The organism is Microbulbifer variabilis (assembly GCF_052467165.1).
The window spans coordinates 1,167,501-1,225,171 of the sequence record NZ_CP174301.1 but is presented as its reverse complement, the minus strand read 5'-3'; the positions used below and the strand labels follow the sequence as shown (position 1 = coordinate 1,225,171).

The 57,671-nt window shown below is 50.0% G+C and carries 45 protein-coding genes, 1 tRNA gene, 2 rRNA genes, 2 pseudogenes and 1 riboswitch (2 of these 51 cut by a window edge); of the genes and pseudogenes, 23 read left to right on the top strand and 27 right to left on the bottom strand.

Going from position 1 to position 57,671, the window contains the following annotated elements; all coding sequences use genetic code 11:
- Positions 1-223, top strand: the final stretch of a protein-coding gene (locus tag ACJJIP_RS05355; protein ID WP_444946366.1) for an ATP-binding protein. The gene continues 1,154 nt to the left of window position 1, outside the view; the window shows 223 of its 1,377 coding nt (coding positions 1,155-1,377); the start codon falls outside the window, past its left edge; the stop codon is at positions 221-223.
- Between the two features lie 87 nt (positions 224-310).
- Positions 311-1,024: an SRPBCC family protein gene (locus ACJJIP_RS05350; RefSeq protein ID WP_020413544.1), complete on the top strand. Its 714-nt coding sequence runs from the start codon at positions 311-313 to the stop codon at positions 1,022-1,024.
- A gap of 69 nt (positions 1,025-1,093) precedes the next feature.
- Here the strand turns inward: ACJJIP_RS05350 and rluB are convergent, their stop codons facing one another.
- From rluB to ACJJIP_RS05325, 5 genes and pseudogenes are all read right to left on the bottom strand, one after another.
- The gene (gene rluB, locus ACJJIP_RS05345; RefSeq protein ID WP_444946365.1) at positions 1,094-1,954 is read right to left on the bottom strand and encodes a 23S rRNA pseudouridine(2605) synthase RluB; all 861 of its coding nucleotides are present in this window, start codon (positions 1,952-1,954) and stop codon (positions 1,094-1,096) included.
- Positions 1,951-3,147 carry an SMC-Scp complex subunit ScpB gene (gene scpB, locus ACJJIP_RS05340; RefSeq protein ID WP_020413546.1) on the bottom strand — a complete coding sequence of 399 codons (1,197 nt, stop codon included), beginning with the start codon at positions 3,145-3,147 and terminating at the stop codon, positions 1,951-1,953. Before scpB ends, rluB begins: the two co-directional genes overlap by 4 nt.
- A 271-nt stretch (positions 3,148-3,418) precedes the next feature.
- A pseudogene (locus tag ACJJIP_RS05335) lies at positions 3,419-4,183 on the bottom strand (segregation and condensation protein A); the annotation flags it as partial.
- A 183-nt stretch (positions 4,184-4,366) separates the two neighbouring features.
- On the bottom strand, positions 4,367-4,990 hold the full coding sequence (locus tag ACJJIP_RS05330) for an L-threonylcarbamoyladenylate synthase (protein ID WP_020413548.1): 624 nt from the start codon (positions 4,988-4,990) through the stop codon (positions 4,367-4,369).
- Positions 4,991-5,101: 111 nt separating this feature from the next.
- Entirely contained in the window at positions 5,102-6,097 is a 996-nt protein-coding gene (locus tag ACJJIP_RS05325; RefSeq protein WP_353376518.1) for a PHP domain-containing protein, read from the bottom strand.
- 171 nt (positions 6,098-6,268) lie between these two features.
- On the opposite strand from ACJJIP_RS05325, the gene ACJJIP_RS05320 reads away from it, so the two are divergent.
- The 7 genes from ACJJIP_RS05320 (at position 6,269) to ACJJIP_RS05290 (ending at position 11,174) form a co-directional block, all read left to right on the top strand.
- Complete coding sequence (locus ACJJIP_RS05320) at positions 6,269-6,988, top strand: VC0807 family protein (RefSeq protein ID WP_020413550.1); 720 nt, start codon at positions 6,269-6,271, stop codon at positions 6,986-6,988.
- Positions 6,989-7,021: 33 nt separating this feature from the next.
- A complete protein-coding gene (locus ACJJIP_RS05315; protein ID WP_020413551.1) occupies positions 7,022-7,321 on the top strand; it encodes a YciI family protein in 300 nt (99 codons plus the stop codon).
- 24 nt (positions 7,322-7,345) lie between these two features.
- Positions 7,346-8,032, top strand: a complete 687-nt coding sequence (locus tag ACJJIP_RS05310; RefSeq protein ID WP_444946364.1) for a TIGR04211 family SH3 domain-containing protein — start codon at positions 7,346-7,348, stop codon at positions 8,030-8,032.
- 141 nt (positions 8,033-8,173) lie between these two features.
- The gene (locus ACJJIP_RS05305) at positions 8,174-8,764 is read left to right on the top strand and encodes a peptidylprolyl isomerase (RefSeq protein ID WP_157533499.1); all 591 of its coding nucleotides are present in this window, start codon (positions 8,174-8,176) and stop codon (positions 8,762-8,764) included.
- Positions 8,765-8,767: 3 nt separating this feature from the next.
- On the top strand, positions 8,768-9,526 hold the full coding sequence (locus ACJJIP_RS05300; protein ID WP_353376515.1) for a pyridoxine 5'-phosphate synthase: 759 nt from the start codon (positions 8,768-8,770) through the stop codon (positions 9,524-9,526).
- On the top strand, positions 9,526-10,395 hold the full coding sequence (locus ACJJIP_RS05295; protein WP_444946363.1) for a Rossmann-like and DUF2520 domain-containing protein: 870 nt from the start codon (positions 9,526-9,528) through the stop codon (positions 10,393-10,395). Before ACJJIP_RS05300 ends, ACJJIP_RS05295 begins: the two co-directional genes overlap by 1 nt.
- Positions 10,392-11,174, top strand: coding sequence for a TrmH family RNA methyltransferase (locus ACJJIP_RS05290; protein ID WP_444946362.1), 783 nt, complete (start codon positions 10,392-10,394; stop codon positions 11,172-11,174). The genes ACJJIP_RS05295 and ACJJIP_RS05290 overlap by 4 nt, the downstream gene beginning before the upstream one ends.
- Positions 11,175-11,570: 396 nt before the next feature.
- On the opposite strand, the gene guaA is transcribed toward ACJJIP_RS05290, so the two are convergent.
- Both guaA and guaB read right to left on the bottom strand, forming a co-directional pair.
- Positions 11,571-13,148, bottom strand: a complete 1,578-nt coding sequence (gene guaA, locus ACJJIP_RS05285; RefSeq protein WP_020413557.1) for a glutamine-hydrolyzing GMP synthase — start codon at positions 13,146-13,148, stop codon at positions 11,571-11,573.
- 87 nt (positions 13,149-13,235) lie between these two features.
- Entirely contained in the window at positions 13,236-14,723 is a 1,488-nt protein-coding gene (gene guaB / locus ACJJIP_RS05280) for an IMP dehydrogenase (protein ID WP_020413558.1), read from the bottom strand.
- A gap of 172 nt (positions 14,724-14,895) precedes the next feature.
- On the opposite strand from guaB, the gene xseA reads away from it, so the two are divergent.
- Both xseA and ACJJIP_RS05270 read left to right on the top strand, forming a co-directional pair.
- Entirely contained in the window at positions 14,896-16,242 is a 1,347-nt protein-coding gene (gene xseA, locus ACJJIP_RS05275; RefSeq protein ID WP_444946361.1) for an exodeoxyribonuclease VII large subunit, read from the top strand.
- 69 nt (positions 16,243-16,311) lie between these two features.
- The gene (locus ACJJIP_RS05270) at positions 16,312-18,603 is read left to right on the top strand and encodes a transporter substrate-binding domain-containing protein (protein WP_444946360.1); all 2,292 of its coding nucleotides are present in this window, start codon (positions 16,312-16,314) and stop codon (positions 18,601-18,603) included.
- Between the two features lie 28 nt (positions 18,604-18,631).
- On the opposite strand, the gene ACJJIP_RS05265 is transcribed toward ACJJIP_RS05270, so the two are convergent.
- The 3 genes from ACJJIP_RS05265 to ftsH all read right to left on the bottom strand — a co-directional run bounded on the left by ACJJIP_RS05265 (position 18,632) and on the right by ftsH (position 24,811).
- Complete coding sequence (locus ACJJIP_RS05265; RefSeq protein ID WP_444946359.1) at positions 18,632-19,609, bottom strand: NAD(P)H-quinone oxidoreductase; 978 nt, start codon at positions 19,607-19,609, stop codon at positions 18,632-18,634.
- Between the two features lie 275 nt (positions 19,610-19,884).
- Complete coding sequence (locus ACJJIP_RS05260) at positions 19,885-22,173, bottom strand: TonB-dependent receptor (protein ID WP_444901177.1); 2,289 nt, start codon at positions 22,171-22,173, stop codon at positions 19,885-19,887.
- Positions 22,174-22,849: 676 nt separating this feature from the next.
- Positions 22,850-24,811 carry an ATP-dependent zinc metalloprotease FtsH gene (gene ftsH / locus ACJJIP_RS05255; RefSeq protein WP_444946358.1) on the bottom strand — a complete coding sequence of 654 codons (1,962 nt, stop codon included), beginning with the start codon at positions 24,809-24,811 and terminating at the stop codon, positions 22,850-22,852.
- A gap of 329 nt (positions 24,812-25,140) precedes the next feature.
- On the opposite strand from ftsH, the gene ACJJIP_RS05250 reads away from it, so the two are divergent.
- The 3 genes from ACJJIP_RS05250 to ACJJIP_RS05240 all read left to right on the top strand — a co-directional run bounded on the left by ACJJIP_RS05250 (position 25,141) and on the right by ACJJIP_RS05240 (position 26,849).
- A tRNA-Arg gene (locus ACJJIP_RS05250) sits at positions 25,141-25,217 on the top strand.
- Between the two features lie 205 nt (positions 25,218-25,422).
- A complete protein-coding gene (locus ACJJIP_RS05245) occupies positions 25,423-26,325 on the top strand; it encodes a LysR family transcriptional regulator (RefSeq protein ID WP_444946357.1) in 903 nt (300 codons plus the stop codon).
- 155 nt (positions 26,326-26,480) lie between these two features.
- A complete protein-coding gene (locus ACJJIP_RS05240) occupies positions 26,481-26,849 on the top strand; it encodes a DUF427 domain-containing protein (protein ID WP_020413565.1) in 369 nt (122 codons plus the stop codon).
- Between the two features lie 147 nt (positions 26,850-26,996).
- Here the strand turns inward: ACJJIP_RS05240 and ACJJIP_RS05235 are convergent, their stop codons facing one another.
- On the bottom strand, positions 26,997-27,761 hold the full coding sequence (locus tag ACJJIP_RS05235) for a substrate-binding periplasmic protein (RefSeq protein WP_282952818.1): 765 nt from the start codon (positions 27,759-27,761) through the stop codon (positions 26,997-26,999).
- 311 nt (positions 27,762-28,072) lie between these two features.
- On the opposite strand from ACJJIP_RS05235, the gene ACJJIP_RS05230 reads away from it, so the two are divergent.
- The 3 genes and pseudogenes from ACJJIP_RS05230 (at position 28,073) to ACJJIP_RS05220 (ending at position 30,049) form a co-directional block, all read left to right on the top strand.
- On the top strand, positions 28,073-28,492 hold the full coding sequence (locus tag ACJJIP_RS05230) for a nuclear transport factor 2 family protein (protein ID WP_020413567.1): 420 nt from the start codon (positions 28,073-28,075) through the stop codon (positions 28,490-28,492).
- Positions 28,489-29,346: a M90 family metallopeptidase gene (locus tag ACJJIP_RS05225; protein WP_444946356.1), complete on the top strand. Its 858-nt coding sequence runs from the start codon at positions 28,489-28,491 to the stop codon at positions 29,344-29,346. The genes ACJJIP_RS05230 and ACJJIP_RS05225 overlap by 4 nt, the downstream gene beginning before the upstream one ends.
- A 211-nt stretch (positions 29,347-29,557) precedes the next feature.
- Positions 29,558-30,049 (top strand): annotated as a pseudogene (locus tag ACJJIP_RS05220) (DUF6892 domain-containing protein).
- A 108-nt stretch (positions 30,050-30,157) separates the two neighbouring features.
- On the opposite strand, the gene ACJJIP_RS05215 reads toward ACJJIP_RS05220, so the two are convergent.
- Positions 30,158-31,093 (bottom strand): SPFH domain-containing protein, encoded by a 936-nt coding sequence (locus ACJJIP_RS05215; protein ID WP_020413570.1) that lies wholly within the window; start codon positions 31,091-31,093, stop codon positions 30,158-30,160.
- Positions 31,094-31,481: 388 nt separating this feature from the next.
- On the opposite strand from ACJJIP_RS05215, the gene ACJJIP_RS05210 reads away from it, so the two are divergent.
- The 4 genes from ACJJIP_RS05210 (at position 31,482) to ACJJIP_RS05195 (ending at position 33,767) form a co-directional block, all read left to right on the top strand.
- Positions 31,482-31,910 (top strand): hypothetical protein, encoded by a 429-nt coding sequence (locus tag ACJJIP_RS05210; protein ID WP_444946946.1) that lies wholly within the window; start codon positions 31,482-31,484, stop codon positions 31,908-31,910.
- Positions 31,819-32,211, top strand: coding sequence for a GFA family protein (locus ACJJIP_RS05205; RefSeq protein WP_083922733.1), 393 nt, complete (start codon positions 31,819-31,821; stop codon positions 32,209-32,211). The genes ACJJIP_RS05210 and ACJJIP_RS05205 overlap by 92 nt, the downstream gene beginning before the upstream one ends.
- A gap of 89 nt (positions 32,212-32,300) precedes the next feature.
- On the top strand, positions 32,301-32,537 hold the full coding sequence (locus ACJJIP_RS05200) for a DUF7661 family protein (RefSeq protein WP_020413571.1): 237 nt from the start codon (positions 32,301-32,303) through the stop codon (positions 32,535-32,537).
- 102 nt (positions 32,538-32,639) lie between these two features.
- Positions 32,640-33,767: an acetyltransferase domain-containing protein gene (locus ACJJIP_RS05195; RefSeq protein ID WP_157533500.1), complete on the top strand. Its 1,128-nt coding sequence runs from the start codon at positions 32,640-32,642 to the stop codon at positions 33,765-33,767.
- Between the two features lie 115 nt (positions 33,768-33,882).
- On the opposite strand, the gene ACJJIP_RS05190 is transcribed toward ACJJIP_RS05195, so the two are convergent.
- The 4 genes from ACJJIP_RS05190 to ACJJIP_RS05175 form a co-directional block, all read right to left on the bottom strand.
- Positions 33,883-37,899 carry a translocation/assembly module TamB domain-containing protein gene (locus ACJJIP_RS05190; RefSeq protein ID WP_444946355.1) on the bottom strand — a complete coding sequence of 1,339 codons (4,017 nt, stop codon included), beginning with the start codon at positions 37,897-37,899 and terminating at the stop codon, positions 33,883-33,885.
- Entirely contained in the window at positions 37,899-39,698 is a 1,800-nt protein-coding gene (locus ACJJIP_RS05185) for an autotransporter assembly complex protein TamA (protein ID WP_020413574.1), read from the bottom strand. Before ACJJIP_RS05185 ends, ACJJIP_RS05190 begins: the two co-directional genes overlap by 1 nt.
- A 172-nt stretch (positions 39,699-39,870) precedes the next feature.
- Positions 39,871-40,245, bottom strand: a complete 375-nt coding sequence (locus ACJJIP_RS05180; protein ID WP_020413575.1) for a hypothetical protein — start codon at positions 40,243-40,245, stop codon at positions 39,871-39,873.
- Between the two features lie 112 nt (positions 40,246-40,357).
- Positions 40,358-42,337 carry an acetoacetate--CoA ligase gene (locus ACJJIP_RS05175; protein WP_444946354.1) on the bottom strand — a complete coding sequence of 660 codons (1,980 nt, stop codon included), beginning with the start codon at positions 42,335-42,337 and terminating at the stop codon, positions 40,358-40,360.
- A 157-nt stretch (positions 42,338-42,494) separates the two neighbouring features.
- Here ACJJIP_RS05175 and ACJJIP_RS05170 point away from each other — a divergent pair, with 157 nt between their 5' ends.
- Entirely contained in the window at positions 42,495-43,376 is an 882-nt protein-coding gene (locus tag ACJJIP_RS05170; RefSeq protein WP_444946353.1) for a LysR family transcriptional regulator, read from the top strand.
- A 38-nt stretch (positions 43,377-43,414) separates the two neighbouring features.
- On the opposite strand, the gene ACJJIP_RS05165 is transcribed toward ACJJIP_RS05170, so the two are convergent.
- From ACJJIP_RS05165 to thiC, 7 genes are all read right to left on the bottom strand, one after another.
- Positions 43,415-43,888, bottom strand: a complete 474-nt coding sequence (locus ACJJIP_RS05165; protein WP_020413578.1) for a Dps family protein — start codon at positions 43,886-43,888, stop codon at positions 43,415-43,417.
- A 342-nt stretch (positions 43,889-44,230) separates the two neighbouring features.
- On the bottom strand, positions 44,231-44,980 hold the full coding sequence (locus tag ACJJIP_RS05160) for a HesA/MoeB/ThiF family protein (protein WP_444946352.1): 750 nt from the start codon (positions 44,978-44,980) through the stop codon (positions 44,231-44,233).
- The gene (gene thiE, locus ACJJIP_RS05155; RefSeq protein WP_444946351.1) at positions 44,974-46,527 is read right to left on the bottom strand and encodes a thiamine phosphate synthase; all 1,554 of its coding nucleotides are present in this window, start codon (positions 46,525-46,527) and stop codon (positions 44,974-44,976) included. The genes ACJJIP_RS05160 and thiE overlap by 7 nt, the downstream gene beginning before the upstream one ends.
- 7 nt (positions 46,528-46,534) lie before the next feature.
- Positions 46,535-47,341, bottom strand: a complete 807-nt coding sequence (locus tag ACJJIP_RS05150) for a thiazole synthase (RefSeq protein WP_108734076.1) — start codon at positions 47,339-47,341, stop codon at positions 46,535-46,537.
- A gap of 2 nt (positions 47,342-47,343) precedes the next feature.
- Positions 47,344-47,544, bottom strand: coding sequence for a sulfur carrier protein ThiS (gene thiS, locus ACJJIP_RS05145; protein WP_108734077.1), 201 nt, complete (start codon positions 47,542-47,544; stop codon positions 47,344-47,346).
- Positions 47,544-48,620: a glycine oxidase ThiO gene (thiO, locus tag ACJJIP_RS05140; RefSeq protein ID WP_444946350.1), complete on the bottom strand. Its 1,077-nt coding sequence runs from the start codon at positions 48,618-48,620 to the stop codon at positions 47,544-47,546. Before thiO ends, thiS begins: the two co-directional genes overlap by 1 nt.
- A gap of 111 nt (positions 48,621-48,731) precedes the next feature.
- Positions 48,732-50,642, bottom strand: coding sequence for a phosphomethylpyrimidine synthase ThiC (gene thiC, locus ACJJIP_RS05135; RefSeq protein ID WP_444946349.1), 1,911 nt, complete (start codon positions 50,640-50,642; stop codon positions 48,732-48,734).
- Positions 50,643-50,727: 85 nt separating this feature from the next.
- Positions 50,728-50,826, bottom strand: a riboswitch (TPP riboswitch).
- 269 nt (positions 50,827-51,095) lie between these two features.
- Here thiC and ACJJIP_RS05130 point away from each other — a divergent pair.
- Positions 51,096-52,022, top strand: a complete 927-nt coding sequence (locus tag ACJJIP_RS05130; protein WP_020413586.1) for an SGNH/GDSL hydrolase family protein — start codon at positions 51,096-51,098, stop codon at positions 52,020-52,022.
- A gap of 85 nt (positions 52,023-52,107) precedes the next feature.
- On the opposite strand, the gene ACJJIP_RS05125 is transcribed toward ACJJIP_RS05130, so the two are convergent.
- The 4 genes from ACJJIP_RS05125 to ACJJIP_RS05110 all read right to left on the bottom strand — a co-directional run.
- On the bottom strand, positions 52,108-53,664 hold the full coding sequence (locus tag ACJJIP_RS05125; RefSeq protein ID WP_020413587.1) for a thioredoxin domain-containing protein: 1,557 nt from the start codon (positions 53,662-53,664) through the stop codon (positions 52,108-52,110).
- Positions 53,665-54,081: 417 nt separating this feature from the next.
- Positions 54,082-54,471: a hypothetical protein gene (locus ACJJIP_RS05120; RefSeq protein WP_020413588.1), complete on the bottom strand. Its 390-nt coding sequence runs from the start codon at positions 54,469-54,471 to the stop codon at positions 54,082-54,084.
- A 278-nt stretch (positions 54,472-54,749) separates the two neighbouring features.
- A 5S ribosomal RNA gene (rrf, locus tag ACJJIP_RS05115) occupies positions 54,750-54,865 on the bottom strand.
- A 203-nt stretch (positions 54,866-55,068) separates the two neighbouring features.
- Positions 55,069-57,671 (bottom strand): 23S ribosomal RNA (locus tag ACJJIP_RS05110) (it continues 275 nt past the right edge of the window).

Genomic DNA, 57,671 nt, shown 5'->3' with positions numbered 1-57,671 from the left:
CTCTGGCTCAGGGGTCGAGGAGGAGGAACTGGAGGCTATTTTCCGCCCCTTCTATCGAACGGACAGCGCACGCACCCGGGAGAGTGGTGGCTTTGGCCTGGGTCTGGCTATTGCCCAACGCACTCTGCTGCACCATGGAGGCAGTATCACTGCGCGCAATAGCATTGGTGCCGGCCTGTGTGTCGAGATTCAGCTGCCACTTCTGCATATCACCGACGATTGAACGGCGCAAAAACTGCTATAAACAATCTATCGCCAGCACGGGCTGGCGATCATGACTATTTGACCGCCAATAGCAAAGGACCCTGCTATGCGCTGGATCATCTATATCCTCATATTCCTGGTATTGTTACTGCTCGCCGGATATCTGTTCCCTCGAGAGGTAAGCCTTGAGCGGAGCGTCTATATCGATAAGCCTCCCCAGGCCGTCTTTCCCTACGTCAATAATTTTCGCAAATTCAATAGCTGGTCCCCTTGGCGCAATATAGACCCATCTATGCAATACGATTACAGCGGACCTGAAGAGGGCGTGGGCGCGGAAATGAGTTGGCGTGGCGAGAACTCGAAGGCAGGCAGCGGCAGCCAGACTATCACCGCCAGCACGCCAAATTCTATGGTCCGCACCAAACTGGCTTTCGGTGATGGTAGCACTGCGGAGGCGGAGTTTAAGCTGCAACCCGAGGGTGAAGGCACCAAGATAACCTGGGCCTTTATGAGCGATACAGGAGGCGGCCCCAGGGAACGCTGGATGGGCCTGGCTGTGAAAAAAATGGTGGGCGAGTCCTACGAACACGGACTGTCAAAACTTAAGAATTTATTGGAATCCAGTACTGACGCAATTGAGGGTCCGACGCCCGGCGGAGCAGACCAGGGGAGCAGTAATACTACAGACTCCGTCTCAGATATTCCCTCGGATGTTGATGATGCTATGGGGGGAGGCCCGCAGGGTGTTCAATCGGAAATGCAAAACCAACAGCAGGAGGAAGCTGGGGAAACACCGGAGAATGAACCCCAATCACCATAGACCGCGCTACCAGCCTCATTACTATTTTCAATAAAAAAGCCCGCTAATGGCGGGCTTTTTTATTGGGGCTTACCTGGACTTGTTGCGGCGCTGCGCCGGCACCGGCGACTTGCGTAGCTTTCGGCGCTGGCGCTCAAGAGTCTGTTTTTCTCCCTGTGTGAGCGGTCTCTGACCAAGTTTTGGCAGACCCGCAGTAACACACAGATCATCAATTTCGCGGGGCTCCATCTCAATCCACTGGCCCACACGCACATGGGAGGGGATAAATACACTACCGTAGCGAACTCTCTTGAGGCGGCTCACTCGCACACCCTGAGATTCCCACAAACGCCGCACTTCACGGTTGCGCCCCTCCATTACCACGCAATAGAACCAGCGGTTCCTACCCTCACCGCCGCTCTCGACGATATCAGTAAAGCGCGCAGAGCCATCATCCAGCAATACCCCTTTGACCAAGCGCCTTTTCATCTCATCGTCCACTTCGCCCTGGATTCGTACCAGGTATTCGCGATCGATCACCGAGGAGGGATGCATCAATTTGTTGGCCAGCTCACCACTGTTGGTAAACAATAGGAGTCCACTGGTATTAAAATCCAGGCGCCCCACAGAAATCCAACGCCCCGTCTTCAACCTTGGTAATCGATCGTAAACTGTCGGGCGCCCTTCGGGATCGTGGCGTGAGCAAATCTCACCGACCGGCTTGTTGTACAGAATGACGCGGCAGCGATTCTCCTCGGTCGATGGCAGTCGCTGACCATCAAATTCAATGCGGTCCTGGCCGGTAACCCGCTCACCTAGCTCCGCCACTTTTCCATTGATTGTCACGCGGCCAGCATCGATCGCGCGCTCCATCTCTCGCCGTGAACCAAGGCCACTGCGTGCCAATACTTTCTGCAATTTTTCGCCTGCTGGCGAGGTGCCATCACTCATGGGGTGGTGTTTTCCACTTGCACTACATCCTGGGAATCATCATCGACATCAGCATTCCCTTCGGCCCTATCTTCCAGTCCGACTTCGCTCGCTGTGTCGTTATCACCAAACAGGCTACTAGGCGGCAGGGTCGCCGCTATCGGGGCTGTGCTATGCGCCTCCGCTACCAGTTCAGTCTCTCTATTATCGTCTTGGGGGGCGGCTTCAGTATCACCTGTGTCAACGGCACCCAAATTCTCTAATACCGTTTCTTCCTGCTCCCGCTCAATCTCCATCGCAACCAGCGATGCCGCAGCCTCAACCGCATCATCCCGATCGCCCTCATCTAATTTCTCATCAATTTTCTCTCGCTCCACTGGCGACACAGGCTCAACTTCTTCAGCAGGCTGGTCTTCTGACTGCGCTACAATTTCCTCTACCAGCACTTCAACCCGCACATCTCCATCAATATCATCAGGCTCTTTATCAATATCGCCCACTGACTCTTCAGCCGCAATATCAACAACTTCTTCTTCAGAACCCTCCTGGACCTCCGACTCTCCACTTTCTGCAGAAACCTCACCGCTGATTTGCGACACCTCAATATCTGCACTATCAGTCTCTGCCGCAGTAATCTCCTCTGGGGACAACCCCTCTGCTTCAAGGATCTTGTTGAGACTCTCTATATCGCGAATCTCAGCCAGGGTTGGCAAATTATCTAGGGAGCTTAGATTAAAGTAATCCAGAAATTCCCGCGTGGTCGCATACAGCGATGGTTTGCCAGGCACATCACGATGGCCAACTACTTTGACCCAACCGCGCTCAAGCAGGGTTTTAACAATCTGCGAACTCACCGCTACACCGCGAATCTCCTCGATATCTCCGCGGGTTACCGGCTGGCGATAGGCGATGATTGCCAGGGTTTCCAAAGTTGCGCGGGAATACCTCTGCGCTTTTTCCTCCCAAAGGCGGTTTACCCAGGGCGCCAAATCTTCAGGCACCTGGAAACGCCAGCCCGTGGCCACCTTCCTGAGTTCAAAGCCGCGCCCAATACAATCCTGCGCTATCTCCTCAAGGATATCTCTCAAGGTTGTATTGGAGGGCTGCTCCTCTTCTTCAAGCAGCGACAATAACTTTTCTTCACTCAGAGGCTGCCCTGCCGCAAGCAGGGCGCCCTCTACAATTCTGCGCAGTAATTCCGGAGCAATTGTCATCTTCTATTTTCTAACTCTGATGCTTTCTCGGCAATTCATCCGGCACGTCCCACTTTTACGCACCAGCTAACTCTTCGCTTGGCTGCCCATTCTGCTCTACTACCGACTGCTCATCCTCAGCAACCAGTGTGTCATTACCCTCCAGCTCACTCTCAATTGGCAGTAATTCACCACTTGGTGCTTCAGCTGGCTGAGCATCGTCGTCTCCTTCCAAGCTACTTTCAGGACCCGAGAGGTACTCGTCATGACTATCAACACTTCCGGAGCCACTCTGCCCGGCTGCCCGTACATGGATCGGGCCGAAGGCCTCGTTTTGTACCAGTTCCGCCAGGGACTCTTTCACCAACTCCATCACTGCAAGGAAAGTAACCACCACACCAAGGCGCCCCTCCTTCACGGTAAACAGGCTCACAAAAGGCACAAATTGGCCGTGGCGAATCTGATCCAGTACCTGGGTCATACGTTCACGGGTAGAGAGCTTCTCCCGTTCGACCTGGTGGCTCTCAAACATATCCGCACGACGCAATACATCTGCCAGAGCAACCAATACCTCTTTGAGATCCACATCCGGGTCGGGTCGGGTGATACTGCGATCGGGGCCTTCAGCGCTGGCTTGGTGAATATCTCGCCCCATACGTGGAATCTCGTCGAGATCCTCCGCCGCAGTCTTAAAACGCTCATATTCCTGCAAGCGGCGGATCAATGCGGCCCGAGGGTCTTCACCCTCCTCTTCCTCAGCTTCCGGCGGGCGCGGCAGTAACATTCTCGACTTGATCTCTGCGAGCATGGCTGCCATCACCAGGTACTCGGCTGCAAGCTCAAAACGTATCGACGTCATCATTTCCACGTAGGCCATATACTGGCGGGTGATGTCTGATACATTAATTTCAAGAATATCCAGGTTCTGGCGACGAATCAGGTATAGAAGCAGATCCAGGGGCCCCTCAAAGGCCTCCAAAATCACTTCCAAAGCATCTGGCGGAATAAACAGGTCTGGTGGCAGGTCAGTAAAAGCCTCGCCTAATACCAGTGCCACAGGCGCATCTTCCGAATGACCTGGCGTATCTACACTCTCAGGGGGAGCTTCGGTAGAGTCGCCTTCACTCGCCGCGACCTCGGCAAGCACCTGCTCCTCCACCTCGGCTAGTAATTCTTCACTGGACACCCTGCCCCACCCTCGAAAGCGCAAACGCGCGATTATACACTAGCGTGACACTATTCAGCCCAGAATTTCATCAGCCGTTCCGCAACCCTGGCGAATCAGCTCCGGCTCTTCGCCGGTAAGGTCTACAACAGTGGTTGGCTCCATACCACAGAACCCCCCATCAATCACCAGCTCGACCTGATGCTCAAGGGTATCGCGAATATCGTAGGGGTCGGTCAGGGGCTGCTCATCACCTGGCATGATCAGGCTGCAACTCATCAGGGGCTCACCCACTGTTTCAATCAGGGCGAGAGTTATTGCATTGTCGGGTACACGGATACCAATAGTCTTACGCTTCGGGTGAATAAGACGACGTGGCACTTCTGCGGTAGCCGGCATAATAAATGTATAGGGGCCAGGTGTATGATTCTTGAGTAGGCGGAACATCTGATTATCTACCTTGGCATAGGTAGCCAGCTCCGATAGATCCCGACACATTAGAGTGAAATTATGCTGTTTATCCAGCTGTCTCAATGCGCGAATGCGCTCAACGGCCAACTTTTCTCCAAGGCGGCAGCCAATGGCATAGGCAGAATCTGTGGGGTAGACGATAACCCCTCCTGCATTCACGATATCAGCAGCCTGAGAAATCAGGCGCCCTTGAGGATTATCCGGATGAATCTGAAAAAACTGCGCCACAAAAGCCCCCCAAGCCTTTAATGAATTGAAACCTCTTTGCAGACCTTGACTGACCCGCAAGGGATCTCGGTTCGACAGCATCTACAAAACATACGTAAAAAGTACGCTTGGCTAGGCTGTCATGGCATGACCGGGTCGATCCCGGTGCAGAGTGTGCCACAGATTCCATACCGGCTCGACGTCTTCTGGTAGACGCACGCAACCCAATTCCCGCCAGGGCTGGTCTGGCTGGTGAAAATCACTTCCCAGGGAACAGCGCAATTGCGGACCGTTAAGTTCAGTTGTGACCGAAGACATAAGACTCCGCAATTCCTTAGTCTGGGTAGGATTTTGGCGGCCGCACAGCAACTCTATCGCATCGCCCCCGCAGCGCGAAAACTCGCCAAGTAACCGGACCAACTGGGTGCGGGTAAACCCATACTTAAGTGGGTGTGCCAATACAGCACTGCCACCAGCCGCATGAATTGTCTCTATGGTCTCCACCATTTGGGGCCACTCGACCTTCACATCACCTACCTTACCTGCGCCTAAATAACGCTTAAAAGCCCGCGCTGTATCCTCTACATGACCCGCTTCTACTAACCATCGGGCAAAATGCGGCCTGCCCAATACAGATTCCCCAGCAACAGCACGCCCACCCTCTAGAGCACCGATGAAGCCGCGCTTGTGCAGTCGCTCAGCAATACGCTCGGCACGCTCCAGGCGAAGCCCTTCGCGCAAGCTTATGGCATTACGCAGCTCCTGCGACGTCAGATCAACATTGAGACCAACAATGTGAATCGAGCGACGCCCCCAAAGGCTGGAGAATTCAATCCCTGCCAGCACAGTGATGCCCAATTGGTCACCAGCTTCCTGTGCCTGTGCTACTCCATCCACCGTATCGTGGTCCGTGAGTGCCATCAGTGTCACACCTTGGCATTTCGCCCTCGACACCAGCTGTGCAGGACTTAAAATACCGTCAGAAGCGGTACTGTGACAGTGCAGATCGACAAGATCGGTATTCAGATCAGCAGACAGGGCTCTCAATAGTGGGCTCTCACTCAGTTTGGCGACAGTGATCGTCGCAGTATCCATTATTTTGGAACAATTACCCGGCAATGCTGTCACAGCGGCACCCGGCGTTTTCAGGGATAAGGCCCGGACCAATGGTCAGCCTATGTGACCTCGGGGCCGGAGTCTGACAGCAGTATTGTCAGTGGGGAAGAAATTGTTTTGGAGGGACTATAGAGATATCGCCTCCAGACTGATTTCCTGCGGGCATTATCACCGGAATAGAGTATGACCGAAACGAATTCGACCACAACATCTCCCGAGAAACCTAAAAAGGAAGGGTTTCTCAGCAATATCACCTTCAATGTCATCATTCCGACATTGATACTGACCAAACTTTCCGGGGATGACTGGTTGGGCCCAACTTGGGCGTTAATCGTGGCCCTGGCCTTCCCGCTGGGATACGGTCTTCGCGACCTGCTGCGCCTGGGCAAGGTCAACTTCTTCTCGGCCCTCGGGTTTATAGGCATCCTTCTCACCGGCGGTATCAGCTTGCTAAAGCTGGACCCGCAATACATCGCGATCAAGGAAGCCGCGATCCCCGGCCTGCTGGGTGTTGCAACGGCTCTATCCGTTTATACCCGCTGGCCCCTGGTCAAAACCCTCCTCTACAACGATCAAATTCTGAATACGGCAAAAATTGCCCAGTCATTACAGGCAAATGGCAACCAGCCGGCCTTTGAGCGCACTTTGCGCCAGACCTCATGGATTGTTGCCGGGTCATTCTTTTTCTCCTCGGCGCTGAACTACATTCTCGCCAAAATGATCGTCACCAGCCCACCCGGCACCGAAGCCTACAACACCGAGCTGGGTGAAATGACGGCATATGGATATCTGGTTATTGCAATCCCATCAACCCTGATCTTAATGGGTGCCCTCTTTTTCCTTTTCTCCCGCATCGGCAAGCTGACCGGGTTGAAACTGGAAGAAGTGATGGTCGCGCAATAGCACTTTAAAGAACTAACAAGAGCATTAAATACAATGTGGTACGCAATCATCAGTGAAGATGTTAGCGATAGTCTCCCTTTGCGCAAAAAAGCGCGCGCTGATCACCTGGCTAGACTCGGCCGCCTGAAAGATGAAGGCCGCCTGCTCGCCGCCGGCCCCCATCCATCCATAGACAGTGAAGAGCCAGGTGAATCAGGCTTCAGTGGCAGCCTCGTTATTGCAGAGTTTCCCTCGCTGGAGGATGCAAAAGCCTGGGCTGACAGAGACCCCTATATCGAAGCAGGGGTCTACGCATCAATAACCGTCAAACCCTTCAAGTTAGTGCTGCCCTGATAACAACATAAAAATAGAAGCTGTATGACCATGAAAAAACTAATGTCGGGCCTGCTTGCTGCGGCACTATTAAATGTGGTTCCAGCCTTAGTAAGCGCTGAAACCCGCTATATCACCGACCAACTTCACGTACCCATGCGTTCCGGCAAGGGTAACGGGTTTCGCATTCTCCACCGGGGGCTGCCAAGTGGCACCGAGCTTACGGTCCTGGAGGACGCTGCATCTGAAGGCTGGACACGAGTGCGGACACCGGGCGGCACTGAAGGCTGGGTCAGGCGCCAATACCTGGTATCCGAACCGGTAGCAAAGCTCAAACTGGCCAGTGCCGAAGCCAACCTGGCCCGCTTTGAAAAGATGGAGGGAAATCTCGGTGGCGAGGTCCGCCGCCTGGAAGAGGAGAACAGCCAGTTGAATAGTTCCCTGAGCGCGGCCCAGCAACAGACACAAGACCTTACTACTGAACTCAAAGCACTCAAGACCCTGTCCTCGGACGCTATATCCCTCAATGAGCGTCACCAGAAACTTCTGCACCAGCACGAGCTACTCAAGCAGGAAAAAATTATGGCAGAGGCCGAGATCCAACGTCTTTCCGGCAGTGAATCCCAGAGATGGTATTTGTTTGGTGCCTTATCTGTGGCAGTCGGTGCCATACTCGCAATGATTGCCCCCCGCGTTCGCCCCCGCAAACGCCACTCCGAGTGGGCCAACTGATCTCACTTCCGGGCAAAGAAATCGCATACTATTAAGAGCTGGGGTTGCGGCATTTGCCGCCCCCCGCAGCCCTTCATCCAGCATTGGACCGGGCGCGCTGTTAAATCAGATCCCTAAAACAACCCCAAAAGGACAAGGATGATGCGTAAACTTTTTGTGTGTTTTCTCTGTGCTCTCTTTGCGCTTCCCGCACTGGCCAAAAATCCCCAGGTTGAACTGAAAACTGACCTGGGCGTAATCCGGGTTGAGCTGTTCGCTAAAGAGGCTCCGGCCACAGTGGAGAATTTTCTCGCCTATACCGATAGCGGGTTTTATAACGGGATTATCTTTCACCGGGTCGTGCCCGGTTTTGTAGTACAGGCTGGCGGCTTCACTTTTGATTTCCAAAGGAAAGAAACCCGCGACGCAATTGTCAACGAATCCACCAATGGCTTACAGAATCTGCGTGGCACCCTGTCGATGGCGAGGACTAACGATCCAGATAGTGCAACCTCACAATTTTTTATCAACCTAGTGGACAACACCAGGCTCGATGCAAAAGAAGACCAGGCGGGCTATGCCGTATTTGGCAAGGTGATCGAAGGCATGGATGTAGTAGAAAAAATTGTGCGGGAGCCTCGTGGCCTATATCGAAAGCACCCGAGTGCACCCAACGTGCCTATCCGTATCCTCGACGCAAAAAGAATCGATGTCGGCGATAAAACTATCGCCAACAACACTAAGGGAGAATAAGCAGTGATAGCTCTCAGCGTAAATCTCAACAAAATTGCCCTCATTCGCAATTCCCGCGAGGGCAACTTTCCCGACGTTGTCGCCCACGGCAGGATCTGCCTAGATGCTGGCGCACAGGGAATTACTGTGCATCCGCGTCCGGATCAGCGCCATATCCGCCCTGGCGATGTACGCGAACTTGCAACTCTGTGCAGGGAACGACAGGGCATAGAGTTCAATGTTGAGGGCAACCCCTTCGCTACACATTTAGCGGACTATCCAGGCCTGGTGGAATTGGCACTGGAAACCAAGCCCGATCAGTGCACCCTGGTACCAGACAGCAATGACCAACTGACTTCAGACCACGGTTTCAATCTCAAGCTCGACGGCCCGCGCCTAGTGCCACAGATTGCGAAATTGAAGGGGGCAGGAATCCGCGTCAGTTTGTTTATGGACCCTGACCTGGAACAGATCAGCCTGGCCAGAGATATTGGCGCTGATCGTATTGAGCTTTATACCGGTCCTTACGCGGAAGCTGTTGCCAAACAGAGCCCGGATTTGGATAGCATTTTTGCCACCCACTGCGCCGCTGCCGAACACGCACGTCAGCTGGGCCTCGGTATTAATGCAGGCCACGACCTCAATCTCGTTAACTTGCATCGCTATCGTACCCTGCCGGGGCTACAGGAAGTCTCCATCGGCCACGCTCTCACGGTGGATGCCATAAGTATGGGGCTTGAGAATGCCGTAAAAGCCTACCTCGATTGCCTCGCCGGAAACTGATGCAGACACTTAACATTATTGGTGCTGGCCGCCTGGGGAAAACCCTCGGGCGCCTGTGGCAGCAAAAAGGACTGTTCCAACTTAAGTCCATCTTCAATCGCAGCTACGACAGTGCACTGGCAGCGGTTGAATTTATCGGTGCAGGCCAGGCTGCCGAGTCTATAGAATCCATGGCCGAAGCCGACTGCTGGCTGATTTCCTGCTCTGACGGTGAGATTGCTGTGTTTGCCCAGCGCCTCTCCGATAGACTTGCAGAGCGCAACGACATTATCGCATTTCATTGCAGCGGAGCTCTCAGCTCGCAGGTTCTCGAAGTTCTGCGCCCCGCCTCTATCGCCAGTGCCCATCCGGTTCACAGTTTTGCCGAGCCCCTGCATTCCCTGGATACCCTCCCCGGCAGCAGTGTCGCACTGGAGGGAGACAGTCTTGCTGTCAGTGCTCTGGAAAATGCTTTCACCGCCCTCGGTTGCGAAATCCTTACCATTGAGGCTCAACACAAGTCCCTGTATCACGCTGGTTCAGTAATTGCCTGCAACTATCTCACCGCTCTGATTGACCTGAGTCTACGCAGCTTTGCCGCGGCGGGTATCGAGCGCAACAGCGCCCTCAAACTGCTTGAACCTATTGTCCTGCAGACCGCACAGAACAATATGTCCCTAGGCCCCGAAAAGTCCCTCACAGGTCCTATTGCCCGAGGTGACCTGGAGACAGTTGCCACTCAAGTGGAGAATCTTGCCTCTGTGGACCCACAATTGGCACTTCACTATCGCCAACTGGGACTCGCCTGTGTAGAGTTGGCGCGGCGCGGCCAGCTATCGGATGAGAGCGCGGCCAGTTTGATCGAATTATTGAGTGAGCCAATGCGGTGAAAGACTCCTCTGAGTACCTGAAAAAAAGAGCCTTCTACGACAGTCTTCTAACCATTTATGGGCGCAAGCCGGTTCTCGAAGCCCTGGAAGATCCCAGCCTACCGGTGCATAAACTACACCTGGCAAGCAGCAACCGGCGCGATCAACTAATCAGTCGTATGGAGGCGCTGGCCGAGGAGCGCCAGGTGGAAATTGTCCATTGGGACCGCAAGGGACTCTCACGAATCTCGAAGAATTCCCGCCAGGACCAGGGAGTGGCACTTGACCTGGCCCTCCCCCACTACAGCACCTGCGAAGGATTTCTTCAGCAGCGTCAAGGCGACAACAATAAAAAGCCCTACGAGCTGTTGGCACTCGATGGTATTACCAATCCACAGAACCTGGGCATGATTATTCGTTCCGCCTGTGCAGGCGGCATAGATGGCATAATCCTACCGCGCAAAGGCTGCGCACAGATTGACCCACTGGTGATCAAGGCCAGTACTGGCACCCTGTTTAAAACTCGCATTTTGCGCTGTGAAACACTGGCGAACACACTGGGAGAATTCCGCAAGGCGGGAGCCCGTGTCTGCGGCCTCTCCTCTCACGCGCAATTGACCCTGGCAGAGGTTACAGGTGAAGTCCCCACCATTTTTGTTCTCGGCAATGAAACACGCGGTGTCAGCGAGGCCGTATCGAATCAGTGTAATGAATTACTCCGCATCCCCATGCACAATGATGTCGAAAGCCTGAATGTAGCGGTTACCGCCGCCCTAATTAGCTTCCGCCACCAACTCTGAAGCTTCCCCGGGGGTTAAACAACTCCCGCTAAACTCTTTAACCCCCAATAAGCTCCCGCATTTGGGCACCTCTCCACGACAGCAGCTGCACTTTATCCACTAGCTACCTCTACTCACAGATTCTGTGGATATCTCTGTGATTAACTCTCAAGCGATCGGCGCAAAGGCCCATGGTTACGTCATTGTGACAATCTGAAGAAAAAATAACCAAAGCTGGAAATGTTCAAAAAATCAACGAGTTACGAATGAAAGTAAATCCTGCTTAAAAGATCCCCTAAGTAAATGACCGAAATAACAGGAAGAGACACGGCTGTGGAAAGTGGCACGCTTGGCGGGAAAAAAGTGGTGCAGGGGTGCCAAACACCCCTACAAGCGGCGGGGAAGTAATTACTTATTTTATTCCCATTCAATAGTCGCTGGCGGCTTACTGGACACGTCGTAGGCTACGCGCGAGATATGCTCTATCTCATTGATAATGCGATTGGAAACCTTCTCAATCAGTTCGTAGGGCAAATGCGCCCAGCGCGCGGTCATAAAGTCCACGGTTTCCACTGCGCGAAGTGCCACCACATATTCGTAGCGACGACCATCCCCCACGACACCGACAGACTTCACCGGCAGGAATACTACAAACGCCTGGCTGGTTTTATGGTACCAATCGGCCTTGTGTAGCTCCTCGATAAAGATCGCATCTGCTTCGCGCAGGATATCAGCGTACTCCCTTTTTACTTCGCCAAGAATACGTACTCCCAAACCCGGTCCCGGGAAGGGATGGCGGTAGACCATATCGTAGGGCAGACCCAGCTCCAGGCCGATTTTGCGCACCTCATCCTTAAACAATTCGCGCAGAGGTTCTACCAGATCAAACTGCATATCTTCCGGCAGGCCACCCACATTGTGATGAGACTTAATCACATGGGCTTTGCCCGTTTTGGCCGCGGCGGATTCAATCACATCCGGATAAATAGTACCCTGCGCCAGGAACTTCACATCCTGCAATTTGGAAGCTTCTCGATCGAAAATCTCGATAAAGGTATTACCGATAATTTTGCGCTTGGCTTCAGGCTCATCCACACCTGCCAGACGTGAGAGGAAATCCTCTTCCGCATCGGCGCGAACAACCCGTACGCCCATATTGTCGGCGAACATTTGCATCACCTGATCGCCCTCATTTTTGCGCAACAGGCCGTTGTCCACAAAAACACAGGTCAGCTGATCACCAATCGCCTTGTGCAGCAGTGCCGCCACAACAGAACTGTCGACACCCCCTGAAAGACCCAGCAATACCTTGCCATCGCCCACTTGTTCTCGCACTTTGGCGATGGAGTCCTCGATAATATTGGCCGGGGTCCAGAGCTTTTCACAACCGCAGATGTCGATAACAAAGTGTTCATAGATACGCATTCCCTGAAGGGTATGGGTCACTTCCGGGTGGAACTGCACACCAAAGAAGTTCTTTTCGGCGGAGTACATGCCGGCGATGGGGCAGGAATCGGTGGAAGCCAGAAGTTCAAAGCCTTCTGGCATCTGCACAACTTTATCGCCGTGGCTCATCCATACATCCAGCAGTGCCTCACCTTCATCGTTGAGATGATCTCTGATATCGCGCAGCAGATTCGAAGTGCCCTCTACTTTTACCTGGGCATAGCCAAACTCACGGACATCACTGCCCTGCACTGCGCCGCCCAGCTGGTGTGCCATGGTCTGCATGCCATAGCAAATCCCCAGTACCGGCACTCCCAAGCTGTAAACCACTTCTGGCGCGCGGGGAGAGCCCTCTTCCGGTACAGACTCGGGCCCACCGGCCAGGATAATACCTTTCGGGTTATATTCGCGGATCTCTTCTTCGCTCATGTCGAAGGCGCGAATTTCGGAAAAAACACCCAGCTCGCGCACACGGCGGGCGATCAACTGGGTGTACTGGGACCCAAAGTCGAGGATCAGAATTCGGCTGGAGTGGATATCTTGGCTCATGATTGACTCATTAACAGAATAAATAACGGCAAACGGACCTGAAAGGTCCGTTTGCGGCTTGGTACTGAAACTTGTTCACCGGGAGGCTTAGCGTCCACCCACCGGGTAGTTGGGCGCTTCTTTGGTAATCTGTACATCATGCACATGGGACTCACCCATGCCGGCGGCAGTTACTCGCACAAACTCCGGACGGGTGCGCATGGTTTCAATATCCACACTACCGGTATAACCCATAGCTGAGCGCAGGCCGCCCAGCATCTGGTGCACTATGGCAGACAGAGGACCTTTGTAGGGGACGCGCCCTTCGATACCTTCCGGAACCAGTTTCTCTGCGCCCTTGCTGGCATCTTGGAAATAGCGATCAGAAGATCCCTGGGTGCGCGCCATAGCGCCGAGAGAGCCCATGCCCCGATAGGATTTATAAGTACGTCCTTGATACAGCTCCACTTCACCCGGCGCCTCTTCGGTACCGGCAAACATGGAGCCCATCATTACAGAGGAAGCACCAGCGACAATCGCTTTGGAAATATCACCGGAGTAGCGGATACCGCCATCGGCAATCATAGGCACGCCTGTCCCTTTAAGTGCAGTGGAAACCTCGGCAATTGCCGTTACCTGGGGCACACCGATACCAGTCACGATTCGAGTGGTGCAAATAGAACCGGGCCCAATACCTACCTTCACTGCGTCCGCACCAGCTTCAACCAATGCACGAGCGGCTTCCCCTGTCGCAATATTGCCGCCAATGACATCCACTTGGGGGTGCATTTCTTTGATACGGCGTACACGATCAATCACGTTGAGGGAGTGGCCGTGGGCAGTATCGACTACCAACACATCCACACCAGCCTCTACAAGAGCTGCCACACGGTCATCAGTATCAGGGCTTGTACCGACAGATGCGCCGACACGTAGGCGACCATCGGAGTCCTTGCAGGAATTCGGATACTGCTCGGCCTTATTAAAGTCTTTAACGGTAATCAGACCACGCAACTCAAAGTCATCGTTCACAACGAGTACTTTCTCGATGCGGTGCTTGTGCAGCAATTCGCGCACATGATCTGAAGAGGCATCTTCGTGAGCAGTTACCAGACGCTCTTTCGGAGTCATCACACTGGCGACGCTAACATCCAGATCGGTAAGAAAGCGTACATCGCGGCTGGTTACGATACCAACCAGATTGCCTTTATCCATTACCGGAACACCGGAAATATTATGGTGGCTTGTCAGTGCGATCAGCTCGCGTACAGTGGCATCAGACTCAATAGTAATAGGATCTTTTACCACACCAGCTTCGAATTTTTTTACGGCTCGAACCGCAAGAGCCTGCTCTTCAATAGACATGCTCTTGTGGATAATACCAATACCACCTTCCTGAGCCAGGGCAATAGCCAGGCGTGCTTCCGTCACCGTATCCATAGCGGCGGATACAATGGGAATATTCAGGGTGATATTGCGGGAAAGCTGGGTTTTCAGGCTGACATCCTTGGCGGTAACCTCGGAAAAACCGGGCACAAGTAGGACGTCGTCAAAAGTGAGGGCTTCGCGCGCGATGCGCAGATTGGATTCAGACATTGTTGACACTCAAACCTCGAATAGGCGGGATTGGGTATCGGCGCGATTATACCTCTCAGCGCCCAAAGCGCAAATGTCAATTTGCAGAAAAGTGGTTTTCTCGAGTAAAGCCCTTTACCTGTAGGGGGGATACTGCAATATTGCTCCGCCAGTTATTCCCAGTGAGACCCAGATGCAATCCAGCTCCCCCAACCAAAAGCGCAGCGTCCTGTCTGTAAGCGAACTAAATCGCGAGGTGAAACACCTGCTGGAGAGCAACGTACCCCTATTATGGATCAGCGGGGAGATATCCAATTTTACTGTGCCCAGCTCAGGCCATTGGTATTTCAGCCTTAAAGATGCACACGCACAGGTGCGTTGTGCCATGTTCCGCGGACGTAACCGCAATGTGGCCTTTCGCCCACAGAATGGTCGCGAAGTACTGATCCGCGCACGGGTAAGCCTCTATGAAGGACGCGGGGAATTCCAGCTCATTATCGAGCATATGGAAGAGGCCGGCTTCGGTGCACTGATGCGCCAGTTGGAGCAACTCAAAGCAAAGTTGCAGGCCGAGGGATTATTCGATCCATCACGTAAGCGCAACCTGCCCTACTTGCCCACCAATATTGGCATTATTACCTCACCAACCGGTGCCGCCGTTCGCGATATGATCCATGTATTAGGTCGCCGTTACCCAGCCGCGGAAATCGAGCTATGGCCGGTAGCTGTTCAGGGACAGGGGGCGGCACAACAAATTGCCGCGGCAATTGAAAAAGCCGGTAGCAGCGGCCGCCATGAGCTGCTGATTGTGGGACGTGGAGGCGGCTCACTGGAGGACCTGTGGCCTTTTAACGAAGAAGTCGTAGCCAGGGCACTGGCTGCCTGCCCCATCCCCACAATTTCCGCAGTAGGCCACGAAACCGATACCACAATTTCAGACTTGGCCGCCGACTTGCGCGCTCCCACCCCTTCAGCCGCAGCGGAGATCGCCAGCGCAAATGCAGCGGAGTTATTTCAACGGCTCGAAAATAGCAGAGTTCGGTTATATCGAGCAATACAACACCAGATGCGCCACTTACAGCAACTGGTCATGTTGAAGCGCAACCGCCTGCGCCACCCTCGCGAGCAGTTACAGAATCGTGCCCAGCACCTGGACCACATTGAAATGCGCCTGTTTGCCGCCGGACAGCTGCAAACCCAGCAGCGTCGAGCCCAACTGGCCTCGGCCCAACGGTCATTTGTCCATTACCAACCAAAGCGTCATATTCAGGAGAAACGTGAAAAGCTGCAACAAGCAGAATCGAACCTGCAACGCGTTACTGAATTTCGTTTGAAGCACAATAACGACAAACTCAACCTCCTGGCACAGTTACTTCACAATGTGAGTCCACTGGCGGTTCTACAACGGGGTTATGCTATCGCTATGGACACCAACGGCAGAGCCATTAAAGACGGCCGTACTCTGGAAGCAGACCAGGAGGTCAATATTAAACTGGCCCGCGGGAACTTTTCTGCAAGGGTGGAAAGTATTGGAGACTAAAGTCCAGAATAGAAAAGCGCCCTAGGCACGACACTATAATCGTCCTGTAGAGAGCTTATGGAGCGATCTATGGGATCTGCTAACAGTGCAGTCAGACCCACCTGTTGGGCTGTGATTTTCCTCTCAATACTTGTATTGGCCATTGCCGCATGTAGTAAAGAGGGAAAAGAAAGCGACCTTGCCAGCCCGGCAGGGGTTGCTACGAGCCAAGAAAACATACAGCCTGAAAACGTCACTCCCCCTGTTATCCCCGCCAAAGAGCAGCAGGTCAATTACATTGAAACCGGTGATCTGCGTGAAATAAAAAAACACGGCACTATCCGCTTTGTAAACCTGACCGGTGCATCTGAAAATATGCTGCCCCGGGATAGCGTGGTCAGCCTTCGCCACTTTGAATTGGCAAATAAACTGGCCGACAAGCTAAAACTGGAAGCCAAATGGATCAAGGCAGAAACCCCTGACGATGCCATTAAAATGCTCCTCGCCGGAGAGGCAGATATCATCGCCTATGATCTGACAGTCACCGATTCCCGTGAAGAGCAAATTGACTTTAGCGTACCTATTCGCCAGGCCCGGCGGCAACTGGTAACCGGCGCCTCAGGACCAGATATCACCGAACCGAGCAAATTAAATAATGTCGAGCTTATTGTCCCTAAAGGTTCCGCCAATGTAGAGACTGCTCAGCAGCTAATCGCGGAATTTCCGGATGCCAACCTGAGCATGCGGGAATATAAAATCCACGGTAACCGCGATGGTCTTGTAGATAAGATGAACGAGGAAAATAACTGGGTGGCAGTTCTCGAGGATTATTCAGCACAAGACCTGCGTAATTACCGCGACGACTTACGCCTTGGTGCTTATGTAAGCGAACCCCAGAACATTGCCTGGGGAATGCGTAAAACCTCCAAGCGCCTGCAGTCCACTGTAGATAATTTTCTCACCCGTAATTTGGTGAAAGCGCAAGAAGAGCGAATCACTGACTGGAAAGGTATTAAAAAATCAGGAGTAATCCGCCTGCTCACCTACAATGGCCCCACCACCTATTTCCTGTGGAAGGGGTTGTTGATGGGCTTTGACTACGATCTAGCTAAGGCTTTTGCAGACAAACACAAACTCCAATTGCAAGTTATCGTGGTGCCCTATGAGGAAAACCTGGCAGATTGGCTCAGAGCAGGTCGCGGTGATTTTGCCGGAGCGGAAATGAATATTACATCAGCGGTAGAAAAACAGGGAATGGTATTTACCAAACCTGTCGTTGAATCTACTGAGCAAGTAGTGAGTGGTAGGGGAACTCCGCCCATCAAACAAATTCAGGATTTAAACGGGCGCAAACTCACCTTACGTGCTTATTCTTCATTTATTGAAACAGCAAAAACACTACAAAATGCGGGCATCGACGTGGATATACGGGTGGCACCACCAGATATTTCCCAGTCTCAGATATTTTCGATGATTGCGGAGGGCTTGGTGGATGCCACTATCGCCCACTCCGGTCGCGCAAAAATTGAAGCATCAGTTCAACCGAACTTAGTGCTAGGCACAGTACTAGGCGATCCAACACCAGAGGGCTGGCTGGTTCTGCGTCAAAACTGGCACTTGCTGCAAAATCTTAATAAGTTCCTGACAAGTTACCGAAAAACCGATAAATACAAAAAGCAATACGCAGCATATTTCGAGCCAAATAAACGTTTTATGCAAAGAGTAAGCACCCGGGTTATCCCGGGGGAAAACTTATCTCCCTACGATGACTTGGTTAAAGAATCCGCCTTTAAATACGATTTTGACTGGCGCATGATCGTCGCCCAAATGTGGCAAGAAAGTAACTTTAATCCCAAAGCGGTATCCCCAGTTGGCGCACAGGGCCTGATGCAGGTGATGCCAGCAACCGCAGAAGAAATGGGATTCCCCCCACCACTGTTTGAGCCAGAGCGTGGTATCAAAGCGGGCGTAAAATATATGGACTGGGTAAGAGACAGATTTAATCCCGCCCTGCCCACGGTGAACAAACTGTGGTTCACCCTCGCTTCCTACAACGCAGGTTACGGGCATCTACTCGATGCGCAACGGCTTGCCGAACAGCTGGGGCTGGACCCAAATGTCTGGTTCGACAACGTCGAGGTGGCCATGCTGAAACTGGCCCAACCCCAGTACTTTAAACGGGCGCGTTACGGTTATGTGCGAGGCTCCGAACCGGTACAGTATGTGCGCAATATCAGCAACCTCTACAAGGCTTATGTAGAGATGATGAGTGATGATGTATCCATGCGGCCATCAACACAGCAAACACCCGACAGGTTTTGCTCTCCAAGCAACACACCCGAAGGGATGATTGTTCAGGTCTCCCCTCCCCCATCACAATGAGTAAAAGGAAACCGTATAAAAAAGCGCGTTAAAGCGTTAATACAATTTTTCCAATAACTTTACCGGACTCCAATAAACGATGCGCTTCAGCTACCTGCTCGAGAGGGAATTGAGCTGCAATTTGCGGGCGAATTTTTTCTGCCTCAATTAACGGCCAAACTTTGGTTTCGAGCGAATAGGCAATATCCGCTTTCACCTCAGCGGTGCGGGCTCTCAGTGTAGAACCTGTCAGTGTGAGGCGCTTAAGCATCACCGGCAGCATATTGACCTCAACTTTAGAACCTTTGAGGAAGGCAATATTTACAATCCGGCCGTCATAGGCTGCCATACGAATATTACGCTCTATATATTCCCCTCCGACCATATCCAGGATGACATCGGCACCATGGCCTGCCGTAGCTTCGCGCACTACCGCCACGAAGTCTTCTTCGTGATAATTAATTGCCCTCTCGGCACCGAGCCTCTCACAAGCCTCACATTTTTCGGAAGAGCCGGCAGTAGCAAAAACCCTGGAACCCAAGTGATGTGCCAGCTGAATAGCGGTGGTACCAATCCCCGAAGAGCCGCCATGCACCAACAAAATTTCACCGCTCTGTAACTTTGCCCTGTCGAATACATTGCTCCATACAGTAAAGAAAGTCTCAGGCAGGGCCGCCGCTTCAACCTCGGTCAAACCGACAGGAATGGATAAACATTGCCCCTCCGGAACTGCTACGAACTCCGCATAACCACCGCCATTAGTCAGAGCACAAACTTTATCGCCCAATTTCCAGCGCTTGACTTCATCCCCCACGGCAACCACTTCTCCAGCCACTTCCAGGCCAAGGATTGAAGAAGCTCCCGGTGGAGCCGGGTAAAGACCATTGCGCTGAACAATATCAGGCCGGTTCACCCCCGCGGCAGAAATCTTCACCAACACTTCATCTGCGGCCGGAATTGGCGTAGGCAGGTCTGCGACCTGCATTTTCTCTGGGCCACCATACTCCGGCAGATCAATTGCGCGCATGTTCACTCCTTCAACAGGGGTTATTCTTAAAATTGCCCTAGGGCTGTCTCAACTTTTTTAAAATGGGGCAGTATGAGAATCTATCAAGGCACCAGCCCAAAAGTCCTGCTTCTTTAATCAGGGAGTAAAACAGTCTATAAGCTGCAAACCAGAAGCGGCCAGGAAATCTCCCAAGAAGTTTCTAGAACTCCCCAAAAGACTGCCTGGCCGCTATTCACCATTTCGGCGAAAACGATTTACCTAACTGAGAGTAAGGGTCAATAAACTATGGCAACTTAGAACTCGTAGAGAAGCTCCAGCCCCATAACACGCCCTTTATTGAGCGGAGTAAAGCTCGCACCAACCCCTCCCATAATAGGCGGCAGCTGAGTATTGTTACCCTCTGTCACTTCATCCAGCATATTCTTACCAAACATGGAGACAGTGAAACTGCCACTATCCGGTGTATAGCCAATACTGAAGTCCAGCATATCGACTTCGGACAACATTCCGCGATTATCATCGGTATAAGGCGCCGCATCCCGATGATTAAAATTAATGCGGGAGGTCAAACTACCATAGGCGCCTAACTGCAGATCATGGACAAATCCGACACCATATGTCCATGGAGCTAGGCGAGGAATCTCAAGACCAAGGTCAGTGCCATCTACAACACCATCCCCATTGAGATCTCCCAGTACTTTGTCGTAGTCACCATCCACGTAGCCGACATTAAAAGTAAACAGCAGGTTCTCAGTTAGAACCGCCATGGCCTCCAACTCAGCTCCCCGAATAGTGGCATCGGCGGTGTTACGGATTATCTGTGCAACACCAGTGAATGGATCAGGCAGGTTTTCCTCCCTCTGCATATCATCAATGGTGTTATGGAAAACCGCCATATTGGTCCGCAAACGTCCATCCAGCCAATCTACCTTGGCACCAATCTCAAAGCTACTTTGCTCTTCCTGATCAGTTACCTGAGGGGTATAGGGCCTGCCGGTACTCGGATTAATACCTGCGTTGCGGAAGTTGTAACCACCACTGCGGAAGCCCTTGGTCCAGAACGTATACAGCTGGGTATCTTCAGATACAGTCCACTGCAGTCCAACCTTTGGCGTAAAGGCATTCCAGCTCTGGCTGTCCTCAAAGTCATAGGCCGCACAACCATCCAGAGTGCAGAAATTCAATGGAATTGAGGCAATTTTTGCATCTTTTTCTTCGCTCGAATAGCGTCCGCCCAAGGTCAGTACCCAGGCTTCATTCAGATCAATATCTGCCTGTGCAAAGATGCCATAGGTACTGTGATCCTGCTCTCCTCCCCCCGTTATACTAGTTTGCCCAAACTCTAACAGTCTGTTTTCAAGATAAGTTATATCCTGACTGAACCAGTACACTCCGGTGGTCAGGGCCGTGCGACCAAAACGCCCAGCATAGCGAAGCTCATTACTAAGCTGGCTCTGGTCCACACTGGAATCTGCATGGAAAAGAGTAACCGGTAGTGAATCAATATCGCCAATACCACGGGCCTCGTACTCACGCCAGGCGAGTATATTGGTGATGGTGCCATCGCCAAAGGCCACATCTTTATTGAACTCGGTAATTATCTGGCTCCACTCATCTTTCTGGTAGCCCTCTTCATCCTGAGCCACTTCAAATGAATCTTTGCCGTTATCCCAATCATCCACGCCAAATGCTGCAGCAAATATGGGCGCACTTGGTGCGAACTGCAGCCCCTCTAAAGTCTGAACCATGGTCGATTCGTAGCCGCGGTTTTGCGCCACCACGCCATCAGAATCCATGCGGCCGTGCTCCATGCGCACCAGTAACTCCGCGGTCTCGTCCAACTGGATACTAAAGCTTGGACGAATAAACCAACTGTCGGAGGCTCCGGCATTATCATTGCCTGTTGCCACATTCTCGAACCAGCCCCGGTCATCATTGTAATAAACAGTCAGGCGACCATTGACCGAATCCGCGATAGCTCCATTGATGGAACCTGCAGTTACTGTATCCAGGTTATCTGTAACCGAGACCTTGACTCGGGAAGAAAATTCTTCTGTTGGGCGTGCGGTCTTTATTACCACAGCACCACCGGTGACATTACGACCAAATAACAACCCCTGCGGGCCTCGTAAAACCTCAATACCTTCCAGGTCAAACAGGTCAGTAACAACACCCGCATTAACCCCCAGGTACATTCCATCAACAAAAACCCCAACAGTGGGGTCAATAGATGGAATGGAGCTGTTAATTCCAAGCCCACGCACAGTAAAGTTCGCGGTATTTTTGACGGTGCCCACATCCTCCAGTTGAACATTGGGCATTTTGAATGAAAGGCTTTGCAGATCTTTAGTATGCAAGGCCTCCAGCTGATCGCCGGAGTAGGCAGTTGCCGCTACCGGAACCTCCTGCAATATCTCCGCATCGGCGCGTTTACGTGCGGTGACTTGCACCTCTTCCATAAGAGTACTAACCGAACCCTCAGCGGCAAAACTAGGGATTGCACCACTGGCTAACCAAAGAGTTGCTACTGAACAGGCGGAAAGCAGAGCAGTATGCTGCTTGAGTCTTGACGGACTTCCCATGTTTTCTCTCCATTGTTTTATTTTTTTTATCTACAACAACGGACTTATCGCAATCGGTACTACCTGGCCCCGCCGCTCTACTCTCTTATGAGATTCCGACTTTAACGGAGCTCCGATCTAAGACCGTGCTGATAAAGAGACACAGAATTTGCATGATTTCTGTGACGCAGACAGGTTACAGGCTCATACCCCTGGGTGGAAGTCTATTTATCGTGGATAACGATAAAAATAACTCAATAAGTCTGGAAAGTTCGCTTTCAACAGAAAAATAAAAAAGTAACGGATATAAAAATTGCAAAACGCACTGTTTGAGTGCAAAAAATTCTGTCTTGGGCTGCTAGCAGTCTTTTATAAATCGCACCCTCGATCGACCCTCTATTAATAAAAATAGTAATAATCTGACATCCATTGAAAATGCCAAAATAAAACAGCTCGCAATATGCACAGAAAACAATATCCATTGCCGCAGCGGATTAAAACCAATTGGACAGACTAATTAGTCATATATTTAATTTACTTACCCTAAATAGAGAAAAGTTAAAAACTGGTACTTGTAGATATTTAACTAATACCCAAAATTCATCGAGACTTATCTTGATTTGCCAAAGAATGTTAAAGTACTGACCACTAAGTCCGGTTGTACTTTTGTAAATTTTATAAAGATTTTTTTGGATAATTAGTGTGTTGATGAATCTGCATCGTCCACTTGCGCAATGATCTTGTGCATTTCGTTCCCATCCAGAGTTTCATTTTCCAATAGAGCCTCCGCAAGTGCGTCCAATTGCCTGCGATGTTTCCTCAAAAGTTGCTCGACCTCTCGTTCTATGCCACTCACTAGAGCAATAATTTCATCATCGATAATTTCTGAAGTATGCTCACTAAAATCCTTTTGCTGGGCCATCTCCTTGCCCAGGAATATATGTTCTTCTCCACGGCGAAAGGCCACCGGCCCCAATTTGTCACTCATTCCCCAGTGAGTAACCATATGGCGGGCCAGGCGCGTAGCCTGCTTCAAGTCCGATTCTGCTCCAGTGCTGACCTCACCAAAAACCACACGCTCAGCCAGCCTCCCCCCCAGCATTACGCCGATGCGATCCTTCAGGTAACTGGTTCGCATATTGTGGTGTTCCTCAGCAGGAATTTGTTCCGTTGCCCCAAGACTATGCCCGCGGGGGATGATGGTGGCCTTTTCCAGGGGATCAGCATTGGGTAGCAGGCTAGCTACCAGTGCATGACCGGCTTCATGGTAGGCAACTGTTCTCTTATCATTTTCTCCCATCACCATTTCCCGCTCGCCACCGAGCACTACTTTATCCCTGGCACGTAACAGACAATCCATGTCCACCGTTGACTTATTTTCCCTGCCAGCCAATAGGGCGGCCTCATTGATTAGGTTTTCCAGGTCTGCTCCGGCAAAGCCCGCAGTCAGTGCAGCCAGGCGCTCCAAATCAACATCTTTATCAAGGGGAACTTCCCGCGAGTGAATTTGCAGTATCTCCTCCCGAGCCACTTTATCCGGCAAGTCCAGGGTAATCTTGCGGTCGAATCGCCCTGGGCGCAGGAGCGCGGCATCCAACACGTCTGGCCGGTTGGTGGCTGCGACCACAACTACCGCTTCCTGGGGATCGAAGCCATCCATTTCTCCCAGTATCTGATTAAGGGTTTGTTCGCGCTCATCGTGCCCACCGCCAAGACCGGTCCCCCGTGCGCGCCCGACAGAGTCAATCTCATCAATAAAGATAATCGCGGGTGCCTCCTTCTTTGCATCGGCAAACATATCCCTCACCCGCGATGCGCCGACACCAACAAACATCTCGATAAATTCTGAACCGCTGATACTGAAAAACGGAGCCTCACTTTCCCCCGCCAAGGCTTTGGCCATTAATGTCTTACCTGTGCCTGGAGGACCCATCAGGAGTATGCCTTTGGGAATCTTCGCCCCAAGCTTGCGATAATGCTCCGGGTCTTTGAGGTAACCGGCTATTTCCTGTAGATCTTTCTTGGCATTACTTAGACCCGCCACATCGTCAAAGGTCACTTGGGACTCACTGCGTTCATAGCGTTTAGCCGGAGAGCGTGCAAAGCCGAAAGGACTTCCAGGTGCAGCGCCACTCATACGCTCCTGCATACGACGCCCTAACCAGATAAGTAGGCCAATTATTAAGATCCAGGGAAGAAGAAGAATAAGCAAGCGTTGTAAAATACCTCCCTGGGACGACTCCGCCTGGATTTCAACTTTCTGCTTTTCCAATAACGGAAGTAATTCAGGGTCCTGTACCGAGGGTATGGTAGTAATAAAACGCTGGGGCTCGCGAGGCTCCCCCTTCCTGCCTTGTTCAAGCTTTGCCTTGTTAGTGGGTTCTTTGAAAGTTCCAATAATTCGTTCGCCCTCAAAAACCACAGTCGCAACCTTGCCCTCACTGACTGACTTCTTAAATTCACTGTAAGCAAGGGGCTCCTTAGGACTACCGAAGCGACCATTGGAGCAATATTGAAAGGTCATAATGACCAGAAAGATCAGGACCAAGTACTGCAACCAACTTAGAGGACTCTGTTGGAGGGGTTTACTTGAGAGAGGGGATTGCGGGTCCTCTGGCGGCAGCTTTTGCCCTTTATCCTGGTCGTCTGCCATTGCCATAGGATCTCACTAAATCTGGGACGGACAACTTCCTAAACTGAAGCAACCACCATAGTCTGGAGCACTAAGTATAGTTCCCCGCCAGCAAAGGCGGATGTAAGTACCCTCCCCCGCAAGTCCAAAGATTGTTACTTACAGGCGTCGGAGCAACTATTTTTAAAATAGGGCTTGCAAACTCCCTAACCACGCGGCAGAATGCGCGCCCTATCGATCTTCGAAGTCACTTCCTAGAGAGCGAAGAAGTTCGGTAAGCTGCGGATTTTTAAAGAGTTTTCCTTAAAAATTAGTTGACTTAACAGGATCAACTGACTATAGTTCGCAACCACAACGCGCTCGTAGCTCAGCTGGATAGAGTACCTGGCTACGAACCAGGCGGTCGGAGGTTCGAATCCTCCCGAGCGCGCCATACAAGAGGGCTTATATCGCAAGATATAAGCCCTTTTTCTTTTCTCTGATGCTGCATCCAAGCCCAAGTAAGCGCTCGCCTCCCCAACCTTTCCTATTGAGTTCAGTGCCTAGCACTAAAAACCCAGCACGAAGCTATCGTATAAAGTCACAGAATTTATAATGAGACCACCCATTAACGTAGAGACCTGTAGCTGCAAATAGCAATGGCAAATATCAGAAACATCGACCTAAACCTACTCAGGGCCTTTGATACTCTGATGGACGAACGCAATGTATCCCGCGCGGCTGAGCGGTTATCCGTTACCCAGCCAGCCGTTAGCGGCATGCTCACCAGATTGCGCAACAGCCTCAATGACCCTCTCTTTACTCGTTCGCAACATGGCATCAACCCCACCCTTCGGGCACTGGAACTGGCAGATCCGGTTAAGAAAATTCTAAGTGAAATAGAGAGCATCCTGGCGCCTACAACTTTTGACCCAAAAGGGAGCACCATGGCGTTTTCCATTGCGGCCACCGACTACGCACTAAAGGCAGTCGTCACACCACTAATCTACGCCCTACAGGAAGAAGCTCCAGATATTCAAATCTCAATCCAGCCAATAAATGATGTGCAACTGTTTGCCCTAATGGAGCGGGGTCAGCTGGACTTGGCAATCACTACGCCCGATGCCGCGCATAAGGAGCTACGGGCAAAAACACTATTCGAGGAAAGCTATATCTGCATTATGGCAGACGGTCACCCAATGGCCGGCAAAAAACTGACTGTAGGTAATTTCTGTAGCATGAAACATGGAATAGTTTCCTTTTCCGGCAACGCTTTCCACGGAGTTACAGACACTGTTCTGGATTCCCTGGGCAGACACCGACACGTTTCGATCTCTGTCCCCAATTTTTTATCTTTGATAGAAGTCCTGAAAAACTGTGAACTATGTGCAGTAGTTCCAAGGAAACTCATAATCGGCATTGATGGTCTTGCAACAGCTGAACTGCCATTTGATATTCCAGGATTCAGCAAAATAATGGCCTGGCATGAACGTACCCACTATAGCCCTGCACATATTTGGATCAGGGAAAAAGTTTATCAATTATGTAGTGAGGAGTCTTAGTTAACAATAATGTTCAGGGTAAGAGTTCGGGTTGACCACAATCTCGCTACTTGTCTGCTTTGACCCGTACTGACAATCCACTCGCCCATAAAAAGTGCGCTATAAAAGAGTCAATTTAAAGATTGATGTCAGGGTTAATAGGAGAGCTACAGAAAATGACCAATCCCGCACCAGGATTTAAAGAGAACCCCTACCACAAAGTAGAGATTTCACCACTAAATAGAAAGGTGCAAATACACTCTCAGGGGGTAACAATAGCATCGACAGATAAAGCACTCTCTGTAAAAGAATCCGGCCTACCTGAAGTCTTTTATATTCCATTTGACGACGTAAAACAGAAAATGCTAATAGAAAGCAAAACTACCAGCTACTGCCCATTTAAAGGCCAAGCCAGCTACTGGTCAATTCAGGTTGATAGTAACAACATTAGCGATGCTGCTTGGCAATATAAAGATCCGTATGATGAATGCCGTTTCCTTAAAGGGCATATCGCTTTTTATTCCAGCAAAGTAGACATAATTTAAAACTAACAGCCACAAACGGATAAACAAATGAGAAAATTTGAAACTATTTTCATAACAAGATAAAAAGTAGTATTAACCTAAAAAAGACCGGGATGATCCCGGCCCTTCATGTATATATTACCAGTAAAAAGTAATTTGGCCTGTCAATTACTTACAGATATCCTGCTTCTGCACCACATCGTACTTTTTCAATAACTCCTTGTAGCGGCTAGTACGACACAACTCTGCTAATCCACGATTAAAATCATCTCGTACCTTTTGATCTCGGAACCCCACACGGAAATCTGTCATTAGGGGAAAAATCTGGAAAAGGTTGACCTGATCCATTTTGTGCCCCATTTTATTACTGAAAAACTTGAACAGCTCCATATCCACAACCGCCACCACATCTTTCATTTTCCAAAACTGTGCAACCAGGTCGGGGGCAGTTGGCGCCTGAATAATATTCTGACGTTGCGTTCCGTTCGGACCATACATATTTTTAAACTCAGGCCCCAAATCCATTGGAGCACCTTGCCAGGTAATTACCTTCTTACCAGCAAGGTCCGCAATGCTGTCAATCTTCATTTTATCGCTGGCTTTGGTAATGGCGTAATTGGCAAAGCTGATCATATTGTTGGAATAAAAAAGATCATCGTCTTTTTTCATCACATTGACCGCCGCCTGTACTTTGCCCTGCTCCAGAGCCGGAGCGGTTTCCGCAAACCCCATCTGGACAAATTCCAAGGAGTATCCCGGAAGTGCCTCCCGCACAATATCTATTTCCAGGCCACTGGTAGCATTATTGATCACATAAGGCGGAGCATCGCCGGCAATCGCCACTTTCAGAGGCGTACCGCCCGACTGGGCTACCGCTTGGAGCAGGACACCGAATATCAATATGGGAGCAGCAATTAGGGAACGCATACGCATAAATATCTCCACAGTGATAGAAAAATCACCCTGACGTCATAAGTGTTGGCACCTTAAGGCCATTTTTCAAGTCGCTGCAATCAACTAAATGGTAAAACTTTAATAACCAAGAGGCTTGAAAGAAGCGCCTAACTCCCCAATTCTGAAATTATTGAAACAGAAACCGAAAAACAGATAGAAATCACCTGAATCTTAACCAAAGGTCTATTTCTCAGGCAGACTGTAAGGTCAAACTTGCAAAGTGTATGAGTTGGGATACCCAATAATTGCAAGAAAATCCACGAGGTTAAATCCAGAAAGGGAACTGCGGAATGATGTCCGATATAGAGCTGTTGATTGAGTACGAAACCGCCTTACACTGTGCAGGAATCCGTAGAAATCGGACAATAGTGGAGAAGCTATTAAACCCAGCTTTTTATGAGGTAGGGAAGTCTGGGCGCAGTTTTGACCTCAACTCGATAATTACACTGATGCAATCCAAAGAAAGTAGCGAGGGGGAAATCCACAGCCAGGATTACCACTGTACAGCACTCTCTGAATCTGTACGACTGCTACTTTATCGCAGCGCTCACCGCCATCAACAGGGTAACTATTCAGACTTCTGCAAGCGTTCCTCTATTTGGGTACTCAATAATGATCAATGGCAAATGATTTACCATCAAGGCACTCGTTGTGAAGCTTTTGAAATTGGCGAGAATATCTCCACCAAACGGTCAGCAATAAATCTATGAGCGCTTTTATCATTGTTATCCTGCTCGCCCTAGCAGTTTGGTTTGTGCCCCACTTCTATCGCCGCTGGCGTATCAGACACCGTCGCTCACAAGCACTCACTCCGGAACAATTGCAGCTGGTTCGTGAGATGCTCCCCCTATATCGCTACCTAAATGCCGACCAGCAACAAGAACTGCGTGGTAATATTGCACTCTTTCTACACGATAAGGAATTTGTCGGTTGTGATGGCCTGCAGGTTACCGAGCAAATGAGAGTTGCAATCGCCGCTCATGCCTGCCTGCTGCTGCTAGGACGTAAGAATGAATGCTACCCTAACTTGTACAGTTTACTGCTTTACCCGGATACCTATGTCGCTCACGAGACCCGCAGGGAAGGCTTTATAGAAACAGCCAAGCGCAGTGCTCGGGAAGGCGAGGCCCACTACCGAGGACCAGTTGTACTTTCCTGGGGAGACCTGGAAGAAGACTTGCAATTTCCTCAACGAGGACACAATGTTGCTCTGCATGAATTCGCCCACAAGGTAGATGAGGAAGATGGTTTCTTTGATGGTCGCCCTCTATTTGAAAAGGTAGACGAAGGGGCCAACTGGGCCGAGGTAATGAGCAGGGAGTTTCATCGCCTCCGGCAAAGAGCCGAGTATGGCCAAATCCCGGGAGATACCCCCTCTGCGCTGGATTTATACGGCGCTCAATCTCCAGCCGAATTTTTTGCGGTAGCAACTGAAAGCTTCTACACGGTTCCCATCGCCATGAGGGCGTTACACCCTGAACTTTACGCAGAACTAAGCCGGTTCTACCGGCTGGATCCCGCCTTTCTTCTTAGTGGAAAAAGTGCAGTGACTCCAGGCTTATAAACCCCTAGAAAGCCACCTAGAAGCACAATAGAAACTGAACATGTAAATATTTAGAGTATTTACTTACTTATAGTCAAAACTTCCGCAACGACTACTTATACACACTTTTTCCTGTTAATGTGAAGCTAATTTCTTCCAGTATTAAAAAAGAGAGAAGAGATTATTTACGACTAACAAGGATGGAAAATCTACTACCCAGTGCTCCAGCCCAGTGCTTCAGAAAGTACCGAGAATAGATCCATATCTGTATTACTTACAGGGAAAAATCATAGTGAGTGAATACGCAGAATTTACTGACGAGAACTTTAGGCTTCTAGTTTTGGAAAAACTGATGTATTTCCATAAAGTCATCCAACCGGAATTTAATGTTTTCGAGTTTGCTGCCAATCATCTAGGGAGAACAATAGATATAGAAGAAGAAGGTTATGACCCGATCCATGAAGTGCAAGATTATTTTCGAAGAATAGAAGTAAAGAAAGAGTGGCTCACAGATATCACAGAACTTCGTCAGGAAGGCGGTTACCCTATCTGAACTCAAATCATTCCATTTTGGTGCGGAACAACAGACGATTTTGACATACGCTCAACTGCAGATACGAATCTCCTACCTAACCTGAAAAAGCTTATCCCTTTTTACAATGAAGAAAATCCAAAAATTCTGGAGGAATTCAAAGCCAAAGAAATTGATGCAAAGTGGGTCTAAACAGAAACTAAGACAAATTACATAATAATTAGCGATGCATCACTGACCAAGGGAGCTGCAAGACAGGCCGAAAGCCCCAGCCTGTCCCACACTGTAAAAGTACTATTTTTAGACGGGTTGCACTTCTTCTAGAGTTCGAAACTTAGCTTTGGCAGCAGGTTTCTCCGGCATCGGCAGAGCAACAGGCACCTGTTGCGACTGGCCAGTGGCCATAACCACAGTACTGCCGTGGCGAGCGGCGCTCACCAGTGCATCATTGTCGGCGATAGCAGTCATAAATCGTAAAGCCTCATCGGCACTGGTGCCGGCATTAGTTAACACTTTGACTGCTTCAGCGGCACTCTCGGCATAAACTCGACGCGCTTCACCCATTTTCTCCATACGAATCTTAACCGATTCACCGTCGGCTTTGGCCTTGCCCACTTCCCGCTCACGGATTGCTTCGGCTTCATAGGTAGCCGCCTGCTTCTCCCGCTGCATTTCCATTACCTTGTTAGCCTGGACTTCGACAGACTTGGGCAGACGCGGCTCATCCGAAAGCACATCGACTATCTCAACGCCAAAGTCGTGAAAAAAATCACGTAAGCGCTCTTTGGCTTTATCAGCTATCTGTTCTTTTTTGTTGTACACATCTTCAAGTTCAATGCCATTCGCTACCGGAATTGCAGCATCAGTGGCAAAAGACTTCAGCTGAGATTGGTAATTCTCCAGATCATACAACGCTTTATATGCAAGCTTCACATCGGACGATACCTGGTGCTGTACTTTAAGTACTAAACCGAAGGTAACATGATTGCTGGTCTTCAGGTTAAGATCCACCGGCGTCTCGTGCAGAGCTGTGGATGCCTTTTTATCAACCCATGAGAGGTAGGGAATAATCAAGTTGAATCCAGGAGTAGCGGTCTTCCAGTATTTGCCAAGAAATAGCACAAAGTGGTACTGCTTTGGCTTAACGATAACAATGGCTTTTGGCAGCAGGAAAACTATAGCCAGAATGAGCACAATAGCCCAAGAGGAAATATTTATAGAGAACTGTTCGAGCATATCTTCTTTTAATCCTGAGCAAGGAATCTAACAGAATGACAATCAGGGTAATATCCTCCCAGATTTATCATCACTGATCTTATTAGGGTTATGGAACTACGAATCTTTTGGATATTATTGAGAGTATAGTTTTTGTCATCAGCAATCAATCTATGACCGAGAGATTCAAAAATACGGAAACAGTCAGCTTCAACCCATCAATGAATCATCTACCTATTCTCTCTCACCCTCTTCCAAGTTTTTTACAATCACCTCTTCTTTATTATGACACTGATACCTGGGAGATCTTACCAGATCACAACTTGTAATTATATGAAGTGACTTAGACACACCTACTAGTACTAGGCGGCCAATAAAAGGAGAGAAATGATCTCAGCAAACGGTAGCCATGGAGCGAAAAAAGTTATCTGTCATCATCGTAGTGACCATCCACACCACACCCTCCGAATTTGGCACCTCTTCATCATCACCAGCACACTGGCATCCAACCAAACACCCAGAAATTTATTCAGACAACTCTAAACGAAGGTACCAACGTATCGACTTAAAAATAAATTCAAAAAAACCAAGACTTACACACAAACAATTTATTAGACAAAGAAAAATGCGACTCAAAATTTACTCACTCACAGGTTTAAATGTAATATTAGTAGCTCTCCCCCCAATATACGATCAAGTTGCACGCTGTGCCAATCAAACTCTCATAGGAAATAAAGGAAAAATAAATGAGCTACTTACAAGAAGGTGGATGTTTTTGTCGCAATGTACGTTACAAAATCAAGGGGGAACCTGTATTACAGCTTTTTTGCTTCTGTAGTGATTGTAGAATGATAACCGGATCAGATGCCTGGCCAGGATTTATGGTTAGGAGTTCAGATTTCTTATGCTCACTAGGTATTCCAAAAATCTACAAAAAGGTATCAAGTGAAGGGCGGACCGTAAAACAACATTTCTGCAAAAACTGTGGCTCAAATCTTTGGGGTGAGACAGAGTTCGGCCTGATTAGTGTTGGAGCAGGCACTTTAGACAACCCAGATATATTTAACCCATCCAATAAGGTTTTCACATCTGGAGTTCCTCATTGGGCAAGAGTCCCAGAAAATCTAGAGAGCCTCTAGCTAAGCGTGGCCTCAGAAACATAGCCAAAAGAGCCTGTACCAATTTGGGCAATTAACATCGAAAAAAAATAGAAAGTAGAATTTTTACAATGAAAGTTTATAGTTACAGTATTTTTGGTCGAGAAGTTATAATTGAAAGGCATAATGACGGCTGGCTGGCATTCTTCCAAGGTCCTGAAGGAAAGCGAAGACCTGCAGGGATAATTATACCATTTGAGATTACCGAGGGGGAACTAGCCCAGTATTTATCAGATTTATGCCATGAATGGGCGTCGGAAAGATATCAAGATGTGATACTGTTGAAGGAAACAAATATCTCAACATGACAGCAGTCCTTAATATAAAATCATAATTGCAAATAGTAGTCACCAGTCCCCTACAAAGAAAAATCGAATATTTTAATAATAATCGAACTTGGAGATAACCACTTGCGATACCCAGCAATAGACATTACCAGAGGTATTTTAGTCGTTGTTATGGCGCTCGATCACACTCGAGATTTCTGGACGGCCATCCAGTTTGACCCCCTCGACCTATCCCAAACCTCTGTGATGCTATTTCTTACCCGCTGGATCACACATATTTGCGCCCCTGGTTTTATTTTTTTAACCGGGCTAAGTGCCTATTTACATGGTAAAAAGTTAAACTCCAAGCAGGAACTCTCTCAGTTTTTGCTGGTAAGGGGCCTGGTACTAATCCTCCTGGAGCTTACATTAGTTAATCTTTCCTGGCAGTTTGATTACAACTATGCCTTTGTTCAGGTTATATGGGCGCTGGGGCTATCAATGATACTACTAGCAGGCCTGATTTACCTCCCCAATAAGTTGACCCTTATAGCCTGCCTGGCCTTAGTTGGATTGCATGGCTATATAAACGATAATTACATACGCCAACTACTGGGAAGTTACGAGTGGATATGGATCCTGGCTCATGTTCGCAGCGGATTCAGGCTATTTGAGTTTGATACCGGAATTTTCGCCGCCTACAATATCATCCCTCTATTTGCCCTTATGTACCTAGGGTATGCATCTGGCACTCTATATGAACTGGAGGCAAAAAAAAGGGTACACTTTCTCCTAATGGCAGCAGCAGTACTAGCGATCCTATTCTTTAGTTCAAGGTTTATTGGCTTTGGGGACCCCCATGTCTGGAATCCTGATGAAGGTATTCTCGGCTTTATCAATACTTCCAAATATCCAATGTCATTTAACTATATAGTAATGACTATGTGTATAGTATTACTAACAATGGCATTAGTAGAAAACAGAAAAAACAAGGTATTAAATATATTTCTTATGTTCGGCCAGGCATCACTCTTTTTCTATCTCTTACATGTACCGATTATCAATTTAGCCGCTCACCTTTGGACATATCTGGAATTTGGAGTTGCAACCAACTTCTTCAATGGCACTAAAGTATGGCCAGAAGGCTATGAGCCAAACCTGGCGCGAACCTACTTATTCTGGATTGTACTTATCGGCACATTGTATTATCCGTGTAAGAAGTACCTAAAAAAGAAAAAAGAGAGCAACTCGGTAATCTATTCATACGTATAGATTAGCTGAGGATCAGTAGCCAGAAGCTGGTACAAAACTGGATCGTTCTGCGATCCAGTTGAGATATTTTTGAGGTCTGAGAAAAAATGAAATATAGGTTGCAGGCGGCTATAAACTAATAATCCTTTTTCCACTGCAACTCTACACTGCCAGAACCACTATCTCCATCATCTGCGGTTTTGAACTCCAAGTTTAGGTTTTCACGCAATTCTATTTGCATTTCCGCCTGCCAGGGGCTCAGCGGATCGGTGCTGCGTTGCAACTCTACATAAATCCGATTGGTAATATATTTACCCAAACTAAGGGCATATTCTTCGCCCTCATCTCCTTCCTCCTGCTCAATATTAAGGGTATCGAGACGCAGCAATTCACGGGTTTTTGCTACCGGATCGAGCACGGCACGACCGGTTTGTAGGCTACGCACCACGCTCACCAGACGTACGGCTTGTAGCGGTGAAATATCTGAAAGAGACTTGCCAAATAGTAATTGCGCTAAAATTTCATCCTGAGAGGCTGAAGGATCTGAGCTGAAAGTAATATCCAGGTCAGTTGCAGAGCCTGAAATATTTGCTGTGATTTCACCATCGCGATAGCTATAAACACCCTCGACAAACACTGCCACTTCATTATTTTCGAAGCGAATCTCTCCCTCCTGAAGATTAAACTTCTTACCTAGCAGGTCAAAACTGCCGCGCACGATAGTCAGCTCACCTGAGGCTTCCGGTTTGGCCGCAGTTCCGTGAATATCCACTTGACCGCGCAACTGCGAGTTAAGTCCAAGTCCGCGCACATAGGACTGCTGATCCAGAATCACCTCGACTCCCAAACTGATCTTGCTAAGCAGCAGCGGTGCACGCTCCACCTGTGGGCCATCCACCTGGACCTCCACTACTTGAATTTCCGGAACCGTGCTGCCAATCCACTGCTCAATCTGTACTGCCAATGGTCGCAGGGTAAAACGACCGGTGATTTGCGCATCCTCAGTCGAACCCGACAGGGTAGCTTCTCCAGAGATTGCACCGCGTACTCCCGGAGTATTCAGTAAGTGTGCCCTATTCAGATTTAAGCTTAAGCTCATCTGTGGCGGTGCCTGCTCGGGAAAAAACACGGCCCCTCCCAAACTAATCGTACCGCCATCAACAACTGTGGCACTGCCTCTTTCGACAAGCCACTCTCCCGGGGTCAAGCGTGTATAAAAATCAATATTGGTAATACGGGTGTGGCTTGGGCGGTGCTCATAGCTTGCTCCACTCAGTTCTATCCCACCAACAAGGTGAGGCTCACCCAAAGTGCCGACACCATCCGCTGAGAAACTCAGCAAACCGCGCATTACATGTATCCTGGGGTCAATAAATTCAGCAACGACAGACAGATCTGCGGAACCACTGCTCACCAGCTGTAGAGGAATATCGCTCACAGACCCCGCTGAACTATCAGAAAACAACCGTTCAAAAATGGGAGAAATCAATAACTTGGCACTGCTATCTATTGCACGGCGACCATCGTGCTCAGCCACGAGAGATACCTGCAATTCCCCACCTTCGGTATGCCATTCAAGCACTGTTGAGAGAGGCTGCACCTGCACACGCCCTTGCTCACGGCCGAGCGTATAACCACTGATTCGCAATTCCCCTTCAAGCTGTGGCTGGCGCGGGCTGCCAGTAATACTTGAGTACAAAACGACATCACCCTGCTCAGGTGTATTAAACGGTAACTCTCGTGAGAGATCTTCCAGTGAGGCCCTGCCCTGCAGCTGCAGATCCAGCCGCTGCTCGTTGAGACTACCGTGGGCCCACAACTGGTTGCGCCCCGCCCACAGAAATTCCAGCCCGTCCACAACCAGACTCTTATCCGCATAATCAAGCACTCCCTGCAACTGCCAGGGTTCATGGCGATAGCCACCCTGGGCCAACACACTGGCGCGTACTTCAGGGTTGGTAAGTGCTCCCTTGATCTCGCCATCCAGGCTAAGCTCGCCTTCCAGGGTCTTGGGTAGCGGCAACCCTAACACCTCGAACAGGGGTAGCGGCAGGTTGCGCGCACTCACCCCCAGCTCAAGCCGACCCAGCTTTGGCTCAAGTGCTCCCTCAGCTTCAATCAGTGCAATTCCCTCGCGCCCCAGGCGCTGGGCTTCCTTTGCAAGTTCGGTGAGACGGCTCGCATTTTGCTCGGGCTGACTCGCCCCTTTTTGCATACTCGGGATAGTGGTCGGTGACTGGGGGCCGCGGAATTGCCCCATGTCGAAATGGTCTATGGATCCGTTGGCATATAACTCCACACGCAACCCTTGCAGATTAATCTTTTCGAGGTCGCCGCTGGCATCACCCTTCAGGTTGTATCGGTATTCGTGAACCAGGCCATCGGATTCCAGGCTAGTATTCAGGCGCGGATTGGACCAGGGACCTTCCACACCAACCTGCCCCTGCAGGCCCAAGCTAACACCCTTAGCTGAAGCGAGACCGAGATCTTCACTTGGGTTGAGATTGCGAATATTTACCTGCAGCTGCAAGTTCAGTGCTTCAGACTCAATATCTACAGTGCCACCGCCAAGGATATTTAACTTGTCCCCCACCAGGGAAAAATCCGTAATGGTTAGCCCCTTCAAGTTTCCATTGACTCGGGCTGTCAACTCATTCTGTAAATTTCGGTAAACCGATACAGCACTCAAATCTCCCTGCAAATCCGGGTTATCCCAAGGTCCCTGTGCGGTTAGCTGTAATTGGTGCAGAGTACCGGAAAAGTCATCAGGGATTTTCAGCTGCTCTGTTTGCGGGAGGGAAAATAGAAGGCGGCGAATCTCCTCAACTCCCAGCTCCTGCACGGCCGCACTCATATCCAGGGTTTTATTTTCAGTATCTATACTGCCCGCGGTACGCATCTGTGCCCCAGCAAATTCCAGCCGCAGGGACTCCAGGTGAATCATTCCCTGTATGGTATTTACCTCGCCTATCAGCTCCAGGGGCTGCTCCCGATAACTACTGTTCAGTTTTACCTGGCCAGAGATATCGGGCAGCGGTAATGTGCCGGAAACTGTTAAGCCAGCACTGAACCAACCGCTGTGCAAGACATTTTGCCAAGGGCGGGAAAGTGTAATAGGTAAGCGATTGAGATGAAGCTCTGCGCTGATATTGTCAGCGCTAATATTGCCAGACAAGGTGCTGCGTTTACCATCCACTTGTAACCAGATGCCATCGGTATGCACCCGCCAGGGAAACAAATCAAAAAGCAAACTGCCTGTCAGCGCCAGTTTGTGCTGGGAAAAAGGTGTGGAAAGAGACTCAATATCAACCTGTATCTGTTTATCGCGACGGCGTAGGGAAATTTTTCCTCGCGCATCCAGCCCCTGCCCCTGAGGTAAATGCAACTGCCGCCCAACAAATCCCTGTGCTTTTTCACTGGCAGAGAAATCCAAAACAAATCGCCCGGGCTGACGCTCGCGCCCATCGGCAATAAACTGCAAATCACCACCACTTAATTCGCGAATTTCCAGCTGCAATTGGGTGGGCTGCCCCTCCCACCGGTAGAGGCTGTTGCCATACACAGAGATCGCAGGGATATCGGTTATCTTACTGCTGATCAATTGCAATCGCTCAAGCCGTAGCTCCCCAAGGCGGAACCTAGGTACTAAGGTTTCCCAAGTGGTGGCTTCTCTATTACCAGCCTCTTCCTGTAAATCCTGAGCGGTTTTCTCTTCCGCTCGAGCCAGGGATTTCAGTAGTTCATCGAGTACATCAATATTTAATAGAAAGTCCTTGACTACAACTCGATCAATATTGACAGGATTACTGGAAAAACTTTGCAGCTCCAATTCCAGTTGATAACCCTCCGCCAGGGTATTGCTCTCAAAATCTACCCGAAGACGCTCGAAAAACCATGCGCCGAGGCGCTCACTACCAATTCCCTCCGCCTCAATAGAGAGGCCGTCTATCACCTGCTCCGCCCCATAAAAAGCTGTGCGAGTAAGACTTACCCGCCCCTGTTCAGTACCCAAGAAATAAATCAATGAAAGTACAATCAGTAAGCACAGGCCGGTTAGAAGCGATCCCCCAGCACCAAAGGATCGCCACAGACCACGCAGGAGAGCACCCAGCGCCCGGGCCAAACCCATTGCAAATGCGTTCAACCTGGCCATCAGAAAGCCTGCCCCAGGCTGATATAGACTTGGTAACGATCATCCACACCATCGCGGCGATCCAGGGGAAAGGCGAGATCGAAACGAATGGGGGCAAAAGAGGTGATATAGCGCACACCAAAACCTGTGCCCCAAAAAAGGTCTGAAAAGTTAGGGCTCGGATCTTCGTAGGCATTGCCACCATCAAGGAATAAGACCCCACCCCAGGTATCCGTAAAACGAAAGCGCCCCTCAATAGAAACCTCACTGAGACCGCGTCCACCTATTGAGTCGGACAGGGTTTCCTCGCCGTCCTCATTAATTTCAACAATACGCGGCCCCAACTCCTGGTAGCCATATCCACGCACCGAACCGCCGCCCCCCGCATAAAAGCGCTCATCCGCAGGAAGTTCCAGGTTGGCCGCACCGGTAATAGCCCCCGCTTTAATACGCAAGGCCAGTGTGGGTTCGTAGCGCATAGACTCTGCCGTTTTATAAGCAGTCAGTTGCAGGATATTTTTTACAAAGGACGTACTGTTTTTGTTTAAGTCCAGATAGGGCTTAATTTCCAATGCGGTGGTAGCCCCACGACGAGCATCTAGTGGTTTATCTGTAGTATTCAGTTTAAAACCAAGGGGAAATGCCAGCAGATGATAGTTCTCATCCGGATCCCCATCCTCCACAGCACCATCCACTTTTTCATCCACACGGCTGAATTTGAGTTCAGCCCCTGCGCTAATAGTACGGTGCTTGCTCAATTTTCGCGATACCAGCCCCTTGAGAGTCAATGCTTTGGAGCGATAAGAATCTACATCTTCACCGGTAAGGGCCACGCTCGCGGTAAAGCGCTGCTTGTCCCTAAAGAAGCGCGGTATGGTCAGTTTGCTCTCTAAAGTCTGCTTGACTTTGTTTACCTTGCTTTCAACTTCCAACTTTTCACCGCGATGAAAAATATTGCGATGCTCCCAACTGGCGGACACACCGGGGCCCTCATCAGAGGTGTATCCCACCCCCAATGTAACTGTACGGTGGTTTCGTTCTTGCACAATAAATATGACATCCACCAAGCCGTTATAGGGTTCCGATACCTGATGAGTCACATTGGAAATTAAATTCGTGCGCAATAATCGCAACTGGGCTGCATCCAATTTGCTGCGGCTGAAACAGTCTCCAGGACTAATATTCAACTTGCTGCGCAAGTAGTCTTCTTCAATTGAGGTAGCGCCGAGAATTTGTACATCGCCCACCATTACCTCCGGGCTCGGCGCTACACGGTACACCAGGCGAGCAGCGGCCTCCTGGTGGATCACTGTAGCTTGGTAGGTAACATCGACATTGAGCAGACAGGCATTATTGTTGAGGTACGTGGTTATCTTCTGCACGCCTTCGAGTACCTCATCGGCCTGAAGCGGGTCGCCAACTGAGATAGGCAAGCCGGGAAAGCCCGCACGCAGTTCTACAGGCATTTCAATATCCAGACTTTTGATCAGGTACTGTGGGCCTGGTACAACCTGGTAAACAATTTCATTGCTCAGTACAGACTCTCGTACAGTAGCGTCATAGTACCCCTCCGAACGCAGCAATTTTGCGAGGTTGCCGCGTTCGTAGTGGGCTACATCCTGTGGGTCTTCATAGCTCTCAAGGGCGCTGCTGTTCTTGCGAAGTTCATTGAGTTCTTTACTCAATTTTTCTTGCAGCTGGGAATCACCTTGTACATACAATGAAAAGCTAGGTAATTTGGAGAAAAAAGGGATAGCTATTGCCTGCTGCAGAGGCAGCAATGCAAAACCGATAAGCAGGGAGATAAAGAGAGTTCGCAAAATATTAATCCGTTGACCGCAGCGGCTACTCCGCGCACTTCCAGGTATCCATTCCCTTCACATACGATTTTGCCCCAGAACTGGTAATGTCCAGGTGAAGTTTGCCGGCGAAAAGCAAAGCAATTGATAGCTTCACATTGCATCAATCGCCGGCCAGGAATAAACAAGTAGCTTATGGCTGGGAGCTGAGATTGCCAAGTAACGGATTACAATCCTGAATTATCACTCGCCCTTCGAGAATATTTCCCTTGGAGTATTCAGTAAAAATACATTGATTGGTTTTGGGGTCGTAGTTCTCAATCCAGAGATTGTCCTCTTTCCAGGTGGCGCCAATATGTCGGTAACCATCGGGCACGGAAATACGCATCACCCCACCGAAGCGTTTTACAAAGACCTGTTCGTAGTGGAAGTAATACGCCAACCAACCCGCAAAGAAGAAAACTGCGGCCGCAATAGCGCCAATTTTCAAGCTGCCCATACGGCTGCCAACAAAAAGGGAGAGAATGACCAGGGCGATAACCGCCGCCCAATAGAGATAAGTAACCATACCTGTTCTTCTGCCTTGAATTTATTGGTATTACTATATGGCAAGGGTAGCGCAGAACGCGGGTAAACAAAATGACGCCCGCCTACGTACCCTTCCCCCTTAATTAATAGCTTCAGTCCTCAGCCAGAGCCGGCAGGTTTTCGAACTGTGCCAGAGCCTCAGGGTTAGCAAGGGCTTCCTTATTCTTGACCAACTTGCCGTGCACCACATTACGCACTGCCAACTCGACAATTTTTCCGCTAATAGTACGCGGAATATCCGCCACCTGAATTACCTTGGCCGGTACATGACGCGGGGTAGTGTTAGCGCGAATAGTGGAGCGGATTTTCTGCACCAAATCCTCATCCAGTTCCACTCCCTCACGAAGCACAACAAAGAGCACCACGCGTACATCATCCCGCCACTGCTGGCCGATGCAGATACTATCGAGCACTTCCTCCACCTTCTCCACTTGGCGGTAAATCTCGGCGGTGCCGATGCGTACGCCACCGGGATTCAGTACCGCATCGGAGCGACCATAAATAATCACCCCCCCATGGGAGGTAATTTCCGCATAGTCACCGTGCGCCCAAACGCCCGGCCAGTTTTCAAAATATGCACTGTTATATTTTGTCCCATCGGGGTCATTCCAGAAGCCGATCGGCATACAGGGGAAGGATTTGGCGCACACCAGCTCCCCTTTCGCTGCAGTTACTGGTTTACCATCGTCATTCCAGACCTCCACAGCCATACCCAAGCCGCGGCACTGAAGTTCTCCCGCATAAACCGGCAAAGTCGGGTTACCCAGGGCGAAGCATGAAATAATATCGGTGCCGCCGGAAATAGAAGACAGGCACAAGTCTTTCTTTATGTCTCGGTAAACATAGCGGAAGCCTTCATGGGCCAGTGGCGAGCCGGTAGACAGCACCGCGCGCAGCTTCTCCAGTTTGTGGCTTTCCCGAGGCTTACAGCCGCTCTTCTCCAGGGCGGCAATATACTTGGCGCTGGTGCCGAATACGCTAATGCCTTCCTCATCTGCCATATCCCATAGGCCCCTGGCCTCTGGATAGAAGGGAGAGCCATCAAACAGCACCAGAGTTGCACCGCAAGCCAGGCCACTTACCAGCCAGTTCCACATCATCCAGCCGCAGGTGGTGAAGTAGAACAGGGAATCCTCACGACGCAAGTCGCAATGTAGGCGATGCTCCTTCAGATGTTGGAGTAAGGTACCACCCACCCCGTGCACTATGCACTTCGGCACTCCAGTGGTACCCGAAGAGTACATGATATACAGGGGGTGATCGAATGCGGTCTGGGCAAAGGTAAGTTCGCGCTTGGGCGCTGCAGCTTCGAACTCCGACAGTAACACCACTTTATCCAGCGGTTCTGCCGCTAGTACTTGAGCCGTTTCCTCTTGAGAGCGGGCGACAGGTACCACCACCAGCTTCTCAATAGAATCGATACGGGCCACTATCTCACGCAGGCGCGGCAGCGAGTCGATCACTTTGCCGTTATAGAGATAGCCCTCGCAGGCAAATAGCACTTTCGGCTCCACTTGGCCGAAACGGTCAAACACACCATTAATGCCAAAGTCCGGCGAACAGGAAGTCCAGATAGCACCGAGGCTAGTAGTTGCCAGCATGGCCACTACGGTATCGATCACATTTGGCATAAAGCCAGCCACACGATCCCCTTTGGACACGCCCTGATTGGCCAGGGCTGAAGCCAAGCGCTCTACCCGGTCGTACAGCTGCGCGTAACTGAGCTGGCGGCGGCTACCATTCTCCAGGCGCTCAACCAAAGCCGCCTTATCGTCGCGGTAGCGCAGCAGGTTCTCAGCAAAATTAAGTTGTGCACCGGGGAACCACTCAGCACCCGGCATACTGTCGCGGCCCAAGATCTCTTCTCCGCGCACACCAGCTTCTACTTCGCAGAAATCCCACAAATCGCTCCAGAAGTCCTCGCGCTCTTCAACAGACCACTGGTATAGCGCGTTGTAGTTTTCCAGCTGTAGCTGGTGTTTCTCATTAACCAGCCGGCGAAACTCATCCATTTGGGTTGAGGCTATGGCCTTTGGGCTCGGTTGCCAAAGGGGTTGTGCATTGTCCTTCATCTCAACAGACCTTGTAGGTTCATTATTCTCGGTGATTGTTTGACCTTCGCCAGGGCGAAAGCGGCAATCATGCCTTGCCCGACGACTTTAAACTATTTTAATCTTTCGATGGTTTCTTTAATAAAATTTAACATTCCCTGAAGTATCTGGAGCCCCAGTGAGCGCTACTATTAAACAACTTCGTGCCTTCGTTGTCGTAGCGCGCAGCCGCAGCTTGGCGCAGGCCAGTGCCCAGTTACACTCTTCCCAGCCGGCGCTCTCTATAGCCATCCGTAATCTGGAAGAAGCCACCGGAGGCCCCCTATTCAGTCGCGATGGTCGCCAACTGGTCTTGACCCCAGAAGGACGCGAGTTCCTGGTTCATGCGGAACAACTGCTTAATAGCTGGGACCAATCACTGGATGCTATACAGCAGCGCTTCCGCCTGGAACGCGGCCAGCTACGGCTGGCGGTTATCCCCGCTTTTGCCTTAAACCGGGTACCCTCTCTATTGGCTGACTTCCACCAGAAGTTTCCCCAAATCAATATTGTGCTGGAAGATGTGGTTATGGAACGGGTTGTAGAGGCGGTGCAGGAGGGACGCGCGGAATTGGGTATCAGTTTTCGCCCGGATGAACTGGGCGGAATGGAGTTTGTGCCCTTTGAACGCGATCGTTTTATCGCAGTAGTGCCCAAAGAGCACATATTGGCGGAAAAAAAGACAATACGCTGGCGCGACTTGGCCACTCACCCTTTTATATCGATGAACCGTGGATCAGCGGTAAGGCGCTGGACGGATACTGCCTTTAACCAGTGTGGGAAAGCCGCTCAATATGTTTGTGAAGCCAACCAACTAAGCACTATCGGGCAGCTGGTCAGGACAGGCTTGGGAGTCAGTGCCGTACCAAGTCTTTGTGAGGCACAAATGCGAGAGCATGGTTTAACCTGTCTGCCTCTCTCCGCTCCGGCGGTGACACAGGAAGTTGGCACGCTGCTCAAAAGCCGCGGCAACCTCTCTGCACCCGCCGGTGCTTTCCTGGAGTTGCTCACCGAGCAGTAAGCACCGCAGGAACAGTAACTTGCCCAGAGGGCCAGCCACTACTTGCTGCTGGTGGCGCGCAGCATCCAGGCAGTTTTTTCATGGACACTCATACGATCGGATACCAGGGCAATAGTCGATTCATCCTCACCCTTTTGCGCAGCTTTTAATACATCGCGGCAAGTTTTAATCACTTGCTCATGGCCCTTGGTGAGAATTTTCACCATATCCTCGGCTGCGGGAATTTCCACAACTTCTTTAATAGAGCTCAACTGCCCAAAAGCCTGGTAGGTGCCTGGCGCAGAAACCCCCAAGGTGCGAATCCGCTCGGCAATATCATCTACCGCGGTGGCCAGCTCGTTATACTGCTCTTCAAACATCAGGTGCAGTTCACGAAAAAATGGCCCGGTAACATTCCAATGGAAGTTGTGCGTTTGCAGGTACAGAGTGTAACTATCCGCCAGCAAGTGCTTGAGACCACCAGCGATCTTTTCCCTATCTTTTTCGCTAATACCAATATCGATTTTTTTCATTAAACAAATCCTTCTTCCAATACTTTTGTCACCGAAGTGGTTGTGATGCCATTCTGATAGCTTTAAAGATTTCTCACAAGCTATCGGGTTGATAGCTTATCTATATAGCCGAGCCAAGTTTATAAGACACTAAAAAGGCAAACATATTTATCCAGGCAACTAACTCGAAATATACCTTGAGTCTGGCGGAACCCTGCTCTAGAGCAACTGTAGGTCTAAAGTAAAAAGATAATTATTACGCCAAAAAAGGAGCAAAAATAAAGCATATTGGCTATGCATACGCTCATATTGCCAGCCCTGTATAAATCTACTGAAAGAAAAATTTAAGAGGAAACAAAGTTGCTAGGTATTACAAACCGGGCAATTACTATGGCTCGGCAGCTGCAAAGTTTGCAGAGCTAAGCTTTCCGTCTCGATTAAGTGCAATTTATTCAAGCTCGATACCGGCAACCCTACCAAGTACTTTATGGCCTCCAGAGCCTGCATACTGCCAACTACACCCAGCGCAGGACCGATCACACCTGCTGTAGAGCAGTTCTGGACTTCAGCCTGCTCCTGGGGCGGAAACAGGCAGGCATAACAGGGACCTTTTCCTTCAGAAAAATCAAAACTAATCAGCTGGCCGGAAAACCCCTGCACCGATGCCATTACCACCGGACATCCTGCCTGATAACAAACCCGGTTGATCGTATGGCGGATTTCCAGGTTATCGGTGCAGTCCAACACCAGATCCACCTGTTTTACCTGCTCACGCAGCCAGGATTCATTCGCCATTTGGTTGTGGGGGTGAATGCGAATAGTTGGATTGGCCGCAGCCAATTGTTGTGCAGCCACCATGGCTTTGGATTTTCCCTGGTGATTGGTTTTGTACAAAACCTGGCGCTGTAAATTGGAGAGATCGATATGATCACCGTCTACCAGGTGCAGCTCTCCAATACCGGCTGCGGCCAGATACATCGCTGCCGGGCTGCCGAGCCCACCTAAACCAACAATCAGAATTCGAGCAGAAGACAGTTTTTTCTGCCCCTCTTCACCCACCTGGGGCAACATTATCTGGCGACTGTAACGCTGTAATTCCTTACTACTTAACATGGCTCTACTTCCGCACGCTTACCTTTCAACAGGACATTAAAATCGGCAACCGCCTGCTTGTAATCTTCCGCTTTAGTTATAGCGCTGACCACGGCGATACTGCCAACGCCACTAGCGATAACCTCACCGGCCCGCTGCATATTAATACCACCAATTGCCACGAGTGGATAATCGGGCAATAGTGCTGCCATTCGCGCAAGTTTCTGCACGCCCTGCAACTGATCCGACATATCCTTGGTGTTGGTCGCATAAATTGCACCAATCGCCAGGTAGCTGGGGCGATAACGGTAGGCCAACAGTAATTCATAGAAGCCGTGGGTACTGATACCCAGCTTCAATCCTGCCGCTTGAATTGCCCTCAGATCAGCAGACTGCAAATCCTCCTGGCCCAAATGCACACCGTAGGCGCCGCACTCAATCGCCAACTGCCAGTAATCATTGATAAACAGGCGCAGGTTATACGTCCTGCCAATAGCCACTGCACGCTCAATCTGTGCGCGCAGGTCCCCACCCGGATTCTTTATTCGCAGCTGTAAAGTACGCACCCCCAGCTCAGCCAGGCGCTGCAACCACTCCACTGTATCCACAACCGGATATAAACCCAATGCTTGAGAGTCTGTTTGGGCAAACCCTTGAACAAGAGGCTGGGCCGCACCAAAACCATAATCCAGCGCACGCTCTTCTCCCGGCACCAAAATCTCCGGGAAGTCGATTAAATCCAGGGGCCAGCCACAGTGGCCTACAGGTCCAGCACCAGCGCCGATATGTGCATTATTTCCCCGACGCAAGCCCCGCTGTACATAGGCTTTACCCACAACGCAGGCATCTCGCAACGGGTAGCCCAAAGCGCGACAGGCGGCAATAGCGGAGGAGAGGGTGCAGCCAGTGCCATGTGTGCCTGTACTGGACACTTCCCGGCCAATAATCCAATCGGCCTTTTCACCATCCCACAGTAAGTCGGAAACTTCTCCCGCATGCAATTGCGTATGGCCGCCGGTAACTAAAATTGCAGTACCGCCCTGGGCGTGCAACTGACGCGCAGCTTGCACAATAGATTCCGCACCCGTGACACTGGCTCCGGTAAGCCATTCCAATTCATGTAAATTGGGAGTGACCAGATCACACTGTGGCATCAACTGAGCCAACACCGTTGCGGTAATATTCCCTTCGGTGAGCCCGGCTCCGTTGGTGGCAACAGCAACCGGGTCGTATATAACCGGAACCGGCTGCACCGCTTTCAGCTGGCGCAGGAAATCTGCCACCGCAACAACTTGTTCAGCATTCGCTAGCAGACCGATTTTAATTGCGGCAGGAAATAGATCCCGCTGTAAGGCCCGCAATTGTGAAGCCAAGACCTCTAGGGAAACTGCATTAATTGCAGTGACTTCCACCGTATTCTGTGCGGTATTGGCCGTGATAGCACTGCAACCATGGCAGCCGAGATCGGCAAAAGTCAGCAGGTCCGCCTGAATGCCGGCGCCACCGCCGGAGTCACTGCCGGCAATGGTCCAGACAATTGGCTTTTTCAATTGGAGTTGATCGCGCATAAAAATACTAATCCTGCAATATGCTCTCTGCCTGCTGCCAGAAAGGCATATCCAGGGTGGGGGTGCTGGGGCTGGCAGTTTGACGCCTGAGCATCAAGCCGGCATTAAAGGCGGCGCGCCCGGATTCCACAGCCAGTTTAAAGGCATTAGCCATCAGTACCGGATCCTGGGCTTTTGCAATCGCGGTATTCAATAACACCGCATCAAAGCCCATCTCCAGCGCTTCTGCCGCCTGTGATGGCGCACCGATTCCGGCGTCAATAATAAGCGGTACATCACTCAGGCGCTCGCGCAGTGTTTGCAGGTTATATTTATTGAGCAGGCCCTGCCCGGTACCGATGGGAGCCCCCCAGGGCATTAATACCTCGCAACCCACATCCAAAAGTTTTCGACACAACACCAGGTCATCTGTGCAATAAGGCAAAACCTTGAAGCCTAACTGAATTAATTCCCGCGCAGCTTCTACCAGACCAAAGGGGTCTGGCTGCAAATTGTAATCATCGCCAATCACTTCCAGCTTGAGCCAATCGGTCTGGAAAATTTCCTGGGACATTTTTGCCAGCTCCACCGCTTCTCGCGGCGATTTACAACCGGCGGTATTAGGCAACAACTGACAACCGGACTCGCGAATATAATCCCAAAATCGATTGTCCTGCTGCTGTGCCGGATTTTGCCGGCGAAGAGACAAAGTAATAATTTCCGAAGCTGAGGCTTGCACGGATTCGCGCATAATCGCTGGGGAGGGATACAGGGCGGTGCCCACCAAGAGCCGGCTGTTAAATGTTTTTCCGTACAGTGTTAGTAGATCGCTCACCTTTACCCCCCCACTACCGGAGCAACAATATCCAGGCTATCGCCGTTATTTATCTGTGTATTGCTATATTCCGTACGGGGAATAAATCCACCGTTGATCGCAACGGCAAACGTTTCTCCGCGATAGCCGAGCTGCTGTAAAAGCGCAGAGAGTTTTAGCGGGGATTCAAGGCTCTGTGTTTCCCCATTAATTAGTACCTGCATCAAACCACCTGTAACAGTTGTTGTGCCACTTGATTCTCCACTTGCTCCACTACTGCCGGCGCTAAAAGATAACCGTGACGGTAAAGGCCATTCACCCTAATCAGCCCATCCTCGCTGTGGATATAAGGCATATTATCCATAGTGGCGGGGCGACAATTTACGCGGGTCTCAACAATACGAGCCTCGGCAAAAGCCGGGTTGAGAGAGTAAAGCGCGGAAGACAATTCCATGCTGGAGCGCACGGAAATGGGCGACTGGTCTTCGCTCTCAATTTCTGTGGCGCCGATTACAGTGCGTCCATCGCTGCGTGGTACAGCGTAGAGCTTATAGCGTGGGTGGAGCAGTCGCACTGGACGCTGCAAAACCACTTCCCGGGATTCCACCACCATCACCTCACCACGGACACCGCGTAAGCCTTCAATCTGCCCCTTGGCACCGAGACCACGGCAGTCGATCACGCAATCAAATTGTTCGTGCTCCGAGTTCACAGAGATATACCCGGCTTCGCAATTTACCTTGCTGTGCTCTCGCAGAGTGACTGCACCTCGGTGCAATGCGCTGAGTAACGCGGGCAGTAGGCGGTGATTATTGATATCCGCCTCACCCCGCAGGTAAAGCCCCTGTTCAAAGCCGTGTAAGGAGGGCTCTAATTTCGCTAAAGTATTGCAATCGAGGGGCTGCACCTGCTCCCTGGCAGATTCACCCAACTTGCCCTGTAGGTCCCGCAGGAATTGCAGCAGCTCACTTTTATCCTTGCCATGAGCAACCAGCACTGAGCCCGCTCGGCGGTATTCCACGTCCTGCCCGCTCTGCTCCTCCAGCTGCCGGACCCACTCAGACCAAAGCTCAAGGCTTTTCAGCCCCAGGTTGTAAACCTGTTTATCGCTGTGCACCAATTCCGATAGTGGTGAGATCATTCCCGCTGCCGCCCAGCAGGCTCCCCCGACTGGTGCCGACAAATCACCCGCTTCAAACAGGGTAATATCCAGTTCCCGTTGGCAGAGCCGCCAGGCGAGCAAGCGACCTAACAGGCCGCCACCGGCAATAGCTACTTTGGCTTTGGTTTCGCTTGTCACAGACCACCTATCTTCGCAAATCCAAATCGACACCCGGCGATAAGCTCTGTGCACTCGCCGTACTTTTGCTATCCGATTCTTGGGGGAGAGGACTCTCCCCCAAAATACTCATCAGCCCTTGTGATAAATCTCGCTGCCCATGTCCTTAAATTTAATCGACATTTCCTCCATGCCCTGTGCCGCTTCCTGCTTGGCCGCATAATCGCGCACATCCTGGGTAATTTTCATGGAGCAGAATTTCGGGCCGCACATGGAGCAGAAGTGAGCCACCTTGCCGGATTCCTTTGGCAAGGTTTCATCGTGATAGGTGCGTGCCCGCTCCGGGTCCAAGCCGAGGTTGAACTGGTCTTCCCAACGGAATTCAAAGCGGGCTTTTGATAGGGCGTCATCGCGCTTCTGTGCCCGCGGATGCCCTTTGGCCAAGTCTGCGGCATGAGCCGCAATCTTATAGGCCATAAGGCCCTCTTTAACATCCTCTTTATTGGGTAGACCCAGGTGCTCTTTGGGGGTCACATAGCAGAGCATGGCGCAACCGTAGGTGCCGATAAGTGCAGCGCCGATGCCGGAAGTAATGTGGTCGTAGCCGGGAGCAATATCCGTGGTCAACGGACCTAGAGTGTAGAAAGGTGCGCCGTGGCAGTGCTTTAGCTGCTCATCCATATTTTCTTTGATCTTATGGATAGCCACATGGCCGGGGCCTTCGATCATGGTCTGAACATCGTGCTTCCAGGCAATTTCAGTCAGCTCGCCAAGCGTGTGCAGCTCGCCAAACTGGGCTTCATCGTTAGCATCCGCAATTGAGCCCGGGCGCAGGCCATCACCGAGACTAAAGCTCACATCGTAAGCCTTCATAATCTCGCAGATTTCCTCGAAGTGGGTGTAGAGGAAATTCTCTTTGTGATGGGCGAGGCACCATTTGGCCATAATGGAACCACCGCGAGAAACAATCCCGGTCATACGTTTGGCAGTGAGCGGCACATAGCGCAAAAGCACGCCAGCATGAATAGTGAAGTAATCCACCCCCTGCTCTGCCTGCTCAATCAAGGTATCGCGGAACACATCCCAGTTAAGTTCTTCGGCGATTCCGTCTACTTTCTCCAGCGCCTGGTAAATTGGCACAGTACCGATGGGCACTGGCGAGTTGCGCAGAATCCACTCGCGGGTTTCGTGGATATTGGCGCCGGTAGACAGATCCATCACTGTGTCCGCGCCCCACTTGGTAGACCAAACCAGTTTCTCTACTTCCTCTTCAATGGAAGAAGTCACAGCAGAATTACCAATATTTGCATTCACCTTGCACAGGAAGTTGCGCCCGATAATCATCGGCTCCACTTCCGGGTGATTAATATTCGCCGGGATAATTGCCCGCCCTTCTGCAACTTCCCGGCGCACAAATTCCTGCGTGATTTGCTCGGGGATGTAAATACCATCACGTGCCTTCTGGTATTCACTTTCACTCATTTCCGCTGCCAACTTGGCTCGCCCCATATTTTCGCGCACTGCGATAAATTCCATCTCTGGGGTAATAATGCCGCGGCGGGCATAGTGCATCTGCGATACATTCTGTCCCGGTTTGGCCCGGCGAGGGCTGGGAAGGTTTTCAAAGCGGATATGATCCAGCCCCTGGTCCGCCATACGCTTCTGGCTGTAGGCCGCTTGGCGAGAGTCCAGCAGTTCAGTATCTCTGCGGCCCTCTATCCAGCCCTGGCGCAATTTGGGCAGCCCTTCCCGTACATCCACTTTAAAATTGGGTTCAGAATAGGGGCCCGAAGTGTCGTAAATAGTGAGGGGCTCATTGGGTTCAAACACCGGATTCTCTTCATCCCCGCCTACCAGACTATCTCCCAAACAGATCTGGCGGGCACCAACCTGGATGTCGGGAGTTTCACCGGGCAAATACACCTTGCTCGAGTTGGGGAAAGACTGAACTGTAAGATTCTCAAGAAATTCTTTAGCGGAATCGCGACTGGCAGCGCGGGAGGACTTTCCGGCTTTACCGGATTGTTCAATGATCTCAGACATGCGTAACCTTAAAACTTGGGAATTTAAAGGTCGCAGCATCCAGGGCACATACAAAGAGAAAAGACGCCAAACTGTAAAAAAACAGGCGACTTCAGATCTTGTTCCCTACGCGGGGGTTACCCCGATCAGGTTCAACGGATCTCGCATCAGCGATCTCAGCCCACAGGCACTCCGACAAGTAGAGCGCAGTATAGTGGAAGCTAACAGATATGAACAGAAGGTCACCCGGGCGGATAAATATCATCGCATAGATCTTTAATAGAAGTGGCCTTGCAGAAAGAAATGTTACAGACGACAAAACCCCAACCCACTTCAACTTATTAAACTCTGACTAATTAGTCGGAAGCATTCACTTCTCTCCCTTTTCCACTCCGACCTACACTCCACTGGTTCACCGATGCAGTACCAAAAAAATAATTATCTACGACGAAAGTCGGTGTGGGAGAAAACACAATGTGGAATAAATATGGAGTAGTAATAACCCTGGCTTTGTGCGTTTTGTCGATACAGCCAGCAATGGCAGCCCCCTCCAAGTCGGTCGCCGCGGGTGACAGTATTACCATGGCATTCGGAGCGGACTGTACCCGCAATAAGTATTTCTGGGATCTTTTCTGTCTCCTTGGTGGAGACCAACCAGAGCACTCCTGGTTTGATGGTGATGACAATTCAGTTGAAAGTATTCATGACAAGTATAAAGTTAATTCACCAAATATGGCCGCTAATAAAAATGCGGCGGAATCTGGAGCGGAAATGCTCAGTGGTGGAGACAATTTCTCTACTCAAGCCGACCGGATTCTTTCGCAGAATAATGTAGCTGACCACGTAGAAGTAGTTTTAGGCGGTAATGATATCTGTAACCGCGAGTGTGTAGATCCGGCGAATTGTGATGATCCACTTTACACTGATAGTGAATGGCGCTCTGCAATTCGCGCGGGGTTAGACAAACTGGTCGAAGGCCTGCCCAATGGCTCTACTATTCTTCTCGGTTCGGTACCCCGTGTACAAGACCTGCGCGCAGCAGGGTTGGAAAAGCAAGCCGGAAACTCTCGGGTAGACTGTGAAAGTGTCTGGTCTACCTTTGGTATCTGCCGAATTGCTACCAATGGCGGTACTATGAATGGAGAGGATTTTACCACTCGCTACAACGGTATTAGCGCAGCCCAACGTCGATATAACGAAATACTTGCCGAGGAGGCAGAAAGCTATAATGGCACCAATGGCGTTGAAGTAATAGCCGAGTACACTGGTGAAGGTGAGGTAAATGCCGGTACTTTCCAATTTGGTAAGGACGATATTGATGGCGGTGACTGCTTCCATCCCAGTGTCCAAGGCCAGAATATAGTGGCTGATCTTTTGTGGCAAGGCAATACAGATAAGTAATTAAGTTCAAATTTTACTGCTCGGTGGATATAGAGCCTGTTGCTTTTTTAGATTGTTGTTACAGCAGGCTCATTTCTTATTTCTGTTATTCTTTCTCGCTATCCGGCTCTTCTTCAAAGTATCCTAACTCTTCAACAACGTACTGTAATCGATGTGGCAATCCCTTACGCATGAATGCCACATCAATTATCTTTCCGCTGGTCAGCGCATCCCATAGGGCATTTTGACCACTATGAACCCAGCTATCATTAACCCTCAGCAATACATCATTTTCCTGAAAGCCTAATGCAGTAAAGAATTCATTATCAGCAACGCCTTCCAGTCGCATCAGGTGATACCCTTCGACTTCCAGTTCTGCCTCTGTAAACTTAGACTCCAGGATTTCACGCTCCTCCAATTGTCTACTCAACCATTCCTGCCCCAGGGTAAGCACTCCAGATGGAGAGATTAGCTGACGGGTTCCAGGTCCCATCGGTTGTTCAATACGACGCTTAAGTTTCTCACTATGTATATATGACTGGGTCAATAAAATATCAGTGCCCTCTTCACCTTCAAGGGGAAGTTTCGCCAATCCCTCATTGCTCTCAATGACGGCAAACTTGGAATAGAGCCGCAGCAGCGAGACTCCCTCTAAAAGCGCTTGTCCCAAAGTGAAATATTGAGCCGTTGCCCCATTCACTTCAATTAATGCTTTTGATCTATTTTTGACACTCGACTCGCTAATCCCAAGCAGTCGAAGCGGCAATTTAGTTAAGGGTAAATTTCGCTCATTGATATTATTGCTATCTTTCTGGACAGCTTCATCTTTTGGGTTTATTCCCAAAGAATACAATTCCTTTTCAATCCAGAAAGAATACTGTTCAAAAGTGCGAGGTCCCTTTAGGTATAAGCCGTTGATAAAAACTACGGGTACATTTTTTAGTCCAAGAGCAATGGCTAGTTTTTGGTCTTCAAGCACCTGAGATCTATATAGCCCGTCAGCTCTACAACGATCAAACTGTGAACTATCCATTTGAAGCTGTTTAGCCAAGCGTACGTATTCGTTTTTATTAACGCTTGGAGCCAGAGTATATAATGCATCATGGTACTCCCAAAACTTGCTTTGCTCTGCTGCACAACGTGTTACAGCTGCAGCCATTACACCCTCTCTATGAAACTTCAAAGGAAAATCGAAATTAACCTGCCTTATCCATTCCTGATACTCAACCATTAAGCGCCTAAACACAGGCTGAGTGGATTTACAATGTGGCGACTGAAAAGAACAAAATACTGCGATGGTGACAGGCGCCCGGGGATTTCCTCGAATATTTCGTGCACTATAAGTCAGCTCGATACGAGGCGGCTGTGGAAAAGGTAATAATATCTCGATATCAGCTCTACCCTCCCCCGTACTACCTATTAATTCATGAAGCTTATTTAATCGTAACTCGTATTGCATTTCAGCTATATCATATAGAGCAAATTGAAGCTCGCTATCCAGTGCCTCAATGCTAATTTCATGCTTACCTACCCGAGCTGCAATCTCTCGATGCTTCGTTTTTTCATAACCTAAAGGAAAATCAGAAAACTTTGAATAACCACTAAAAATAGTGAAAGTGGTCAAAGCTCCCAAGACTACATAAAGAAACTTAAGCTTCCACATGGTTTATATCCTCATGGTGTTTTATTTATGTTACCAGGGAAGATATTTTCTAGCCTTACTTGGTAGAATTTCTAAGAAATAATTTATAGAAGTGGGAACTAAGCTTACCTTTTGGCACCGCATTCAGCAGAAATTTAACATCCCATATTTACGATGCAATGGTCTTTAATAGTCAATACTGTTAGAATTAAAGTGAAGGAACGCTATAATCGATACTTTGCATATCGACTTTATATATAAATATAAAGTAATGAATGACATCTAGTGAAAGTTGAAAATATAAGAGATAAATCTTATAAATTCAAAACAACAGCCCCTAAAAGCCATTTAATGAAAGTAAAATCGTCCTGACAGAATAATGCTCTTTTAATATAACTTTTAAAAGAGCACCTGATTCACTATCTGATTTAAATCGAATTAGTTTTTATTGTTTGTAGCAGTATCTTTTTCCTTATAGGTGGTTCCCACCATCGAAATACAGTTTGGGCAGCCAGAATACCCCTTACCATAGGATGTTCCCCCTCCTGTTCCGAGTTGCTGGTGCTCTATAACAATCACATGCCCCCCTAACTGTGCCGCTTGATTCTTCAAATCAGTTCGGCATTGCTTTATATTAGTGATTGCTGATCGTGCATTAAATCCAAAGTTACAAGCAACCTCACCAACTTCATAATATTTATCAAGATCAGAAATAGATATCTGTTGCACAATTTGTATATCTCTTCCTGCATCTGTTAATTCCACAGTTGCACAAGAAGATAGCAGCATAATTAAAGCAATTATTAAAAATCTCACCCTACCTGGCATAAAGCCCCCTTGACCCTATTTATTATTTTCAAAAGGATTATTACTTCATAGCGACTGAAATAGTCAGTTACAGCCCACATGTTACTTATTGTATTCCAGTTAAGTATTATCTTTTAGTGAAGCTAATCAAGTAATTTGAAGCCTAAAAATAGATAAACACAACCCACATCCGGACTTTACGGCCTTTCCCAGAGTACGGAATCATAATTTAGGTCTTTGTTTGTTTTTTTCACACATAAAAAAAGGGCCACCCATTGGGTGGCCCTTTCGGATTAGAAGCCTGACGATGACCTACTCTCACATGGGGAAGCCCCACACTACCATCGGCGATGTTGCGTTTCACTTCTGAGTTCGGCAAGGGATCAGGTGGTTCCACAACTCTATTGTCGTCAGGCAAACTGGCTTGGGTTGGCGCTGGTCTTATAAGCAATGTGCTTGGCCTGCCGCGTTATCGCTGTTTGCCTCGGTCATGTTGTTGACCGGCGATAACCCCAAATAAGTCGGTAAAACAATCTGTAGTAATACACCGCAAGCGATCGTATGTCTCTAACTCACAATCCGCTAGCTTAGCTAGTCGTTAGTAACCATCTCTGTTGTATGGTCAAGCCGCACGGGCAATTAGTACTGGTTAGCTCAACGCCTCACAACGCTTCCACACCCAGCCTATCAACGTGGTAGTCTTCCACGGCCCTTTAGGGGAATCAAGTTCCCAGGGAGATCTTATCTTGAAGGAGGCTTCCCGCTTAGATGCTTTCAGCGGTTATCCCGTCCGAACATAGCTACCCGGCAATGCCACTGGCGTGACAACCGGAACACCAGAGGTTCGTTCACTCCGGTCCTCTCGTACTAGGAGCAACTCTTCTCAAATCTCCAACGCCCACGGCAGATAGGGACCGAACTGTCTCACGACGTTCTAAACCCAGCTCGCGTACCACTTTAAATGGCGAACAGCCATACCCTTGGGACCGGCTTCAGCCCCAGGATGTGATGAGCCGACATCGAGGTGCCAAACACCGCCGTCGATGTGAACTCTTGGGCGGTATCAGCCTGTTATCCCCGGAGTACCTTTTATCCGTTGAGCGACGACCCTTCCATACAGAATCGCCGGATCACTATGACCTACTTTCGTACCTGCTCGACATGTCTGTCTCGCAGTCAAGCGCACTTATACCATTATGCTCATTGCATGATTTCCGACCATGCTGAGTGCACCTTCGTACTCCTCCGTTACTCTTTGGGAGGAGACCGCCCCAGTCAAACTACCCACCATACACTGTCCTCGATCCGGATAACGGACCAGAGTTAGAACCTCAAACATACCAGGGTGGTATTTCAAGGACGGCTCCACAACAACTAGCGTCGCTGCTTCAAAGCCTCCCACCTATCCTACACAAATAGGCTCAAAGTTCAGTGCAAAGCTGTAGTAAAGGTTCACGGGGTCTTTCCGTCTAGCCGCGGGTACACTGCATCTTAACAGCGATTTCAATTTCACTGAGTCTCTGGTGGAGACAGCGTGGCCATCGTTACGCCATTCGTGCAGGTCGGAACTTACCCGACAAGGAATTTCGCTACCTTAGGACCGTTATAGTTACGGCCGCCGTTTACCGGGGCTTCGATCAAGAGCTTCGCCGAAGCTAACCCCATCAATTAACCTTCCGGCACCGGGCAGGCGTCACACCCTATACGTCCACTTACGTGTTTGCAGAGTGCTATGTTTTTAATAAACAGTCGCAGCCACCTGGTCACTTCGACCGGCCTCAGCTTAGGGAGCAAGTCCCATCACCAAAACCGGCGTACCTTCTCCCGAAGTTACGGTACCATTTTGCCTAGTTCCTTCACCAGAGTTCTCTCAAGCGCCTTGGTATTCTCTACCTGACCACCTGTGTCGGTTTAGAGTACGGTTCACTATTGCCTGAAGCTTAGAAGTTTTTCCTGGAAGCAGGGCATCAACCACTTCGTCTCTAAAAGAGACTCGTCATCAGTTCTCAGCCTTAGGGACCCGGATTTGCCTAAGTCCCCAGCCTACAACCTTAAACATGGACAACCAATCGCCATGCTGGCCTAGCCTTCTCCGTCACTCCATCGCAGCAATAGCGAGTACAGGAATATTAACCTGTTTTCCATCGACTACGGCTTTCGCCCTCGCCTTAGGGGCCGACTAACCCTGTCCCGATTAGCGTTGGACAGGAACCCTTGGTCTTCCGGCGGGGAGGTTTTTCACCTCCCTTATCGTTACTCATGTCAGCATTCGCACTTGTGATACCTCCAGCAGACCTCCCGATCCACCTTCAACGGCTTACACAACGCTCCTCTACCATGCCCGAAGGCATCCGCAGCTTCGGTTACCAATTTAGCCCCGGTATATCTTCCGCGCAGGCCGACTCGACTAGTGAGCTATTACGCTTTCTTTAAAGGATGGCTGCTTCTAAGCCAACCTCCTAGCTGTCTGGGCCTTCCCACATCGTTTCCCACTTAATTGGTATTTGGGACCTTAGCTGGCGGTCTGGGTTGTTTCCCTTTCCACGACGGACGTTAGCACCCGCCGTGTGTCTCCCGCGATTGCACTCCTCGGTATTCGGAGTTTGCATGGGGTTGGTAAGTCGGGATGACCCCCTAGCCCAAACAGTGCTCTACCCCCGAGGGTGAGACGCGAGGCGCTACCTAAATAGCTTTCGAGGAGAACCAGCTATCTCCCGGCTTGATTAGCCTTTCACTCCGATCCACAGGTCATCCCCTAATTTTTCAACATTAGTGGGTTCGGTCCTCCAGTTGATGTTACTCAACCTTCAACCTGCCCATGGATAGATCGCCGGGTTTCGGGTCTATTGCCTGCAACTAAACGCCCTATTAAGACTCGATTTCTCTACGGCTCCCCTAAGCGGTTAACCTTGCTACAGACAATAAGTCGCTGACCCATTATACAAAAGGTACGCAGTCACCCCGAAGGGCTCCTACTGCTTGTACGTATACGGTTTCAGGTTCTATTTCACTCCCCTCTCCGGGGTTCTTTTCGCCTTTCCCTCACGGTACTGGTTCACTATCGGTCAGCTGGGAGTATTTAGCCTTGGAGGATGGTCCCCCCATATTCAGTCAAGATAACACGTGTCCCGACCTACTCGATTTCACTCTAAATGCCTTTTCGTGTACGGGGCTATCACCCTGTATCGCGGTACTTTCCAGAACCTTCCACTAAAACATAA

Bases quoted from the DNA above. Each gene is read 5' to 3' on its own strand.
- ACJJIP_RS05350 (WP_020413544.1), top strand. From the start codon at position 311: ATGCGCTGGATCATCTATATCCTCATATTCCTGGTATTGTTACTGCTC.
- rluB (WP_444946365.1), bottom strand. From the start codon at position 1,954: ATGAGTGATGGCACCTCGCCAGCAGGCGAAAAATTGCAGAAAGTATTG.
- scpB (WP_020413546.1), bottom strand. From the start codon at position 3,147: ATGACAATTGCTCCGGAATTACTGCGCAGAATTGTAGAGGGCGCCCTG.
- ACJJIP_RS05320 (WP_020413550.1), top strand. From the start codon at position 6,269: ATGACCGAAACGAATTCGACCACAACATCTCCCGAGAAACCTAAAAAG.
- ACJJIP_RS05315 (WP_020413551.1), top strand. From the start codon at position 7,022: ATGTGGTACGCAATCATCAGTGAAGATGTTAGCGATAGTCTCCCTTTG.
- ACJJIP_RS05310 (WP_444946364.1), top strand. From the start codon at position 7,346: ATGACCATGAAAAAACTAATGTCGGGCCTGCTTGCTGCGGCACTATTA.
- ACJJIP_RS05305 (WP_157533499.1), top strand. From the start codon at position 8,174: ATGCGTAAACTTTTTGTGTGTTTTCTCTGTGCTCTCTTTGCGCTTCCC.
- ACJJIP_RS05295 (WP_444946363.1), top strand. From the start codon at position 9,526: ATGCAGACACTTAACATTATTGGTGCTGGCCGCCTGGGGAAAACCCTC.
- guaA (WP_020413557.1), bottom strand. From the start codon at position 13,148: ATGAGCCAAGATATCCACTCCAGCCGAATTCTGATCCTCGACTTTGGG.
- guaB (WP_020413558.1), bottom strand. From the start codon at position 14,723: ATGTCTGAATCCAATCTGCGCATCGCGCGCGAAGCCCTCACTTTTGAC.
- xseA (WP_444946361.1), top strand. From the start codon at position 14,896: ATGCAATCCAGCTCCCCCAACCAAAAGCGCAGCGTCCTGTCTGTAAGC.
- ACJJIP_RS05270 (WP_444946360.1), top strand. From the start codon at position 16,312: ATGGGATCTGCTAACAGTGCAGTCAGACCCACCTGTTGGGCTGTGATT.
- ACJJIP_RS05265 (WP_444946359.1), bottom strand. From the start codon at position 19,609: ATGCGCGCAATTGATCTGCCGGAGTATGGTGGCCCAGAGAAAATGCAG.
- ACJJIP_RS05260 (WP_444901177.1), bottom strand. From the start codon at position 22,173: ATGGGAAGTCCGTCAAGACTCAAGCAGCATACTGCTCTGCTTTCCGCC.
- ftsH (WP_444946358.1), bottom strand. From the start codon at position 24,811: ATGGCAATGGCAGACGACCAGGATAAAGGGCAAAAGCTGCCGCCAGAG.
- ACJJIP_RS05245 (WP_444946357.1), top strand. From the start codon at position 25,423: ATGGCAAATATCAGAAACATCGACCTAAACCTACTCAGGGCCTTTGAT.
- ACJJIP_RS05240 (WP_020413565.1), top strand. From the start codon at position 26,481: ATGACCAATCCCGCACCAGGATTTAAAGAGAACCCCTACCACAAAGTA.
- ACJJIP_RS05235 (WP_282952818.1), bottom strand. From the start codon at position 27,761: ATGCGTATGCGTTCCCTAATTGCTGCTCCCATATTGATATTCGGTGTC.
- ACJJIP_RS05230 (WP_020413567.1), top strand. From the start codon at position 28,073: ATGATGTCCGATATAGAGCTGTTGATTGAGTACGAAACCGCCTTACAC.
- ACJJIP_RS05225 (WP_444946356.1), top strand. From the start codon at position 28,489: ATGAGCGCTTTTATCATTGTTATCCTGCTCGCCCTAGCAGTTTGGTTT.
- ACJJIP_RS05215 (WP_020413570.1), bottom strand. From the start codon at position 31,093: ATGCTCGAACAGTTCTCTATAAATATTTCCTCTTGGGCTATTGTGCTC.
- ACJJIP_RS05210 (WP_444946946.1), top strand. From the start codon at position 31,482: ATGGAGCGAAAAAAGTTATCTGTCATCATCGTAGTGACCATCCACACC.
- ACJJIP_RS05205 (WP_083922733.1), top strand. From the start codon at position 31,819: ATGAGCTACTTACAAGAAGGTGGATGTTTTTGTCGCAATGTACGTTAC.
- ACJJIP_RS05200 (WP_020413571.1), top strand. From the start codon at position 32,301: ATGAAAGTTTATAGTTACAGTATTTTTGGTCGAGAAGTTATAATTGAA.
- ACJJIP_RS05190 (WP_444946355.1), bottom strand. From the start codon at position 37,899: ATGGCCAGGTTGAACGCATTTGCAATGGGTTTGGCCCGGGCGCTGGGT.
- ACJJIP_RS05180 (WP_020413575.1), bottom strand. From the start codon at position 40,245: ATGGTTACTTATCTCTATTGGGCGGCGGTTATCGCCCTGGTCATTCTC.
- ACJJIP_RS05175 (WP_444946354.1), bottom strand. From the start codon at position 42,337: ATGAAGGACAATGCACAACCCCTTTGGCAACCGAGCCCAAAGGCCATA.
- ACJJIP_RS05165 (WP_020413578.1), bottom strand. From the start codon at position 43,888: ATGAAAAAAATCGATATTGGTATTAGCGAAAAAGATAGGGAAAAGATC.
- ACJJIP_RS05160 (WP_444946352.1), bottom strand. From the start codon at position 44,980: ATGTTAAGTAGTAAGGAATTACAGCGTTACAGTCGCCAGATAATGTTG.
- thiE (WP_444946351.1), bottom strand. From the start codon at position 46,527: ATGCGCGATCAACTCCAATTGAAAAAGCCAATTGTCTGGACCATTGCC.
- thiS (WP_108734077.1), bottom strand. From the start codon at position 47,544: ATGCAGGTACTAATTAATGGGGAAACACAGAGCCTTGAATCCCCGCTA.
- thiC (WP_444946349.1), bottom strand. From the start codon at position 50,642: ATGTCTGAGATCATTGAACAATCCGGTAAAGCCGGAAAGTCCTCCCGC.
- ACJJIP_RS05130 (WP_020413586.1), top strand. From the start codon at position 51,096: ATGTGGAATAAATATGGAGTAGTAATAACCCTGGCTTTGTGCGTTTTG.
- ACJJIP_RS05125 (WP_020413587.1), bottom strand. From the start codon at position 53,664: ATGTGGAAGCTTAAGTTTCTTTATGTAGTCTTGGGAGCTTTGACCACT.
- ACJJIP_RS05120 (WP_020413588.1), bottom strand. From the start codon at position 54,471: ATGCCAGGTAGGGTGAGATTTTTAATAATTGCTTTAATTATGCTGCTA.